The sequence below is a fragment of the Nocardia cyriacigeorgica genome (assembly GCF_010868145.1).
GTDB classification, from domain to species: Bacteria; Actinomycetota; Actinomycetes; order Mycobacteriales; family Mycobacteriaceae; genus Nocardia; species Nocardia cyriacigeorgica_D.
On the sequence record NZ_JAAGUY010000001.1, the window covers coordinates 56246 to 113916 of the forward strand.

General features: G+C 66.1%; 53 protein-coding genes (2 of these 53 running past the window's edge). 22 read left to right on the forward strand and 31 right to left on the reverse strand.

The features are described 5' to 3' along the window. The 6 genes from GV792_RS00285 to GV792_RS00310 form a co-directional block, all read right to left on the reverse strand. On the reverse strand, positions 1 to 378 hold the beginning of the coding sequence (locus tag GV792_RS00285; RefSeq protein ID WP_163821561.1) for a SulP family inorganic anion transporter. It extends 1323 nt beyond the left edge of the window; only the first 378 of its 1701 coding nucleotides appear in the window; its start codon is at positions 376 to 378; the stop codon falls past the left edge of the window. After that, positions 378 to 1037 (reverse strand): GAP family protein, encoded by a 660-nt coding sequence (locus GV792_RS00290; protein ID WP_163821562.1) that lies wholly within the window; start codon positions 1035 to 1037, stop codon positions 378 to 380. The genes GV792_RS00285 and GV792_RS00290 overlap by 1 nt, the downstream gene beginning before the upstream one ends. Positions 1038 to 1097: 60 nt before the next feature. After that, positions 1098 to 2777, reverse strand: coding sequence for a SulP family inorganic anion transporter (locus tag GV792_RS00295; protein WP_163821563.1), 1680 nt, complete (start codon positions 2775 to 2777; stop codon positions 1098 to 1100). A gap of 46 nt (positions 2778 to 2823) precedes the next feature. Next, positions 2824 to 3234: a DUF7144 family membrane protein gene (locus GV792_RS00300; protein WP_163821564.1), complete on the reverse strand. Its 411-nt coding sequence runs from the start codon at positions 3232 to 3234 to the stop codon at positions 2824 to 2826. Positions 3235 to 3325: 91 nt separating this feature from the next. After that, a complete protein-coding gene (locus GV792_RS00305; protein ID WP_163821565.1) occupies positions 3326 to 4501 on the reverse strand; it encodes an AI-2E family transporter in 1176 nt (391 codons plus the stop codon). Between the two features lie 36 nt (positions 4502 to 4537). Continuing rightward, positions 4538 to 5026 carry a DUF1269 domain-containing protein gene (locus GV792_RS00310; protein ID WP_163821566.1) on the reverse strand — a complete coding sequence of 163 codons (489 nt, stop codon included), beginning with the start codon at positions 5024 to 5026 and terminating at the stop codon, positions 4538 to 4540. Between the two features lie 307 nt (positions 5027 to 5333). Between GV792_RS00310 and GV792_RS00315 the strand changes: the two genes are divergently transcribed. Beyond that, the gene (locus tag GV792_RS00315; RefSeq protein ID WP_163821567.1) at positions 5334 to 7928 is read left to right on the forward strand and encodes a LuxR C-terminal-related transcriptional regulator; all 2595 of its coding nucleotides are present in this window, start codon (positions 5334 to 5336) and stop codon (positions 7926 to 7928) included. A 117-nt stretch (positions 7929 to 8045) separates the two neighbouring features. Beyond that, positions 8046 to 8261, forward strand: coding sequence for a hypothetical protein (locus GV792_RS00320; RefSeq protein ID WP_163821568.1), 216 nt, complete (start codon positions 8046 to 8048; stop codon positions 8259 to 8261). Positions 8262 to 8505: 244 nt separating this feature from the next. Here the strand turns inward: GV792_RS00320 and msrA are convergent, their stop codons facing one another. After that, positions 8506 to 9021, reverse strand: coding sequence for a peptide-methionine (S)-S-oxide reductase MsrA (gene msrA, locus GV792_RS00325; RefSeq protein WP_163821569.1), 516 nt, complete (start codon positions 9019 to 9021; stop codon positions 8506 to 8508). 190 nt (positions 9022 to 9211) lie between these two features. Continuing rightward, on the reverse strand, positions 9212 to 10831 hold the full coding sequence (locus GV792_RS00330; RefSeq protein ID WP_256673721.1) for an alpha/beta hydrolase: 1620 nt from the start codon (positions 10829 to 10831) through the stop codon (positions 9212 to 9214). 154 nt (positions 10832 to 10985) lie between these two features. Here GV792_RS00330 and GV792_RS00335 point away from each other — a divergent pair, with 154 nt between their 5' ends. From GV792_RS00335 to GV792_RS00365, 7 genes are all read left to right on the forward strand, one after another. Then, positions 10986 to 12809, forward strand: a complete 1824-nt coding sequence (locus GV792_RS00335; RefSeq protein ID WP_163821570.1) for an alkyl/aryl-sulfatase — start codon at positions 10986 to 10988, stop codon at positions 12807 to 12809. A 21-nt stretch (positions 12810 to 12830) separates the two neighbouring features. Then, positions 12831 to 13238, forward strand: coding sequence for a DUF7144 family membrane protein (locus GV792_RS00340; protein WP_163821571.1), 408 nt, complete (start codon positions 12831 to 12833; stop codon positions 13236 to 13238). A gap of 85 nt (positions 13239 to 13323) precedes the next feature. Beyond that, on the forward strand, positions 13324 to 13746 hold the full coding sequence (locus tag GV792_RS00345) for a DUF6325 family protein (RefSeq protein WP_163821572.1): 423 nt from the start codon (positions 13324 to 13326) through the stop codon (positions 13744 to 13746). Between the two features lie 11 nt (positions 13747 to 13757). After that, complete coding sequence (locus tag GV792_RS00350; RefSeq protein ID WP_163821573.1) at positions 13758 to 14069, forward strand: SHOCT domain-containing protein; 312 nt, start codon at positions 13758 to 13760, stop codon at positions 14067 to 14069. 141 nt (positions 14070 to 14210) lie between these two features. Further along, positions 14211 to 16577, forward strand: a complete 2367-nt coding sequence (locus GV792_RS00355) for an arylsulfatase (RefSeq protein ID WP_163821574.1) — start codon at positions 14211 to 14213, stop codon at positions 16575 to 16577. A gap of 2 nt (positions 16578 to 16579) precedes the next feature. Then, the gene (locus GV792_RS00360) at positions 16580 to 17794 is read left to right on the forward strand and encodes a DUF2254 family protein (RefSeq protein WP_309138718.1); all 1215 of its coding nucleotides are present in this window, start codon (positions 16580 to 16582) and stop codon (positions 17792 to 17794) included. Between the two features lie 217 nt (positions 17795 to 18011). Continuing rightward, complete coding sequence (locus GV792_RS00365; RefSeq protein ID WP_163821576.1) at positions 18012 to 19481, forward strand: glyceraldehyde-3-phosphate dehydrogenase; 1470 nt, start codon at positions 18012 to 18014, stop codon at positions 19479 to 19481. Between the two features lie 55 nt (positions 19482 to 19536). On the opposite strand, the gene GV792_RS00370 is transcribed toward GV792_RS00365, so the two are convergent. The 3 genes from GV792_RS00370 to GV792_RS00380 form a co-directional block, all read right to left on the reverse strand. Further along, positions 19537 to 20208 (reverse strand): flavodoxin family protein, encoded by a 672-nt coding sequence (locus GV792_RS00370; RefSeq protein ID WP_256668220.1) that lies wholly within the window; start codon positions 20206 to 20208, stop codon positions 19537 to 19539. A gap of 267 nt (positions 20209 to 20475) precedes the next feature. Then, positions 20476 to 21798: an FtsX-like permease family protein gene (locus GV792_RS00375; protein ID WP_163821577.1), complete on the reverse strand. Its 1323-nt coding sequence runs from the start codon at positions 21796 to 21798 to the stop codon at positions 20476 to 20478. Next, positions 21795 to 22586 (reverse strand): ABC transporter ATP-binding protein, encoded by a 792-nt coding sequence (locus tag GV792_RS00380; RefSeq protein WP_256668215.1) that lies wholly within the window; start codon positions 22584 to 22586, stop codon positions 21795 to 21797. Before GV792_RS00380 ends, GV792_RS00375 begins: the two co-directional genes overlap by 4 nt. A 56-nt stretch (positions 22587 to 22642) precedes the next feature. Between GV792_RS00380 and GV792_RS00385 the strand changes: the two genes are divergently transcribed. Beyond that, positions 22643 to 23200 carry a TetR/AcrR family transcriptional regulator gene (locus GV792_RS00385; protein WP_163821578.1) on the forward strand — a complete coding sequence of 186 codons (558 nt, stop codon included), beginning with the start codon at positions 22643 to 22645 and terminating at the stop codon, positions 23198 to 23200. Positions 23201 to 23379: 179 nt separating this feature from the next. Here the strand turns inward: GV792_RS00385 and GV792_RS00390 are convergent, their stop codons facing one another. From GV792_RS00390 to GV792_RS00415, 6 genes are all read right to left on the reverse strand, one after another. Continuing rightward, a complete protein-coding gene (locus GV792_RS00390; protein ID WP_163821579.1) occupies positions 23380 to 23796 on the reverse strand; it encodes a hypothetical protein in 417 nt (138 codons plus the stop codon). Between the two features lie 112 nt (positions 23797 to 23908). Beyond that, the gene (locus GV792_RS00395; RefSeq protein ID WP_163821580.1) at positions 23909 to 24472 is read right to left on the reverse strand and encodes an LGFP repeat-containing protein; all 564 of its coding nucleotides are present in this window, start codon (positions 24470 to 24472) and stop codon (positions 23909 to 23911) included. A 61-nt stretch (positions 24473 to 24533) separates the two neighbouring features. Continuing rightward, positions 24534 to 24869, reverse strand: a complete 336-nt coding sequence (locus tag GV792_RS00400) for a hypothetical protein (protein WP_163821581.1) — start codon at positions 24867 to 24869, stop codon at positions 24534 to 24536. A 126-nt stretch (positions 24870 to 24995) separates the two neighbouring features. Then, positions 24996 to 25211 (reverse strand): dodecin, encoded by a 216-nt coding sequence (locus tag GV792_RS00405; protein WP_163821582.1) that lies wholly within the window; start codon positions 25209 to 25211, stop codon positions 24996 to 24998. Positions 25212 to 25372: 161 nt separating this feature from the next. After that, the gene (locus GV792_RS00410) at positions 25373 to 27166 is read right to left on the reverse strand and encodes a hydroxysqualene dehydroxylase (protein WP_175583218.1); all 1794 of its coding nucleotides are present in this window, start codon (positions 27164 to 27166) and stop codon (positions 25373 to 25375) included. Next, positions 27159 to 28580: an NAD(P)/FAD-dependent oxidoreductase gene (locus tag GV792_RS00415; RefSeq protein ID WP_163821583.1), complete on the reverse strand. Its 1422-nt coding sequence runs from the start codon at positions 28578 to 28580 to the stop codon at positions 27159 to 27161. Before GV792_RS00415 ends, GV792_RS00410 begins: the two co-directional genes overlap by 8 nt. A 64-nt stretch (positions 28581 to 28644) precedes the next feature. On the opposite strand from GV792_RS00415, the gene GV792_RS00420 reads away from it, so the two are divergent. From GV792_RS00420 to narI, 7 genes are all read left to right on the forward strand, one after another. After that, positions 28645 to 29415 (forward strand): TetR/AcrR family transcriptional regulator, encoded by a 771-nt coding sequence (locus tag GV792_RS00420; RefSeq protein ID WP_256668216.1) that lies wholly within the window; start codon positions 28645 to 28647, stop codon positions 29413 to 29415. Positions 29416 to 29527: 112 nt separating this feature from the next. Then, complete coding sequence (locus GV792_RS00425; protein ID WP_175583219.1) at positions 29528 to 29818, forward strand: hypothetical protein; 291 nt, start codon at positions 29528 to 29530, stop codon at positions 29816 to 29818. 263 nt (positions 29819 to 30081) lie between these two features. After that, on the forward strand, positions 30082 to 31224 hold the full coding sequence (locus GV792_RS00430) for an RNA-guided endonuclease TnpB family protein (protein WP_163821585.1): 1143 nt from the start codon (positions 30082 to 30084) through the stop codon (positions 31222 to 31224). Positions 31225 to 31588: 364 nt separating this feature from the next. After that, positions 31589 to 35272 (forward strand): nitrate reductase subunit alpha, encoded by a 3684-nt coding sequence (locus tag GV792_RS00435; protein WP_163821586.1) that lies wholly within the window; start codon positions 31589 to 31591, stop codon positions 35270 to 35272. Continuing rightward, positions 35272 to 36945, forward strand: coding sequence for a nitrate reductase subunit beta (narH, locus tag GV792_RS00440; protein WP_163821587.1), 1674 nt, complete (start codon positions 35272 to 35274; stop codon positions 36943 to 36945). The genes GV792_RS00435 and narH overlap by 1 nt, the downstream gene beginning before the upstream one ends. Continuing rightward, entirely contained in the window at positions 36942 to 37607 is a 666-nt protein-coding gene (gene narJ, locus GV792_RS00445; protein WP_163821588.1) for a nitrate reductase molybdenum cofactor assembly chaperone, read from the forward strand. Before narH ends, narJ begins: the two co-directional genes overlap by 4 nt. A gap of 2 nt (positions 37608 to 37609) precedes the next feature. Further along, a complete protein-coding gene (gene narI, locus GV792_RS00450) occupies positions 37610 to 38341 on the forward strand; it encodes a respiratory nitrate reductase subunit gamma (RefSeq protein WP_163821589.1) in 732 nt (243 codons plus the stop codon). 13 nt (positions 38342 to 38354) lie between these two features. Here the strand turns inward: narI and GV792_RS00455 are convergent, their stop codons facing one another. The 12 genes from GV792_RS00455 to GV792_RS00510 all read right to left on the reverse strand — a co-directional run bounded on the left by GV792_RS00455 (position 38355) and on the right by GV792_RS00510 (position 52244). Next, complete coding sequence (locus tag GV792_RS00455; protein WP_163821590.1) at positions 38355 to 41051, reverse strand: fumarate reductase/succinate dehydrogenase flavoprotein subunit; 2697 nt, start codon at positions 41049 to 41051, stop codon at positions 38355 to 38357. After that, positions 41048 to 41785 carry an ABC transporter ATP-binding protein gene (locus GV792_RS00460; protein ID WP_163821591.1) on the reverse strand — a complete coding sequence of 246 codons (738 nt, stop codon included), beginning with the start codon at positions 41783 to 41785 and terminating at the stop codon, positions 41048 to 41050. Before GV792_RS00460 ends, GV792_RS00455 begins: the two co-directional genes overlap by 4 nt. Next, positions 41782 to 42723, reverse strand: coding sequence for an ABC transporter permease (locus tag GV792_RS00465; protein ID WP_163821592.1), 942 nt, complete (start codon positions 42721 to 42723; stop codon positions 41782 to 41784). Before GV792_RS00465 ends, GV792_RS00460 begins: the two co-directional genes overlap by 4 nt. Next, positions 42720 to 44099, reverse strand: coding sequence for an ABC transporter substrate-binding protein (locus GV792_RS00470; protein WP_163822164.1), 1380 nt, complete (start codon positions 44097 to 44099; stop codon positions 42720 to 42722). Before GV792_RS00470 ends, GV792_RS00465 begins: the two co-directional genes overlap by 4 nt. Before the next feature lie 8 nt (positions 44100 to 44107). Further along, positions 44108 to 44335 (reverse strand): 4Fe-4S dicluster domain-containing protein, encoded by a 228-nt coding sequence (locus tag GV792_RS00475; RefSeq protein ID WP_163821593.1) that lies wholly within the window; start codon positions 44333 to 44335, stop codon positions 44108 to 44110. Continuing rightward, positions 44336 to 45109 (reverse strand): GntR family transcriptional regulator, encoded by a 774-nt coding sequence (locus GV792_RS00480; protein WP_163821594.1) that lies wholly within the window; start codon positions 45107 to 45109, stop codon positions 44336 to 44338. Positions 45110 to 45270: 161 nt separating this feature from the next. Further along, on the reverse strand, positions 45271 to 45927 hold the full coding sequence (locus GV792_RS00485) for a QsdR family transcriptional regulator (protein WP_309138631.1): 657 nt from the start codon (positions 45925 to 45927) through the stop codon (positions 45271 to 45273). 43 nt (positions 45928 to 45970) lie between these two features. Continuing rightward, a complete protein-coding gene (locus GV792_RS00490; protein WP_163821595.1) occupies positions 45971 to 47764 on the reverse strand; it encodes an acyl-CoA dehydrogenase in 1794 nt (597 codons plus the stop codon). Between the two features lie 98 nt (positions 47765 to 47862). Then, on the reverse strand, positions 47863 to 48408 hold the full coding sequence (locus tag GV792_RS00495; protein WP_163821596.1) for a dihydrofolate reductase family protein: 546 nt from the start codon (positions 48406 to 48408) through the stop codon (positions 47863 to 47865). A gap of 162 nt (positions 48409 to 48570) precedes the next feature. Further along, positions 48571 to 50403: an adenylyl-sulfate kinase gene (gene cysC / locus GV792_RS00500; protein ID WP_163821597.1), complete on the reverse strand. Its 1833-nt coding sequence runs from the start codon at positions 50401 to 50403 to the stop codon at positions 48571 to 48573. Further along, positions 50403 to 51335, reverse strand: a complete 933-nt coding sequence (gene cysD / locus GV792_RS00505) for a sulfate adenylyltransferase subunit CysD (protein ID WP_163821598.1) — start codon at positions 51333 to 51335, stop codon at positions 50403 to 50405. The genes cysC and cysD overlap by 1 nt, the downstream gene beginning before the upstream one ends. A 9-nt stretch (positions 51336 to 51344) precedes the next feature. Then, positions 51345 to 52244 (reverse strand): helix-turn-helix domain-containing protein, encoded by a 900-nt coding sequence (locus tag GV792_RS00510; RefSeq protein ID WP_163821599.1) that lies wholly within the window; start codon positions 52242 to 52244, stop codon positions 51345 to 51347. Positions 52245 to 52325: 81 nt separating this feature from the next. On the opposite strand from GV792_RS00510, the gene GV792_RS00515 reads away from it, so the two are divergent. The 3 genes from GV792_RS00515 to GV792_RS00525 are packed head-to-tail and all read left to right on the forward strand — an operon-like array spanning position 52326 to position 55443. Further along, positions 52326 to 53489: a hypothetical protein gene (locus tag GV792_RS00515; protein ID WP_163821600.1), complete on the forward strand. Its 1164-nt coding sequence runs from the start codon at positions 52326 to 52328 to the stop codon at positions 53487 to 53489. Then, positions 53489 to 54265: an SDR family oxidoreductase gene (locus GV792_RS00520; protein WP_163821601.1), complete on the forward strand. Its 777-nt coding sequence runs from the start codon at positions 53489 to 53491 to the stop codon at positions 54263 to 54265. Before GV792_RS00515 ends, GV792_RS00520 begins: the two co-directional genes overlap by 1 nt. A 14-nt stretch (positions 54266 to 54279) precedes the next feature. Then, the gene (locus tag GV792_RS00525) at positions 54280 to 55443 is read left to right on the forward strand and encodes a sulfotransferase family protein (RefSeq protein ID WP_163821602.1); all 1164 of its coding nucleotides are present in this window, start codon (positions 54280 to 54282) and stop codon (positions 55441 to 55443) included. An 81-nt stretch (positions 55444 to 55524) separates the two neighbouring features. Here the strand turns inward: GV792_RS00525 and GV792_RS00530 are convergent, their stop codons facing one another. Together GV792_RS00530 and GV792_RS00535 are read right to left on the reverse strand one after the other, a co-directional pair. Further along, the gene (locus tag GV792_RS00530; protein ID WP_163821603.1) at positions 55525 to 56193 is read right to left on the reverse strand and encodes a PaaI family thioesterase; all 669 of its coding nucleotides are present in this window, start codon (positions 56191 to 56193) and stop codon (positions 55525 to 55527) included. A gap of 52 nt (positions 56194 to 56245) precedes the next feature. Then, positions 56246 to 56842 carry a TetR/AcrR family transcriptional regulator gene (locus tag GV792_RS00535; protein ID WP_163821604.1) on the reverse strand — a complete coding sequence of 199 codons (597 nt, stop codon included), beginning with the start codon at positions 56840 to 56842 and terminating at the stop codon, positions 56246 to 56248. 93 nt (positions 56843 to 56935) lie between these two features. On the opposite strand from GV792_RS00535, the gene GV792_RS00540 reads away from it, so the two are divergent. Both GV792_RS00540 and GV792_RS00545 read left to right on the forward strand, forming a co-directional pair. Then, the gene (locus tag GV792_RS00540) at positions 56936 to 57232 is read left to right on the forward strand and encodes a hypothetical protein (RefSeq protein WP_256668217.1); all 297 of its coding nucleotides are present in this window, start codon (positions 56936 to 56938) and stop codon (positions 57230 to 57232) included. Beyond that, a protein-coding gene (locus GV792_RS00545) for a hypothetical protein (RefSeq protein ID WP_163821606.1) crosses the window boundary here: on the forward strand, positions 57229 to 57671 show its 5' portion. The gene runs 49 nt beyond the window's last position; the window shows 443 of its 492 coding nt (coding positions 1-443); it begins with the start codon at positions 57229 to 57231; the stop codon falls past the right edge of the window. The genes GV792_RS00540 and GV792_RS00545 overlap by 4 nt, the downstream gene beginning before the upstream one ends.

A 57671-nucleotide genomic window follows, 5' to 3' on the forward strand; every position in this document is an offset into this window, starting at 1 on the left:
AAGCCGGATCAGCCCCGCGATGAGCCCGACGATGCCGGTGGCGAGGGCGAGAGCGGTCGACAGAGCGAGGTAGCGTCCGCCATCGCTGCCGGCCAGGGGAGTGATGATCGCCGCCGACAACGCCGCGGTCGCCGACATCGGGCCGACCACCAGATGCCGGGAGCTACCGGCCAGGGCGTAGAGCACCAGCGCCGGGATCGCGGCGTACAGGCCGATCACGGGTGGTACCCCGGCGATCGAGGCGTAGGCCAGTGCTTCGGGCACCATGACCGCCCACACCGTGAGCCCCGCGACGACATCGGCACGCAGCCAGCCCCGCTGATAGTGCTGCAGCGAACCGAATACCGGCCATGGCCGTTCGGTCGTCGGCCCTGTCACTACAGACCACCGATGCCCTTGCCGACGACCACAGCACCCATCACCAGCAGGACGATCGCCATCACGATGTGGTTGTTGTTCTGCAACCAGACCTTCATCGCGTCGAGCCCGCCCCGCAGTTTGTCGGCCGCGACCGCGTACCCGATCACAGGCACGATCACTGTGCAGGCGGCGAGGACGGTGAAGACCACCACGGCTACGACCTCGCCTTGCGCCGAGAGTCCGCCGGTGCCGATAACCACACCGGCCGAAACGCACAGCAGCAGGTTCTTCGGATTCACCGCGGACAGTAGAAGTCCGAGACCCGCCGCCTTGCCGAAGCCGAGTTCGTCGATGGCACGCATCCAGCCGGGCACCTCGGTATCGCCCCGATCGCGCCACTGCTTGCCTGCGAGCACAACCAGCAGGACACCGAGTGCGATCTTGATCCACGACGCGGCCGCAGACGGCTGCTCGTCACCGGTGTCGCTCAGCGTCCCGGACAAGGCGACGAGAAACCCGGTGACCACGATGATCCCGACCACCCAGCCGAGTCCGAACCCGGTGCTGGTCTTGGCGGCATTGGCGGACAACAACATGAGGATGGCGGCCACGATCGGTATCGGCGAGATCGCCACACCCACGGCCAGTGGAAGCAGATCACCGATGACTTGGCCCATGGCGTCAACCTAACGACCCCGGGAGCGCCGCTCGTCACACGTTGAGGGTGAAATCGATTGTCAGCTCGCGGATTGATCGCGCAGCCGGACCCGCGCCTCGGCGTAGGCGGCAAGCGTCGATTCGCCCAGGGTCGCCGTCGCCGGGTATAAGTCGAGCGCAATGCCCTGACGGTGCAATCGGTCCTGGTTCCAGTAGTCGAGGACCTGGGCGTCGACACCGCTGAGATGGAGATGTCCGCCAACGGCATCGAGCCGCCGCGCATAGTCGCTGACCACGACGAAGAATGTCGCGCCGAGCGTGGTCCGCCCGCGCATGCGCAAGACGACCATCGGCGATTCGGCGCCTGCGGGATCGGGCAGACGCACCTGCAGGGTGCGGGCGCCGGCATAGAACAGGCTGCCGTACACGTCGAGGATGACGATCTCGCGACTGCGCAACGCGGTCGGCGCGGGCACCTCGACCAGCCTGCCGTTCTCGGCGCGCAGCTGCACGACCTTCAAATCGACCGCTTCCTGATTGAGTTGCAGCAACAGCGACAGCGTGACCCCGATGCCGACCGCCGCGGTGACCGGGAGGAACAGCGTGGCGAGGAATGTCGCCGCCAGGGCAAGACGGGAGGTCGGCCCGCTACGCCAGATAGCAACGATCCGCGCGGGATCGAACGACCCGACCGCGGCGACGATGAGTACCGCAGCCAGGGTGGGCATAGGAACATGGCCGACCAGACCGGCGAACGCGATCAGGATGACCACCATCCACAGTCCCGACCACATCGGACCCCACCGGGTGCGCGCTCCGGCAACGGTCGTGAGCGCCGTCTGGCCGACGGAGCCGCCCACCGGCATCCCGCCGAAGAAGCCCGAGGCGACATTGCCGACGCCCTGTCCGGTGAAATCCCGGTTGATTTCCGAGCGGGTGCCGTCCCGGTTCGGCGCGGCCTCGGCCACCCCGACGCCCTGCACCAGCACGATCACCGCGACCGCTGCCGCCCCGCTGATCAGCGACGGTGTCAGCATCGAGAGATCGGGCAGGGCCGGAAGGGGAATACCGTGCGGAATGTCACCGACATCGGAAACCCGTGCCACCGAATCCAACCCGAACAGCGGCAACATCGCGGTCGAGACAATGAGCGCGGCAAGCGAACCGAGCATGCCGAAGCGCGTCCTGCTCATCCCGACAACGAGCAGTATCGTGACCGTCCCGATCAGCACCGAGGCGAGGTCGATGCGACTAGCGTGCAGGACGACGTCGGTGGCCTTGGCCAGGGCCACCTCACCCTCGGCCGAAACGCCGGTGAACCCGGCGAGCTGGCCGAAGGCGATATTCGCGGCCACACCCGAGAGGAAGCCGGTCATCACCGAATGCGAGACGAACCGGGTGTAGCGGCCGAGCTTCAGTGCCGCCGCCACGATCATCACGGCGCCGGCGACGAGGGTCAGCACGACCGTCGCCGCGGACCGGTCCTCGACCGGCACCGCCGCCAGTGCGGATCCGGCGGCCAGCGCTGACGCGCTGGTCGTGGTGACGACCATGAGTTTGGTGCTGGTCGTCAGGCCGCCGAATATCCGCCCCGCCATCGACGCGTACAGCCCGTGCACCGGGTTGACCCCCGCCAGCAGGCCGGATGCCATACCGTCGGGCACGCTGCCGATTGCGCCGGAAAGCCCGGCGAGCACATCGCTTCTGCGCATGCGCTCACCGGGCAGCCGGGCTCGTATCCAGTGTGTGAGCCTGCTCATCGGCACCCAGGATGTGCGGGTGCGACGGTGAGCGGGCCCGCTGAGGTCACATCTCGCTGGGGTTCCACGTGGTGACGGCCCAGATCACGACAACGTTGAGCACGATGATCAGAATCGACCACGCCGGATAGTAGGGCAGCCACAGGAAGTTGGCGATGATCGACAGCGCGGCGATGGCCACCGCCGCGACCCGGCCCCAGGTGGTTCCGGTCATCAACCCGAGTGCGCAGATCACCAGGATGATCCCGAGGGCGATGTGGATCCAGCCCCAGGTGGTGGTATCGAATTCGTATACGTACTCGATGCCGACTACGAACAGCTGGTCCTCGGCGACCGCCGAGATGCCCTGCAAGATCGACAGCACACCGACGGTGAGTAGCAGTATCGCGGCGCCGATCGAGGTCCCCGCCGCGATGCCCTGCCGCACCGGGCTTTCAGTTTCGGAGGAGTGCGTCATCGTTCATCCCTTCATACGAAGCGGTTGTAGGTCGACATTCGCCGGTGCGGGCCGCGGGCGCTTCACCCGTCCAGGGTGAATATGGTGACCTTCAACCAGCGGGGACCGGTCCAGGCTCGGGCTGATCGACAGTGCCGGGCTCGTCATCGCCTGGTTTGTCGCCGGACACAGCCGCACCGGAGCTGATCAGGACATTCACCCAGCGCGAGGCCGGATCGATATCCAGTAGCAGCGCCTTCACCAGCAAGGTCAGCGGAATGGCGAGCAGGGCGCCGAGAGCGCCGAGGATCCAGGTCCAGATCGCCAGCGACAGGAACGTGACCGTCACGCTCAACCCGACCGCGTCACCCACGAACTTCGGCTGGATGATCGACTGGATGACGAAATTGATCACGCAGTAGACGATGATCACCCACAGCATGAGCACCGGCCCGCCCTCGAGCAGGGCGAGCAGTGCCGGGGGTATCAGGCCGATGACGAACCCGATATTCGGGATGTAGTTGGTGATGAACGACAGCAATGCCCACAACACCGGTAATGGCACGCCCAACAACCACAGGGCGCCACCGTCGATGACCGCGACGATCAACCCGAATATCGTCGACACCACCAGGTATTGGCGGGTGCCGTGTGCGAAGGTCTCCAGGGCGTAGGCGATCTCGGGCCGTGCCTTCGCCACGATCGTCATCTTGCGGTCCATGGTCATTCCGTCGAACGCCATGAACAGCAACAGCGCCAGGATGAAGAACAGGTTCGACAGGATCCCGAGCAGGCTCTGCAACGCCTGTTCGATCACCTCCACGACCTTGCCGACGTCGATACCGCTGAGCACATTGTTGATCTGCTCGGAACTCACCCCCGCATCCGCGAGCGTGCCACGGACACCCTCGAGCAGATCGTCGACCTGATCGGTGTACTCGGGCAGCTGGGTGGCCAACTGTGCCGCGGACACGATCAGCGAGCCGACCAACACGATGATGATCAGGTACACCACGACCAGCGCCGCGACCATCCCCACCCAGGCGGGCCGTCCGCGACGCTGCGCCCACGACTGGATGGGCTGGACGGCCACCGTCAGCATCAACGCCAGGAACAGCGGCCCGAGTATTCCGGAGAACGCCTTGATTCCGCCGATCGCGACCACGGCACCCGCGATGGACAGCAGCACGATGAGCCCACGCGGGATCGCCCATACCGCACCGGAGGCCGCCGGTGGTGGCACAGCCGCGCGGGACTTCTTCTTTTCCGATCCCCGGGTCGCACGCATGCTCGGTTCTTCTCTCGGTCGACGGGGCGCGTGGACTCAGTCGGCAAAGACCTCGCGCAGCTGAGCTTCCTGCTCATGGGAGAGGTTGGTCGAAATGAGTTCGGCGTGCTGGCCGTGGAATTCGTCGTGTACGCGGTCCATGGTCGCGTCGGAGGTCAGTACGAACAGGGCCGAGGTGCCCGGGGTGATCTGGTCTTTGAGCTTGGCGATGAATTTGTCGTCGATGCCGATATCGGAGAGCGAACCGGCCAGCGCGCCGACACCGGCACCCACTGCGGCGCCGATGAGCGGGATGAAGAACAGGATGCCGAACAACAGGCCCCAGAAGGCGCCGCCGAGCGCTCCGACGCCGGCCAGGTGGTGCAACTGGCGCGTCTGTGGCTTCTTGGTGCCCTCCGGCCAGCTGACCATGGCCGCGTCGTGGACCTTGATCAGTTCCTCGGATTGGAGTCGGGTCAGCGTGTCGATCGCGGTATCGGCGCCGGTAGCGGTCGGGAACTTCCACACTGTCAGGGTCGCTGCCATCGTGTGCTCCTGTGGTCGTCGAGATGCTGAAGGCCACCGGCGCATCGGCCGGCTGGCATCGACGCTAGGAGCTGGGCGGTTCGGCGGCCTCACACGTTTCGGATGAACCAGGTACGGGTTTTTGGATGAAATCCATGCCACAAAGTCATCACAATGCGCACCATCCGGCAAACAAACAGGTACGTTTCACATGAACTGCAAGGCAATGGCGTAATGGCAACGATTCGTTGACGATGCAGCTCCAGGAGGCGCGGTGTCCGCTTCGCAGTCTATAACGCCTGACTCGAGGGGTAGCCAGGATTTTGCCATGGGCGGTGCGGCGGGGCCGGTGGTGCCTGCGCTGCCGTTCCGGCCGATCCGGCTCGTCGGCGCCATAGATGCCTTGGATCTGGCCCGCGACGGGGGAAAGGTCGCGCTGGTATGTGCGCCTGCGGGCACCGGGAAGACCGCGCTGACGGTGGCGTGGGTCGAGGATCGGCTGCGAGGCGACAGCGCAGTGGAGGTCGGTTGGGTCACGGCGACCGAACAGAGCGGCCACCCGGAGACACTGTGGGCGGTGGTCCGGACGGCGCTGGGTCTGCCTCCTGGGCCCCTCGCCCGTGGCGCGATCGACAATCCGACCGCCCATGCCGTCGCGCTCGTGGATGAACTCGGCGCCCGCACCACCCCGGCTGTACTGGTGATCGACGACGCGCACCTGCTGACCGATCCGCTGACTCTGTCGGGAATGGAGTACTTGGTCGCGCACACCCCGGCAACGTTGACCGTGGTGATGCTCGGCAGATTCGACCCGCCGGTGCGCTGGCATTCCTTAGCGCTGACCGGGCGGCTGGTGCGCATGGGTGCGGTCGAACTCACCTTCGGTGACCGGCAGATCGCGGAGCTGTTCGACCAGCACGGAATTCGGCTCACCGACACCGAGATCGAGACCGTCCAGCGGTTGACCGGTGGCTGGGCCGCGCTGGTGCGGATCGCCGCGATCTATCTGGCGGGGCATGCCGACGACCGAGACGGTGCTTTGTCGGCGCTGGCACGGACACCCCATGCGGTCGCGGATTTCCTCGTCGGTGAGGTTCTCGGCCTGTTGCCGCCGCAGACATTGGATTTCGTGCTCGGCACCGCGGTGCCGGTCGCGTTCACCGTCGATATGGCGAATGAACTATGCGGCATGGATTCGGCCCGGATCCTGGAAGATCTCGCGCGGATGAACTTCCCCATCCACCACAAATCCCGCGACGGGGACCTCTGGTACTCCTATCACCCGATGGTCCGCACCTATTTACTGGCCGAGCTACGTCGACGTGATCCGCATCAGGTCGCGGGTTTACACGCGAAGGCCGCCCATTCCCTGGTGGCGATAGGCCATCATCTCGACGCGCTTGCTCATCTGCTGGCCGAGCCCGGCCGGCCGCAGGTGGCAGATTTCCTCCGCGACTATGGCCCACGCATCGTGTTCAGCGGAGAGGGGCCCGCCCTGTTCCAGCAGATCGGTTCGGAGCGGAGCCTGGCCGACGATCCGTTCCTCTGGCTACTGCGTGCCATCGATGCGGTGTCTCGGGCCGACAGCGTGGAGGTCGGGGCCTATCTCGGGCTGCTCACGGCCCGCGGCCGGGGCGAGTCGGAGATCGTTCCGAATGCCTGGCTGCGTCCGCTGGCGTCTGCTGTTGCGGTGGATGCGCATGTCGCCGGTCATGATGACCATGCCGATCCCGACACGAGTCACCTGCGAATGGCTGCCGTCACCGGGCATGTCGACCTGGACTGCTTCATCGTGCTGCAGGCTGCGACGGCCAGGACGCGTCGTGGCGATATGCGAGACGGCGAGGCCGGGATACTGCACGCCCTGGCGTTGGCCGAACAGGCTGCGCTGCCTCGGCTGGAGATCCTCGCTGTCGCCAGGCTGGCGATGTCGGCGGGTTTGTCTGGTTCGATCGCAGCCATGCGCGAGCGGGCGATGCGGGCGGTGGCACTCGCCGAAAAGTATGCGCTGACCGAGCTGCCCGATGTCGCGCAGGCCAGAATGATGGCCGCCGGCGCCGCCTACCTGTGTGGGGAGCCGTCGCCATTTCCTGACGTCGAACCCGGTCGGCACCGTGGCCACCAGGAAACCTTGATTCCGGCCGCGGTTTGGCACGAGCGTCTCGTGTTCGGGCTCATCGCCTTCGAGTCGGCCGGCGATCGATATGGTGTGGCCGAGGAACTCGATCGCGCTGCGCATCAACTTCTCGACCAGACCCGACCGGCGGAAGCCACAGGCAGGATCCTGCTGCACGTGGTCTGGGTACAGCTGAAAGTCCAGGCGAAAGACGCGGCGCGGCGGCTGATCGAGCACGGTAGGGCAGCGCTGGGACGCACGCCCGAGACGGATGTGGTGGCCGCGGCGCTCGCGGAATCCCAGCACAAACCGGCGAGCACGCTGTCGCTGTTGGAACCGCTGCTCGCGGACCCGGAATCCCTGCACACCAACACCGCAGTGACCGCATGGCTGTTATTCGCCTCGGCCTGTCATCAGCTGGATCGGCCAGCCAAGGTGTACGAGGCGCTCGACAACGCGCTCGCTGCGGCCGCGCCCGATCAGATCATCCGCCCGTTCCTCGATGTACCCGGCACCGTGGAGTTGCTCGACGCCAACGCCGGTCGTTTCGGGCATGGCGACGCCTTGGTCGACACCATTCGCGCGCATCCGAGCGCACTGCGTTCGGCCGACGCGCCTCATCTCACCGAGACCGAGCTGACGGTGCTGCGCCAGCTACCGTCCGGGCGGACATCGCAGAACGTCGCCAAGGACATGGGTGTCTCGATCAATACGGTCAAGACCCATCTGCGCGGCATCTACCAGAAACTCGGTACCACCTCCCGTGCCGATGCCATTGCGCAGGCCCGGCAGCTTGGCCTGCTGTAGCAGGCCACCCGGCGGGATTCACCCGTATCGGATGATGTGGCAACAGCGTGGGCAGCCGCATGCTGGAGCAGATGCTCGGAGTCGAACACACCCGGACACGAGGGAGGTACCGAGCCGATGCCAGCGCCGATGCGATATCAGTTCATCATCGAGGGTGAACTGTCCGAACGCGCGCTGGCAGCCTTCCCCGAACTGGCCGCGAGTACGCACTCGGCGCGCGCGACGACAACCCTGTACGGACCGGTCGCCGACAACACGGCGATGCGAGGAATCCTCGCGCGCATCGACTCCCTCGGTCTGACGTTGCTGGAAATGGCGCGTTTGCCGGACTGAGGCGCTCGCGCTCGGCGCAGGCGCCAGTGCGATCGGGTAGCTGATTCTGTTGCAGCGCTCGAGGATTCGAGTCCGCGCCGCCGGCGTCGGCCTGTTCTTCGGCTCGCGCACCTTTGGCGGCAGCATCACGATGATGGCGGCCATCGCGGTCGTGGCCACGCCGTGCTGACGCTCGCCATGCCGGATCCGGGCCAACCGCTGAGCTGGGGATCGCAGGTGAGCGGTCGTGCTACGGAGTCGCGGCCTACCGCGCCGTGGTGCTACGCCTCGGCAGCTTCCAGCCCGGCCGCGGGAAGTGGCAGGTGTAGCCCTCCGGGAAGCGCTCCAGGTAGTCCTGGTGTTCGGGTTCGGCCTCCCAGAACTCGGGAGCGGGCGTCACCTCGGTGACCACCTTGCCCGGCCAGAGCCCGGAATCGTCGACGTCGACGATGGTCTCCAAGGCAGTCCGCCGCTGGTCGTCGTCGAGGTAGAAGATCTCCGACCGGTAGCTGGTGCCGATGTCGTTACCCTGCCGGTCCTTCGTGGTGGGGTCGTGGATCTGGAAGAAGAACTCCAGCAGCGCCCGGTAATCGGTCTGCTCGGGGTCGTAGACGATCTCGACCGCCTCGGCATGACCGGGATGGTTGCGGTAGGTCGGGCGGTCATTGCTGCCGCCGGTGTAGCCGACCCGCGTCGACAGCACCCCCGGCTGCTTACGGATCAGATCCTGCATCCCCCAGAAGCACCCACCCGCCAGCACCGCTTTCTGTGGACTGCTCACGCCGTCTCCTTCTCGATCGCATGTTCTCGGTACCGCCGCCCCGTCCCTCACGAACTCCGGGACGTCGGGTCGACCCATACAACGTGGTGGGCCGCCGGGCCTATTCCATCAGCTGACCCGCGGCGGTGGGTTCGACCCCACCCGCCGCGAAGGCTGGATCCAGGAGGTTACAGGCCCGGCGGCCCGCCGTTCAGTCGGTGAAGGGCACGTGGGCGGGTGGGCAACCGGTGTCGGGCAGTTTCAGATCGATCAAATAGCGCTCCTGGACGGCTCGCACGCAGGGGCTGGTCGGGTCGTGACCGTAACCGGGGATGACCAGCAGGTGTGCATTGCCGAGAGCTTGTTCCGCGCGCTGTGCGAGCGACAGGGGAGTGGCCGGGTCGAACCGGTTGTTGATGAGCAGTGCGGGGGTCTGCGTGTGTAGCGTCCACGGGCCGGTGTAGCGCTGCGGGTAGCCCGTCGGGGGAGCGGGCCAGGAAGCGCAGGCCTGCAACGGGTACAACCAGTACGCACCGTATTCGGGTGAGGTCGCGGCAAACGTGGGCCAGCGTTCCGGGTCACGGGGAAATGCGTTGTCGGCGCAGGAAATTGCGGTGTAGGACTCGAGGAAGTCATTGGTGTACGGCACCGCCGACAAAACCTCACGGGCAGTGTTGGGATCGCCCTGCGGGCCACGCTCGAGTTCGGTGAGCAGCTGCGCCAGGGCGGGCCAGCCCTGCTCGGAGTCGTAGAGCAGGGCGACGTGTACCAACATCACATCGCGATAGCTCACCGGCAGTGCCTCGGCCCCCGTGCCGACAACGATCGGATCCTGCTTCAGCCGGTCCAGCAGTGTGGCAGCGCGGTGCCGCACCCCCTCGCCCGCGAATGCGCATGCGCCGGGTGCCGCGAGTTCGCACAACCTGGCGAATTCGGTGAACACTTCCTCGGTGCCGGCTGCGGTCTGGCCGAGCGCAGCCGCACTGTCGTTGGTGTAGAGATCCGGAGCGACCATCGAGCCCAGCTGCAACGCCCGCACGCGATCCCCGAACAATGCGCCGTACACCTGACCCAAATAACTGGCGTAGGAGTAGCCGATGTAGTTCATCTGCGCCTCACCCATCGCCCGGCGCAGCAGGTCCAGGTCACGTGCCGCATCGACAGTGGTCAAGTGCGGAAGCAGGTCGCCACTGTGCTCAGAGCAGCCCGCAGCCAGTTCGCGGGCTGCCACCGCCGCGGCGGCTTGCTGATCGCTGTTCACCGGTGGCAGCGCCACATCGTCCCAGAACTGTTGCTGGGCAGCGGGGTCGGCGAAGCAGTGCACCTGGCTACTGCGCCCGATGCCACGCTGGTCGAAGGTCACCACGTCGAATCGCCGCGCGAGCTCACCCGAAAGGATGTCGGTATCTCGGGCCCAGTCGTACCCGGAGCCGCCTGGACCGCCGACCCCGGCGAACAACGTGCCGATGCGATGGTCCGGATCCGCCGCAGGACGACGGACCACCGCCAACGGCAGGGTGCGTTCGGCCGGCCTCGAATAGTCGAGCGGCACCTGCGCCACCGCGCACTCGTATCCGTCGAGTTCGGGTTCGCCGCACGCCCCCCAATTCAGCTGCGGCGTTGGCGCGGCATCGGCCTCCGCGACCAGCTGCGTTACGCGAGCCGAAGCATTGTCACCTCCGTCGCCGCCCTCGGTCATCGAATCCACACACCCCGCCAACGCCACCGTCAGCACCACTACAAGAACAGATCTCGTCCACCGCACCGCTCGATGATCTACCGGCACGGTGGGCGCGGCATCCTCCTTTGGATCGATATCCGACCCCGACATCGGGCAACGCTGTGCGGGTCGGGCAGCGGTCTGTCGCCGGTGTCCGACAGGTGGAATTCACCCGCGACGGGTGAACCGCACGCCCGCATCCGTCGATAGCGTCCGCCGTATCCGCTTCCGGTCAGATATCCGAAATGTCGACGTGAGGGACAAAATGACGACACATTTGAACTTCGATGACACGACCGATTTCGAGAACGCCGACCGCGGATTCATCGAGGCACTCGACCCACCGGAGATTCGCGCTGCTGACGGTCGCGTCATCTGGGACATGGGTGCCTACAAATTCCTGACCGGCGACTGCCCTTCGACTGCGAACCCCAGCCTGTGGCGGCAGGGGCAGCTGTGCAGCAAACAGGGACTGTTCGAGGTCACCGACGGCATCTATCAGGTACGCAACTTCGATCTGTCGAACATGACGCTCGTCGAGGGGCATGACGGTGTCATCGTCATCGATCCCCTGATCTCGGCCGAAACCGCGGCCGCCGCGCTTGCGCTGTACCGGCGTCACCGTGGCGATCGCCCGGTCACAGGGATGATCTACACGCACTCCCATGTAGACCACTTCGGCGGGGCGCGCGGCGTCGTGCCGGAGGGCCATCCGCCAGTGCCGATTCTCGCCCCGATCGGTTTCCTCGAGCATGCGGTCAGTGAGAACGTCTACGCAGGCAACGCGATGACCCGCCGGGCGATCTTCATGTACGGCACCGGCCTGGACAAGGCGCCTGATGGGCAGATCGGTGCCGGGCTCGGCATGACCACGTCGACCGGCACCGTCACCCTCATCCCGCCGACGGTCGACATCACCCACACCGGCCAGGTGGAGGAGATCGACGGTGTCCGGATCGTCTTCCAGCTCACGCCCGGCACCGAAGCCCCCGCCGAGATGAATTTCTTGTTCCCGGACCGGCGGGCGCTCTGCATGGCCGAGAACGCGACGCACAATATGCACAATGTGCTGACATTGCGCGGGGCGGTCGTGCGTGACAGCCGGATCTGGGCGCACTATCTGGACGAGGCGATCGGGCTGTTCGGTGACAAGGCCGATGTCGCCTTCGCTTCGCACCACTGGCCGACGTGGGGGACCGAGAACTGGACCGCGTGGCTGGCGCAGCAACGAGACATGTACGCCTACATGCACGATCAGACCCTTCGCCTGACCAACCGCGGTCTGACCGGCCCGGAGATCGCCGAGGAACTGGCTCTGCCTCCTGCCCTGGACGGGGCATGGGCCGACCGCGGCTACTACGGTTCGCTCAGCCACAACATCAAGGCGATCTACCAGCGGTACATGGGTTGGTTCGACGGCAACCCCGCTCATCTGTGGGAGCACCCACCGGCCGAGCTCGCGCAGCGGTATGTCGCCGACTACGGCGGTGTCGAGGCGCTCATCGCCAAGGGGCGCGAGTACGCCGATCGAGGCGACCTGCGATTCGCGGCAACGCTGCTGAACCACGCGGTATTCGCCGAACCGGACAACGACGCCGCCAAGCAGGCGCTGGCCGAGGTGTACGACAAGCTCGGCTACGGGTCCGAGAACGGCACCTGGCGCAACTTCTTCCTCGTCGGTGCGCGAGAGCTGCGGCACGGAGCGACGCCCGTCGACCTCGACACCGCGAACGCGGAACTGATGTCGGCATTGAGCGTCGACATGATCATCGACGCGCTGGCCGTGCGGGTGGACGGGCCTCGCGCCGCGGGGTCCGGTTTCACGATGGATTGGAAGTTGACCGACGAGGACAGAGTCGTCCGGTTGACGATGTCGAACGGTGCGCTGACGCACCGCACAGGCACCGAGGATGCGCCGCTTCGAGGTCCAGCGGGTCTGACTCTGACCTTGACCAAAGAACAGCTGCTGAGCATGTTGGCGGGCAAGGCCACCGCGGGCATCGGCCTCGACGGCGACCAGTCCCTCCTCGCGACATTGACCGGACTGCTCGACACACCCGACCCCCGCTTCCCGATCGTCACGCCGTAGAACACCGAGGAAGGGCCAGGCATGACACACATGACACAACCCGAGCGGCATCCGGTCAAGCAGGGTGTCGCAGCCGTGACCTCCATCGCCGTGGCGGTGCTGCTACTGGTCGTTGGTGTGCTCTCGATTCTCCAGGGCATCTCCGCGCTCGCGACCGACGAATTGTTCATCACCGGACCGGAGTACGCGTATCAGTTCGATACGACGACGTGGGGCTGGATCCACCTCGTGCTCGGAGTGCTGATCGTCATCACGGCGATCGCGCTCATGGCCGGTACCGTCTGGGCCCGTGTCGCCGCGGTGTTCCTTGCGGGTCTGTCCATCATCGGAAACTTCCTGTGGATCCCGTACTACCCGTGGTGGTCGATTCTGGTGATCGCGCTGAACATCGTCGTCATTTGGGCGGTGTCAACGTGGCGGACGGGCTAGGTCCGGCCGGCTCGGTGGGCCTTTCGCGCGAGTTCATCCGAATCGGGTGAAGCGTCGCGCGTGCCTCCACCGGCACGATGTGCCCATGACGCACTCATCCGAACTCGGGCCGGTAGAGCTGGTCGTCCTCTCGTTTCCCGGCACACGTATCGACTCCGCTGTCACCACCGCGCTGGCCGAAGTGGTCGACCGCGGTTACGTCACCGTGGTCGACCTCATCTACCTGGCGATGGACGACGCCGGTGAGGTGCGCCAGATCGAAGTGGACGAATCGTTGACCGATATCGGTCTCGACGGTGTCACGGTCGACGCTCGCGGGCTGGTCAGCGATGACGATCTCGACGTCGTGCGGGCCGCGATGGACCCGGGCACTTCGGCAGTGGTGATCGTCTACGAGCAGACCTGGGCACGCAAGCTGGCTGGCACTGTTCGTGATGCAGGCGGAGAAGTCGCGTTGCACGTGCAGATACCCCGCGACGCGGTCGAAGCTGCCCTGTCGGTTCAGTAAGAGGAGGACACATGGTTTTTCGCGGAGGACGAGCCGGGCGACCAGGGCTGCTCGGCACCGTCGCACGCACCGCCGTCGTATCGGGAACCGCCCGCGCCACGGCGAACGCCGTCGACCGGCGATCACAACGCCGCGCGGCCGAAAGCCAGGCGTATACGGCACAACAGCAAGCCCCGCCGCCACCACCGACGCCCACCCCACCGCCGACACCTTCCGGTTCCGACGATCTGGTGGCGAAGTTGCAACAACTGGGCCAGCTCCACGATTCCGGAGTGCTGTCCGACGACGAGTTCGCCGCGGCCAAGCGACAATTGCTGGGCTGAGGTGTACAGGCGCTTTCGCGAGCCGCTCGCCTCCCCGCTGGGTAGGTCCACCTGTGCGGTGCTCGGCCGCGATTACATGTCGGGGACGAAATGTCGTCCTGCACCAGAAACCTCGAAATCACGCAAGGGACATGAGTAGCCATGGTGGAGCGAAAGAATGACCGTCGCGAGGTACTTCCGATTCCCGATCGACAGCATCTGGGTCTGACCACCTACGATGCGAAAGATCCCGACACCACGTTTCCGCCTATCGAGCCGCTGTTGCCGCCGGCCGGGGCGCCCAATGTCCTGGTGGTTCTGCTCGATGATGTCGGATTCGGAGCGAGCAGCGCCTTCGGTGGGCCTGCGAACACCCCGACCGCAGAACGATTACAGCGTGGTGGACTGACCTACAACCGATTTCATACCACCGCCCTGTGTGCGCCGACCCGGGCCGCCCTGCTCAGCGGTCGCAACCATCACTCGGTCGGCATGGGGATGATCACCGAAACCGCGACATCCGCGCCTGGTTCGTCCGGTTTACGCCCGAATACCAAAGCCTCGTTGCCGATGACGTTGAAACTGAACGGTTATTCGACAGCGCAATTCGGTAAATGCCATGAAGTTCCGCCATGGCAGACCTCGCCGATCGGTCCGTTCGACGCGTGGCCGACCGGTGGCGGCGGGTTCGAACACTTCTACGGCTTCATCGGGGGCGAGAACAATCAGTACTATCCGGCGCTGTACGAGGGTGTCACCCCGGTCGAGCCGGACAAGACGCCCGAACAGGGCTACCACCTGACCGAGGATCTCGCCGACCACGCCATCGATTGGATCCGGACCCAGAAGTCACTCGCCCCCGACCGGCCCTTCTTCGTCTATTTCGCGCCCGGTGCGACCCATGCACCGCATCACGTGCCCACCGAATGGTCGGACAAGTACGCGGGCCGGTTCGCCGACGGCTGGGATGCGCAGCGTGAAGCGATACTCGCCGAACAGAAGCGGCGCGGAATCGCGCCTGCCGACACCGAGCTCACCGCACGCCCCGATGCGATTCCGGCGTGGGAGGATATGGACGACACACTCAAACCGGTGCTGGAGCGGCAGATCGAGGTGTATGCGGGCTTCCTCGAGCACACCGATTTTCATGTCGGCCGGGTTATCGACACCATCGAGGCGCTCGGCGCCCTCGACGACACGCTGATCTTCTACATTATCGGCGACAACGGAGCATCCGCGGAAGGCACGGTCAACGGCGCATTCAACGAGATGGCCAATTTCAACGGCCTCGCCACCATCGAAACACCCGAGTTCATGGCGCAGGTCAAGGAAAAGCTGGGAACGCCGGAAGCGTACAACCACTATTCGGTCGGCTGGGCGTGGGCGATGTGCGCACCGTTCCAATGGACCAAGCAGGTCGCCTCGCACTGGGGAGGCACCCGCAATGGCACGGTCGTCCACTGGCCGAACGGCATCACGAGCAAAGGCGCGGTGCGGTCGCAGTTCACCCACGTCATCGATGTGGCGGCGACGGTGCTCGAGGCGGCCGGGCTGCCCGATCCCACATTCGTCAACGGTGTTCAGCAGGCCCCGCTGGAAGGCCAGAGCATGGTGTACAGCTTCGACGAGCCCGACGCGCCGGAGCGGCACGATCTGCAGTACTTCGAGATGGCGGGCAACCGCGGGATCTACTACAAGGGCTGGAGTGCGGTCACCCGGCACAGCACGCCGTGGCTGCCGAACGAGGTGCTGCCGGCTCTCGACGACGATGTCTGGGAACTGTACGACGGCAGCACCGACTGGTCGCAGGCGCGCGATCTGGCCGCCGAACAGCCCGAAAGGCTCGCGGCACTGCAGCGCCTGTGGTTGATCGAGGCGGTGAAGTACAACGTCCTGCCCATCGACGATCGCAGGTTCGAACGATTGAATCCGACCATCGCGGGCAGGCCGCAGGTGGTGACGGGCAATAAGCAGGTGCTGTTCCCCGGGATGCGCAGGCTCAGCGAGCACAGCGTCATCGACATCAAGAACCGGTCGTTCTCGGTGACCGCGGCGATCGAAACGCCGAAGGAGGGGCCGACCAACGGTGTGGTCATCGCCCAGGGCGGTCGTTTCGGCGGATGGGCGTTCTACGTCCGCGACGGGCGGGTGAAATTCGTCTACAACCTGCTCGGTATGACCGAGTGGATCATCGGCGCGACCGAGGATCTGCCCACCGGCCGTCACCAGATCCGCGCGAGCTTCGCCTACGACGGCGGTGGCCTGGCCAAAGGTGGTGAGGTCACCCTCTATGTCGACGGGCGAGCCGTGGGCAGTGGACGGATCGAGCAGACCCAGCCGATGATCTTCTCCGCTGACGAGACCACCGATATCGGCGATGACTTCGGTATGCCGGTCAGCGGCGACTACTCCGGGGTCAGCAAGTTCAACGGAAGCATCGATGTGGTTCAGCTCGATGTCGGTGACGACGACCATTCCCATCTCATCGACCCCGCCGAGGTAGCTCGCGTCGCGACCTCGCGCCAGTAGCGGTGACTCCTCGATCGGCGCGAAATCGGAGCCGTTCGCACCGTCGCCGCAGCGTCCGCGCCGCGAACGCGCAACTGTTGTGCGCTGCCGCCGGGGTAGGGCTTGGAATCACGATGCCGCGCATCCCCGGCGGACCGCGGGCCCCCGCTGCGCACGTCGTCGATCTGCTGTTCGGCGCGGGGCTCGGTCTCCTCGGGGTGGTCGCGCTGATCTTCTCGCTGCTGTTCCTCGTCCTGCAGTGGGTCGCGACGACATTCACCCCGCGCCTGACGCTGTTCCGTGATGCACCGATCGTGTGGCGAACCTTCGCCTTCGCGATCGGCCTCGTCGCGTTCTGCCTCACTGCTGCGTTGGCCATCGGAGACGACCGTGACGTCTCCGTGGCCGTCCCCGCCACCGCGATGCTGCTAGTGCTCGTCATGCTCTGGGCCCTGCGAACACTGCAGCTGCGAGCGTTCGCCGCCATCCAGCTCGTTCCTGCCCTGAAATCGATCGCGGCCCGGGGTCGTGCCATGCTCGGCGAGCTCGAGGTCAGGCGTGATCGCGCGCCACCGGCGCAGCCGATGCCGCCGCACCGGACCACGATCAGCTGGCCGGATCCGCCGACCGTGCTGCAACGCCTGGACACGGACCGGCTGCTCGCCGTCGCCCACGCCGCGGACGCGGTGCTCGTCCTGCGCGCCGCTCCCGGCGCGACACTGAGCCGCGGCATGCCGGTAGCCGATGTGCATGGTGCCGTGCTGACCGCGGACTCGGTGCTGACCGGGCTGGTCGTCGGAAACGAACGCGGGTTCGACCAGGACCCGCTACTGGCCTTCCGGCTGCTCGCCGACATCGCGCTACGGGCGCTCTCCCCAGCGGTCAACGACCCAGCGACCGCGGTTCAAGCACTTGACGAAATCGGGGACCTGCTCATGCAGGTAGCGGTCGCGCCGCTGATGCCGTTGCGGCTTTCCGATCTGGCCGGTACCCCGAGACTGATCGTGCCACTACCAGATTGGGATACCTTTCTCCGTGTGTCAGTAGACGACATCATCTTTGCCGCGTCCTCCCCGATGGTCCTGCGACATGTGCGTGAAGTGCTCGAGCGGGTCGTCGGCCACGCCGATCCGGACCGGCGCAGCTTTCTCGCGCCACGATTGTCCTGGGTGGCCGAAGAAATGCAGAACCGCTTCCCGCAAGTGGCGTTCACCACTGCGGCGCCCGACGTCACCTGACAGTCGGCTGGGTCGACGCGGATCAGAGCGACGTGCGGTCGGGCGAAAACGCGTGTGGGCCGATGCGGCTGAACCGAAGTCTGGTCGTGTGCTGGTTCGCCGCTCGGTGAGCGTCGTCACCTGGCAACCTCACGAGTGGGTATCCGGCGTCGGTGATATCGCGGCCCTCATTAGCATTTATGTGGCGAATACATCGAGGGAAGGCCGAGGACCCGCGTTGACTACCGAACAACTTGACCGCTGGAACGCCCAGGAAGCCGCCGCTGAGGCGATGATCCCCGCCATCGGCAGGTTGTATCGGGACAAGGGCGTGACGATCCTGCTGCACAGTCGGTCGCTGGTGAACAAGTCGGTGATCAGCATCCTGCGTACGCACCGTTTCGCACGTCAGATCGAGGGCGAAGAGCTGTCGGTGCACGAGACCCTTCCGATCCTGGAAGTGCTCACCGAGCTGGACCTGGGTCCCTGCAAGATCGACCTCGGTCAGTTGATCATGGCCTATCGCGCGGACGATCGTGGACTGTCCATTCGCGAGTTCACAGCCGCCGTCCTGGCCGATGTGACCAACGACAACAAGGCGCAGGCGCAGGGGCCGCGGGATGTGGTCCTCTATGGCTTCGGCCGCATCGGCCGTCTCGTCACCCGCCTGCTCATCGAGAAGGTCGGGTCAGGTAACGGGCTGAACCTGCGGGCCGTTGTGGTGCGCAAGGGTGGCGCCGACGATCTGATCAAGCGTGCGTCGTTGCTGCGCCGGGATTCGGTACACGGCCAGTTCAACGGCACGATCAAGGTCGATGCCGACAACGACACGATCATCGCCAACGGCAACGTGATCAAGTTCATCTACAGCAATGATCCGTCGACGGTCGACTACACCGAGTACGGCATCACGGACGCTATCCTGATCGACAACACCGGCAAATGGCGTGATCGCGACGGTCTGTCGCAGCATCTGCGCCCCGGCATCGCCAAGGTCGTACTCACCGCACCCGGTAAGGGCGATGTCCCGAACGTGGTGCACGGCGTCAACCACCGGACGCTGGACCTGTCGCAGCAGATCTTCTCGTGCGCCTCGTGCACGACCAATGCGATCGTGCCGCCGCTCAAGGCCATGGATGACGAATTCGGCATCATCCGCGGCCATGTGGAGACGGTGCACTCGTTCACCAACGACCAGAACCTGCTGGACAACTATCACTCCGCCGACCGCCGCGGCCGCTCCGCGCCGTTCAATCTCGTGCTCACCGAAACCGGTGCCGCGTCCGCGGTCGCGAAGGCGATGCCGGACTTCAAGGCCAAGATCACCGGCAATTCGATCCGCGTCCCCACCCCCGACGTCTCGATGGCCATCCTCAACCTGCAGCTCCACCGCGAGACAACCAAGTCCGAGGTGCTCGAGTACCTGCGCCAGGTGTCACTCGCCGGACCGTTGAGCAGAAACCTCGACTACACCGCCGCCACGGACGCGGTTTCCAGCGATTTCATCGGATCGCGCGCGGCATCGATCATCGACGCCAACGCCACGATCGTCGAGGGCGACACCGCGATCCTGTACGTCTGGTACGACAACGAATTCGGCTACTCCTGCCAGGTGGTGCGGACGGTCCAATACATCTCGGGCATCGAGTACCCGACCTATCCGCAGATCGGCGCGCAGCAGAGCGAGGCCGCGCTGACCGCGCGCTGATCTCGCATCCTGTTGCGGTAGCCCCCGGGTATCCGGCGGTTGATGCTGTCCTGCACTACCGGTGTTCGGGATTGGCGAACTCGGGTCGGCAGCCTGCGTCCCATTCGCTGCGCCGGTTGCCCTCAGCGGGGAAGCCTCCGGCGTCCCGCAGCATCGCAGCCAGGTGCAGCAGGTTGTAGGTCATGAAGGTCAGATTGCGGTTGGTGAAGTCGTTGGCCGGTCCTCCCGATCCGGGATCCAGGTAGGAAGGGCCAGGGCCGGCCTCCCCGATCCAGCCGGCGTCGGCTTGCGGCGGGATGGTGTATCCGAGGTGCTGCATGCTGTAGAGCAGGTTCATCGCGCAGTGCTTGACGCCGTCCTCGTTCCCGGTGATCAAGCATCCGCCGACGCGACCGTAGTAGGCGTACTGCCCGGCGTCGTTCAGCAGGCTCGAACAGCTGTACAGGCGTTCGATCACCCGCTTCATCACCGAACTGTTGTCACCGAGCCAGATCGGCCCGCACAGCACCAGGACGTGCGCCGCCATCACCTTCTCGAACAGTTCGGGCCACGCATCGCGCGCCCACCCGTGCTCGGTCATATCCGGCCATACACCGGTCGCGATATCGTGATCGACGGCGCGGACCACCTCGATGTCTACGCCGTGCTGCCGCATGATGCCTGCCGAACGGTCGATCAGCCCGTCGGTATTGCTGACTTCGGGCGACGGTTTGAGTGTTGCGTTCATGAACAACGCCCGCAGCCCGGTGAACCGGCCGGACACTTCGCCCTGCGCCTGTGGTTGATCCACGTTCGCTCCTTTCTTCGCGCCGACGGATGGCCGAACTATCTGCGCGGCATCCGTGCTTCGCATTCGTCCAACGGCACTCCGGACTATTTCAGCAGGTCGCGCGACCGCCGCGGTGTGGAGCCAGACGATCGTGACCGGGCCGGAACCGGCCGGATCGCGATCGTCAATTGATGCACCCGCCCAAGAAGTGCTTGGCCTTGCCGATCATGCTGCGGCCGTGTTGATCATGCGGCGGCCTGCTAGTGCGGTCACACTGAGGGTGATGACTGCGCCGGCCATGATGGAGACGGCGTAGGGGAGCGGGGCAAGGGCCGCGAGTGGGTCGCCGGTTTTGGTGCTCGCGAAAGGCGCGGTGCTCGCGAATGCGCCGAGGCCGCCTGCGACGGCGCTGACGGTGACGGCTGCGGTGGCTTCGCTGATGAGCATCCGCCGCGACTGTGTGGCTGTGGCTCCGATGAGGTGCATCGAGACGAACTCGGTGTGGCGGCGGGCGATGGAGGCAACGAGGTTGTTGGACAGCGCGATTGCCATGAACGCGGCGATGAGGACCACCACCAAGTAGTTGATGGCGGCCAGTAGCTGTCCGTCGCCGCCCTCGGCGCCGTAGTCGTTCTCGATGCCCTGCATGGAGAGTGTGCCTGCGGCGACACCGATGAAGAGGGTCAGGAAGGTGACCGCGGGCCGTACCCGTTCCGGGGCCGCGGCGAGATTGAGCGCCGTGAGATGCCCGGCGGCGCCCGCGCGCAGGGCGGGGACCTTCCCGAAGACGAACTCGGCCATGGTGATCAGTTCCGGCGCGAGGAGGCTCGCCCCCACGGCCACGAGCACACATCCGGGGCCGGTGAGCGCGGTCGTCAAGATATCGGCCGGATCGATCGCGAGCACGGTGAACGAGGAGGCGAGCCCGGCTATGAGCACTGAGATCGCCGCGATCGGGCGTGCGCGGCCGGTGCGGCCGCGCACCCGCGCTGGGCTCGGGTCGTCGACCGGGCTGCGGGAGGCGATGGTCCGGCTGCCGATCCACGCGGCGGCGATACTGGCACCGAGCATCGAGGCCGCCCCGATCAGCGGTAGCGCCGCGCCGGGGAAATAACCGGTCGCGTCGTCGACGAGGCCGGTGCCGCGGATGCCCGCGAGCAAACCGGCGCCAAGCAGCTGCCCGCCGCCGAGCCCCGGAACCGCGGCAATGGCAGCGACCACCGCGGTCTCGGCGACCACCATCCGGCGTACTTGTGACGGGGTCGCGCCGACGAGTCGAATACCCGCGATCTCGCCTGCCCGGCCCTGGAGCGCCACGCCGATCGTGGAGACCATGGCGAACACGACGATCGCCAGCACCCAGCCACCCAGGATCAGTGGAAACCGAACCAGAAAGTCGCGGTCGCCGACGGCGGTATCCGACGAGAGTCCCGTGCCCAGCAACCCGGCCATGGCGGTGACCAGGGCTGTCCCGACCATCGCCACGAGACCGGTGGTGACCGCGGCGGCTTTGTGGTGCGCGAACGAGCGCACGGCGAGGCCGATCATCGCGACCTCACATTCGAGGCCCGCTCGGCGGATTCGACCAGCACGGCCATGCGGTTCGCGACCTCCCTGGCCGTGGGTCGCGTGACGCGGTCGACCACGCGGCCGTCGGCGAGAAACAGAACCTCGTCGGAGTATGCGGCGGCGACCGGGTCGTGGGTGACCATGATGATGGTCTGCCCCTGGTCGGCAAGGCCGCGCATGAGTGTGAGGACCTCGCGGGCACTGCGGATGTCGAGCGCTCCGGTGGGCTCGTCGGCGAAGACCACCTCGGGGTTCGTGATCAGCGCTCTGGCGATCGCGACGCGCTGCCGCTGGCCGCCGGAGAGCTGGTCGGGGCGGTGCCCGGCACGCTCGTCGAGGCCGACGCGGGCGAGCAGCGCTCGGGTCCGGTCGCGGTCGGGCCGATGCCCGTCCAGACGGATCGGAAGTTCGACATTGTCGACAGTGGAGAGCGCCGGTAGCAGGTTGAACGACTGGAAAACGAACCCGATTCGACGGCGGCGCAGCTTCGCCAGCTGGGTCTGGTCCAGTGCGTCGAGGGGCTGTCCGTCGAAGGCGATATGGCCCGACGTCGGCACCTGCAGCCCGGCAGCGCAGTGCAGCAGGGTGGTTTTGCCGGAGCCCGACGGGCCCATGACCGCGGTGAACGAACCCGGGGCGAGGTCGAGGTCGACGCCTCGCAGCGCGTGGACCGGGCCGCTCTCCCCTGGGTACTCGCAGCGCAGTGCCCGCAGGCGAAGCACCGGCGGGGTGGAAGTAGTGGTGTGCATGGTGTCCCTTCGCGGCATAAACAATCGTTGTAAACATACGTTATAAACGAACGTTTATCCAATAGTATGAGCGCATGGGCAACCGAGACAAGCTCCTGCAGGCAGCGCGCGACTGCCTGCTCTCGCTGGGGTACGCCAAGACGACCGTGCGCGAGCTGGTCAAGGCTTCCGGGGCCAACCAGGCGTCGATCAACTACCACTTCGGGTCAAAGGAGCGCCTGCTCACCGATACGCTGCACGACCTCAATCGCGAATGGGGCGATATCCTCTTCGCCGCCCTCGGCGGTGACGACCCGCCCGGTCCGGCGGGCAACGAGGCTCGGTGGGACCGGATCGTCACCTCGATCCGCGACAACCGGGCGCTCTGGTATGTGAATTTCGAGTCCGTCTCGGCGGCGCGCGACGACGAAGAGATCCAGGCGATGATCGCCAACGGTCAGCGCATGGCCCGCCGCAGCCTCGCCCGCGCCTTCGGTGGACTCGACCCCGATAGCGACGATCCCGACACGGTCGAGGCCGTCGGCTCCCACTACTTCGCGCTGCTCGTGGGTGTGGCGAGCCAGTGGCTCGCCGATCCCGACAACGCCCCGGACGCCGCCCGGATCGTTGCGGCCGATACCCGCACCCGTTGACCGCTGACGACAAGGCCGACCGAGCTGCCCGGCGCGTTCGGAGTCGAATTCGCGGATATAGGCACCCGGCCCACGGTGAACCACCCCACCGTCAACTCCGATATGGGTAGGTATTCAGGCCGACAGCTCGGTTGATGAACTGCTCGTCGTCACCATGGCGGGAGACGACGCCTGCGGCGCTACGGCGCAGTTCGCTGGAAGTCGAAGGAGCCCGGCTTGTGTACTGCGTTGGTGGTGAGGGTTCCGGTGATGTGGCCGGGGCCCGGGTCGAACTGGATTTGGGTGCCGCCGGTTCCGTGGATCTGCTGTCGGACGGTTCCGCTGGCGCCGGTGTCGAGATTGCGCCAGTTCACTGCGACTTCGACCGAGCATGGGCCGATGCCGTGGAGGGCGCTGATCAGGCCGAAGTAGGGGGTGTTGGGGCCGTAGATCAGTTCGAAATCGATGTGGCCGACGCAGAAGCCGTTGCTCGACAGTGTTATTGCGTTGTTGAGCGGGTTGCTGTCCGCAGCCGCGATGGGCGCGACGGCGAGCAGGGGGACCGCGACGGTGGCGGCTGCGATGAGGGATCGGGTGGTCTTGTTGCCCAGATGCATTGGTGCCTCTTCCGTCTCGGTTGTCTGACGAACACGCGCGAGTCACGCGGCCGATATCACCGGGCCGCTGATGTCGGGCGGTGGCGGGCCTGGCTCGACCGGCCCGCCCGGCTCACGGCTGCCAGGTGATGCGTCCACCCTGGAAGTCTTGTGCCTTGCCGCCTTCGTGGTCGTATTCGTCGCCGGTGGGGTAGCCGTAGCGGCCGTTCTCGGCGCCGGCGGCGAGCCAGGTGTCGCGGATGGAGCCCCAGATGATGTGGGCGCCGGTGGTGGACGACCAGTAGATGTCGCCGCCGTTGAAGCGGTTGTTGCGTCCGTTGTTCTTGCTGATGGCCTCGTCGGTGATCGGGAAACCGAGGGGGCTGTTCTCCCAGCCGACGGAGCCCCATTTATCGCGGATGGCGCCACCGATCTGGTGGGCGGAGGTGCCGAGGGACCAGTAGATGGAGTTGTTGCGTTCGAAGGCTTGGAAACGGCCGCCACTGGCGTCGAGTTCGGGGGTGATGGGGTTGCCGAAGGTGTTGAAGCCGCCGGCCTGGTCGTATTTGACCTCAATGGCGCCTCCGACGTCGAACGGGCCGATGGGTCGGGCGCCAGCGGTGGTGGCGAAAGCGGTGGTGAGAGCCAGGCCGGTAGCGGCGAGGGCGGTGATGGTGGTGAGGTGACGGCGTGCCAAGTGATCCTCCTGGGTCAGGTGGTGCGCTGTGGGGTTGGGGGATTCGGCCGGGTCCTGCGGTTCAGTTGCCGGGCAGCCATGCGCCGATCGGCATCGGTGGCAGGGTGCGGACCGCGGCCATCACGGTGTCGCAGTAGACCTCGGCCAGCGGCTCCCATTGATTGGTGTTGCAGACGTACCCGCCGGTCTTGTCGTAATGCGAGGAGTGGCCCTTGTAACTCCAGGTCAGGCCATCATCGGAATGACTCCACGGGCACTGTCCGGGTTCAAGTCCTGCGCACGGACCCTCCACGCCCCACGGTCCGACGGGATAGGCGGCGGCCTGTGGAGCGAGGGCGAGAGTGAGCGCGCCCGCGGCGGCGGCCCCAACCAGGACACGTGTAACTGTCGAGTTCATGGACATTCTCCTTCGGCAGATGTAGACGTCAGGCATCCCCGAATGCTCGTCAGCCCTATCGGCCGATCCGCGATCACCGTTAGCGTGGCCGTCGTCTCGCGGCGACGGGCGTGCACGTCACGGGACTCAGCCCGTCGGGTCGATCCGGAACCCGATCTTGACCGTGACCTGGGTGTGGGCGATTGCGCCGTCGACGATGTGGCCGCGCACATTCACCATCTCGAACCATTCGAGATTGCGCACGGTTTCGCCCGCTCGTGCGATCGCATTGGCAATGGCGGGGTCGACGCCGTCTGGAGAGGAACCGACCACCTCGATAACGCGATAGACGTGATCACTCATGCGACGAGTGTGGCAGCCGCCACACCATCGCGGGGCGGGTTGCGCTGATCGACATCTGATCGCGACGGCATCGGGCCAGGTGGAGCGTGTCACAGGCTCCTGGTGTCTGCCGCTGCACGAGCTTCGGCACCACTGGTGCCGTCCTGATCGCGGGTGCGTGCCTAGATATCGAGCACGTGTGGCAATCCGGCCCGGAAACGATCGGCGTCCAGCTGCTTGGCGGCCTCGAAAATCGGTAGGCTGACCAGCGGATGGATCGTCACGCGGGGCGCAGGGTCGCCGGCGGCGTCGAGGATGGCGTTGGCGGCCGAGCGACCGGCTTCGTTGGCGCCCTCCATGGTGGCCAGGTCGATATGGGTGCGGACGTGGTCGCCGCCGAAGAAGAGATTGGGGATGGCGCAGTGGGTGTCGGGGCGGTTGGTGTATGACCCGACAGTGTTCACCAGCAGCGGAGTCTCGTTGTAGGTGGTGCCACCGGACCAACTGATGCCGGGGTCCAGGTGCCAGGAATGGATATCGTCGGCGCGCAGCCAGCCGGTGCCGGTATTGAGCCATTGCTCGAGCTGGGCCCACACCTCGGTCGCGATCTCGTCCTTCGAGCACTGCTTGGCGGTCTTGCCGTACAGGATGCCGGGAGTGTCCCAATCGGAGACGTCGACCGACAGGCATTCCACCGCTCGGCCGTCACCGTACCGTTGTGCGAAATCGCCGACCCACATCGGTGCCTGTCGCAGCGCGGTGATGGCCCACGGTGAGCCGAGCGCCGCGATATGCCCCTCGGGGATATCGGATGGCCGGGTCAAGTAGTACTGGATGCCGACCATCCAGTCGGTGACCAGCTCCGCCATCCCCGTCAGCCGCGGATCGGCCGCCAGGATCGCGGGGCTCAGCAGCGGCACCGTCCGCTCGACGGGCATCGCGCAGAGAAACCAATCCGCTTCGACCGTCGACGCGGCGCCACCGGAGTCGACGACCGTCGCGCCCGCAATGCGGCCGTTGCGCAGATCCAGTGCGGTCGCGCGCTGATCCATGACGAATCGCACGCCGCGTCCGCGCAGATACGCTACCCACGGATCGATCCACGCCTCATTGGTTGGCCGGTTGAGAATGCGGTCGATCCCTGCGGAGTACTGCGGAATCAGTCCGGTGCCCGCAAGGACCAGCGCCTCCCCGATAGTGCCGATGGTGCGGGCCGAACTCATATGCGGTTTCGCGGCCACGGTGATGCGGGTCAGCGCCGACACCAGGTAGTCGCGGTAGGCCTGCGATTTCCCTTCCGCGCGCAGGATCTGCTCCCACGTCAGGTATTCCCACTGCCCGAACCGTCGTTCGTTCGACGAAGTGAACCACATCATCATCTGCTTGGCGAAGAACGCCAGCTCGGCGGGCGGTAGTTCGGGGATGAAGCCGAAGCCCGTCATGATCGTGTTCTGCAACAGTTCGGGAGTGAGCTGGCCGATCGCGGCGGGCTCGACCGGAAGGAATACCGGCGCTCTGCCACGGAATCCGGCGACCGTCCCTTCGACTCGGACGAGATTGCCCGCTACACCATCCGGATTGCCAGGAAAAGGTATGCGGCGCATGGTATCCGGCAGATTCTGGTAGCAGCCGGGGAAGAACCGGAAGCCGTGCTCGCCGGGCAGATCCAGGCGACCGCCGGCGGCGGTACCAGGGACGCCGAGGCTGCGCGCCTTACCGCCGAGGTAGGCAGGCTCGTACACGGTCACCGTATAGCCGCGTTCGATCAATTCGTGCGCGGCCGACAATCCGGCCACACCACCACCGAGAATCGCGACCGTCCGGTCGACCCCGGCGCCGGGGGAGCGGCGGCCGGGCGCGGCGGCGGAGGTTGCGGCGGTGCCGCCAAATGTCAGGGCGGCTCCCGCGACGACGGCGCCGCGCAGCACATCGCGACGGGTCCAGGATGCGGCCGTATTCGATTGCGGTTCAGACATGTTCGTCTCCAGCGCGGAAGGGGTGATCGGCGAGTGCCGGCGAGTCCAGCAGAGTGAGAGGGCGGCGGGTGGAACGCAACGCGGTTCGGGCCTCGTGCCAGTCGGCGGCGGCGTCGCGCAGTTCGCGGGTGACATCGGCGAGGACCGCGCCCGCGGCGGTCGGACTGTGCCGGACCGCACCGGCGGCCAGACCGACCGCGCGGCGCGGAGTGAATACGGCGCCTGGCTCGGTGGTGCGCGAGAAGATGCCGGTGACCGCGGCAGCCAGTGAGGGGTCGCGAGTGGCGGTGCGGTACAGCTCGATTTCCAAGGGATGCATGTCTTCTGCCCGTGCGAGCCGGTTGGTCCACTGATAGATCGGCAGACAGTCGCGCAACCGCCGGTCGGCCCAGTGGGCCATTGCGATATCGAGTGCCTTCGGATGCTCGAGCAGCGGGGCAGCGGTCTCCGCGAGTAGTCGGCCATATCGCAGCGCGTCGCGGATGCCTTGAGCCGTCACCGGGTCTTTGAAGTGGCCTGCGTCCCCGGCCAATGCCCAACCGGGCCCGCTGGAGAGCCGGAAGTAGGAGGCGATGCCGGTCGCCGAACGCACCCGGCCGACCCGTTCGCAGTCCCGTAGCCGTTCGGTGAGACCCGGAATGCGTGTGATCGCTTCGGAATAGCGCTGTTCGGCGCGTCCGGGCCCGACGCCGGATTCCTCGCCGACGGGTGGTTGTACCAGCGACAGCAGGAGACCGTCATCGCACGGAAAGGCAGTGCCGAGATCACGTCCCGCACGCCACTGGGCGGCGATATGCCGCCATGACGACGCCCCATCGCGCCAGTACGCGTAATAGCATTCGCGCCCGCTCGGCGTCGTCAGGAAGGGCTCACTCGCACCGCACAGCCGCGCCACCGTGCTGCGCCTGCCATCGGCGCCAACCACGAGCCGGGCGCGCACTTCGACGACGGTGTCGTTGCGGTCGCGGTAACGCACACCGGTACACCGGCCATGCGCCCAGACCAGTTCGATCACCCGTCTGCGTTCCCGGACATCGGCGCCCGCCGCACGGGCAGCGCCGACCAGCACGGCGTCCAAACCGGTGCGGCGCACGCACATCGCGTAGTCGATCCCGTCGGCAGGGGTGAACTCCGACGGCACCCGATACCCGCCGCCTGCGGCGAACGCCGAGGTGAGTCGTGGTGCGCCGAGCTGTTCGACCTGATCGAGCACCCCCAATGCGCGCAGCTCGGCGAGCCCGCCGGGCCACAGCAGATGAGTCGACAGCGTGTCGGACGGGAAGTGCGCGCTGTCGAGGACCACGACCCTGCGGCCGGCCGCGGCCATCGTGATCGCGACGGCGGAGCCCGCGCAGCGCGCACCCACCACGATGACGTCGGTGTATTCGACCGCCGTACTGGAGGAATCGGCCATTCTGATCCTCGGTCATCGCGTCTCGGACACTATGTCCGATCGATCGTGAACCTCGGTTGCGCCGATGTCAACGGTCGATGCCGATTCGGCCGGATATTCGCGGTTCGAGGCACAATGGCCGCATGGAGCACTGGACCGGACATCGGACAGGCCGCAGGCCGGCCGCTGCGCGGACGGGCACCGGATGCCGTCGCTGACCCGCGTTCCGCGCGGCGCCCGCAAACCACCCGACGACCGTCGCGCCGAATTCGAGCGGCGCGTACTGGTGGCCGTCGAGGAGCTGCTCGCCGACGGAACGCCCTATACCGAGCTGGCCGTGCAGAAGATCGCCGCTGCCTCGAAATCGGCGAGATCGACCTTCTACCGGTACTTCCCGGACAAGAGCCGGTTGCTGATCCGGATGGCGGATCTGGCCACCACCGATCTGTTCGACGCCGCCGAACAGTGGTGGACCGCTGACCACACCGACGGTGTCGACGGAGTCGTGCAGGCGATCAGCAGTATGATCGCAGGCTTCCGCACACATCGGTACCTGCTCCTGGCGCTCACCGAAGTCTCGGCCTACGACCGTGATGTCGGCGCGTATTGGCGCTCACGCGTAGCCACCTTTGCCACGATGGTCCGGGCGCGCCTTGACGCCGACCGTGCGGCGGGGCGGATCAGCTCCGCCATCGACCCGACCGCGACCGCCGTGGTGCTGACCTCGATGGTGGAACGGTCTATCGCGGTCGCGTTCTCGGCCGACACCGGCATCTCCGACGACGTCCTCGCCGACACCCTCGGGCGGGCGATCTGGCTCGTCGTCTACGGCGACGCGCCGCGCGCCACGCCGTGACGCGCCGGTCGTTCGTGTGTCTTCCCTCGGATCGCGAAGGCGTGCTGTTCAATTGATGCCGCCAGCGTCTCCAGCATCACTCCAGCATCCGAAAAGGAGCACGAACGTGAGCATGATTCTCGTTGCGCTGCACGACAGCTACGGAACGGTGGTCGCACAGATCGGCAACCCGACCCCGGAAGCGCCGCCGTTGGCGGACAAAATCATGCAGCTGACCCGGTATCTCACCTGGTTCGTTCTGCTGTCCGGGATTACCGCGATCACCTACGGCGGCGGTCGATTCGCGTGGGAGAAGTGGAGTGGCGGCGGCCTGCAGTCACCCAAGATGGTCGCGGGCGCCATGGCCGGTGGTGTGGTCGCCACCAGCGCGGGAACCATCATGAACGCCGTTATCGGCGCCTGACCCAGGTCTGCGCGCGTGATGCGGGTGTCCATGCACTGTGTGGACGCTCGCATCGAATTCGATCGGTCCCGTCACCGGGTGTCGTCTGATCCGGCCATTGTGGCCGAAACGTAATTTACTTCGACCGTGTTTCGGCCCCGAGGAACCTGTGCCGCCATGTTCTGCTGAGTCGGTGACCAAGGAACGTCGCGCGCAGGCTTGGTCCTTTAGGGCCGGGTTAGCGCTTCGGGTCGATGACAAACTAATGCGCTATCATGTCAGAAATGGGAGTGAAGGTGATCAAGCGGGCTTACAAGTACCGCTTCTACCCGACTCCCGAACAGGTCGACCAGCTAGCACGCACCTTCGGGTGCGTCCGGTACGTCTACAACCGGGCGCTCGCGGAACGATCCCGCGCCTGGACTCGAGAGCAACGGCGAATCTCGTATGCCGAGTCCGACAAGATGCTCACCGCCTGGAAACGCGATCCCGAAACGGAATGGCTCACCGAGCCGTCGAAGGGACCGCTGCAGGCGTCCCTGCGCAATCTTCAGGGTGCGTTCGACAAGTTCTGGCGCAAGCAAACTCGCTACCCGCAGTTCAAGAAGCGTGGCCGTTCGAAAGACTCGGCGACGTACTTCGCGAACTGCTTCATCTACCGCGATGGCCGTATCAAGCTCGCCAAGCAAGCGGAACCGCTGAACATAGTATGGTCCCGGCCGTTGCCGACGGGTGGGCGGCCGTCGCAGGTGACGGTGTCCAAGGATTCAGCGGGCCGCTACCATATTTCGATCCTGGTAGAGGCGACGATCGCCGAACATGCGTCCACAGACGCGACGCTCGGTGTGGATGCGGGAATCACCAGCCTGTACACATTCTCGACTGGGGAGAAGGTTTCGAATCCTGGGCACGAGAAGAACGACCGCGCCAGCCTTGTGAAGGCTCAGCGGGGGTTGGCGAAGAAACAGAAGGGCTCCAGAAATCGTGCGAAGGCACGGTTGAAGGTGGCCCGTATCCATGCGCGGATTACGGATCGGCGCATGGATCATCTGCACAAGCTCTCGACTCGACTGGTGCGCGAGAACCAAGTGATCGCCATCGAGGACCTGAGCGTGCGGAACATGGTTCGGAATCACCGGCTCGCGCGGGCGATCTCGGACGCCTCATGGTCGCGGTTCCGGACCATGCTGGAGTACAAGGCGGATTGGCACGGGCGGACCGTGGTCGCGGTCGACCGGTTCTATCCGTCGTCCAAGACATGCTCGACGTGTGGTCGGATCAACGACATGATGCCATGGCGAGTCCGGGAGTGGGAGTGCCCGTGCGGTGCACGCCACGATCGGGATGTGAACGCGGCGAAGAATATTCTTGCGGCCGGGCTGGCCGTGCAAGCCTGCGGAGATGGTGTGAGACCGCCTCGCGGCTAATGCGGGGAGGCAACCGTCGATGAAACAGGAAACCTCTGCCGTGAGGCAGGGAATCTCCGCCCTCCAGGGCGGAGGGGATGTCAATTCAGTTCCCACTGAAACACACAACCCGGCGCGGGCCCATGCTGGCACACCGCCGGGCCGGGGCGATCGGCCTCGAATCGTCACCGCCGTTGAGGGACCGGGCGGATCTTTGCCGCCGCTGACCAGCGCGACAGATCTAGCCGGATACCGCGCGCCGTGTCGTCCCTCGCCACCGAATCAACACGTCCGTGCCTTCGCGCCATGCGCAATCGACCCACGCGGCCCCTGCGCCTGATCGGACGTTGCGGCGACACCGTAGAGCGGACGAGAAGGAGACCACGTGGCGTCGAGCGAACACACCGGCGGCTCCATCGAAGACCTGCTCCTGCGCAGCGGACGCTTCTTCACCCCCGGTGAGGTCTCGCCGGACCGCCGCACGGTCACCAGGGAAGGCGGCCGCGAGGGCGACGTGTTCTACCGAGACCGCTGGAGTCACGACAAGGTGGTGCGCTCCACCCACGGCGTCAACTGCACCGGCTCCTGCTCATGGAAGATCTACGTCAAAGACGACATCATCACCTGGGAAACCCAGGAAACCGACTATCCGTCGGTGGGCCCGGACCGGCCCGAATACGAACCGCGCGGCTGCCCGCGCGGCGCCGCGTTCTCCTGGTACACCTATTCGCCGACCCGGGTGCGGTATCCGTATGTGCGCGGGGTGCTGCTCGACCTCTACCGCGCGGCGAAGGCCGAACACGGCGACCCGGTGACGGCGTGGGCGGCGATCCAGTCCGACCCCGACCTGCGCCGCCGCTACCAGCAGGTGCGAGGCAAGGGCGGTCTGGTCCGGTCGAGCTGGGAGGAAGCCACCGAGATCATCGCCGCGGCACATGTGCACACCATCAAGACCTACGGCCCGGACCGGATCGCCGGATTCTCACCCATTCCCGCCATGTCGATGGTGTCCTTCGCCGCGGGCTCACGGTTCGTCGAACTGCTCGGCGGGGTGATGACCTCGTTCTACGACTGGTATGCCGATCTGCCGGTTGCCTCGCCCCAGGTATTCGGCGATCAAACCGATGTCCCCGAATCCGGTGACTGGTGGGACGCGGCATATCTGATGATGTGGGGCTCCAATGTGCCGGTCACCCGCACGCCGGACGCGCATTGGATGGCGGAGGTGCGCTACCGCGGCACCAAGGTGGTCACCGTCAGCCCCGATTACGCGGACAACACCAAGTTCGCCGATGAATGGATGCCGTGTGCGGCGGGCACGGACGGCGCCATGGCCATGGCGATGGGGCATGTGATCGCCTCGGAGTATTTCGTCCGGCGCCGCGAGCCGTTCTTCGTCGACTACGTCCGCCAGTACACGGACCTGCCGTTCCTGATCAAGCTCGAAGAGCGGGACGGACGCCTGGTTCCGGGCAAGAACCTGACCGCGGCCGACATGGGGGAGTCGTCGGAAAACGCTGCCTTCAAACCGGTATTGCTCGACGGCGCCACCGGAGCGCCCGCGGTGCCACACGGGTCACTCGGCTTCCGGTTCGGCGCCGAAGGCGTCGGCAAATGGAATCTGGACCTCGGCGATCTCGCGCCCGCCCTGACGGTCGATTCGAGCGACGCCGCTACCGCTGTCATCACACTGCCGCGCTTCGACAGCATCGACGGTAGCGGTAGCACCATCGAGCGCGGCGTACCCGTCCGCAGCGTCGCCGGGCATCGGGTGTGCACGGTATTCGACCTGATGCTGGCTCAGTACGGTGTCGCGCGTGCGGGCCTGCCCGGGAAATGGCCGACGGGATACGACGATCCCGACTCGCCGTGCACCCCGGCGTGGCAAGAGTCCATCACCGGAGTTTCCGCAGCCCAGGTGATTCGGATCGCGCGCGAATTCGCCGACAACGCCATCGAATCCGGTGGCCGTTCGATGATCATCATGGGTGCGGGGATCTGTCAGTGGTTCCACGGCGACGCCACCTACCGCGCCATCTTGAGTCTGCTGCTGTTGACCGGGTCGATGGGCCGCAACGGCGGCGGCTGGGCGCACTATGTCGGGCAGGAGAAGTGCAGGCCGGTGACGGGCTGGGCGACCGTCGCGATGGGCACCGACTGGAATCGGCCACCACGCCAGATGGCGGGCACCTCCTACTGGTACGTGCACACCGACCAGTGGCGCTACGACGGTTACCGCGCCGACGCCTTGTCCGCGCCGACCGCTCGTGGCCGGTTCCGCGGCAAGCACACCATCGATGTGCTGGCCTCGGCGGCGGCAATGGGCTGGACCCCGTTCTATCCGCAGTTCGACCGTTCGACGCTGGAGCTGGCCGACGAGGCCCGCGCCGCCGGCGTCGATCCGGTGCAGTACGTGACGGAGCGACTGGCCGATGGCGAAGTGCAGTCCGCGCTCGCCGACCCCGACGCCCCACAGAACTGGCCACGGGTGCTGAGTGTCTGGCGAGCCAACCTGCTCGGCTCCTCCAGCAAAGGTAACGAATACTTCCTGCGGCATCTGCTCGGTACGACGTCGAATGTGCAAGCCGAGCAGACGAAGCCGGAGCTGCGGCCCAACGGTGTCGCGTGGCGTGCACAGGCCCCTGAGGGCAAGCTCGATCTGCTCATGTCGATCGACTTCCGCATGACATCGACCACCATGCTGTCCGATGTGGTGCTGCCCGCGGCCACCTGGTATGAGAAATCCGATCTGTCCAGCACCGATATGCACCCGTATGTGCACGCCTTCACCCCGGCAATCGACCCGCCGTGGGAGGCCCGTTCGGATTTCGACGCCTTCGCCACCATCGCCCGCCGGTTCTCCGCCATGGCCGAGAAACATCTCGGCCAGCGCACCGATCTCGTGCTCGGCACACTCCAGCACGATACGTCCGGTGCCATGGCGTATCCCGGTGGTACCGAAATGGATTGGCGCACTACGCGTGTGGCGCCGGTGCCGGGTGCGACGATGGGGCCGCTGGTCGCCGTGGAACGGGACTACCCCGCGATCGCGGAGAAATGGTCGGCGCTCGGCCCGCTCGTCGAATCGAAGGGGCTGACCACCAAGGGCGTCACCGTGCATCCGGATCAGGAGGTCGTCGAACTCGGCCGCAAGCACGGCGTGATGAATTCCGGTGCGGCGGCGGGACGCCCGGCGTTGGATACCGCCGACAAGATGGCCGAGACGATCCTCGCGCTTTCGGGCACCTCCAACGGCAGGTTGGCGGTCGAAGGGTTCCGCGAGCTGGAGAAACGCACCGGCCGCAGGCTCGCGCATCTGGCCGAAGGCAGTGCGGAACGGCGGATCACCTTCGCCGACACCCAGGCCCGGCCGGTGCCGGTGATCACCAGTCCGGAGTGGTCGGGCAGTGAGACCGGCGGGCGGCGGTATGCGCCGTTCACGGTGAATATCGAGGAGCTCACACCGTTCCACACCCTCACCGGCCGCATGCATTTCTACCTCGACCACGATTGGATCGAGGAACTCGGCGAACAACTGCCGATCTACCGGCCACCGCTGGATATGGCGCTGCTGTTCGACGAACCGCGGGTGGGGCAGGCTCGTGACGGTGTCGGAATCACGGTCCGCTATCTGACCCCGCACTCCAAGTGGTCGATCCACTCGGAGTACCAGGACAACCTGCTGATGCTGTCATTGTCGCGCGGCGGCCCGACCATGTGGATGAGCCCCGCCGACGCCGCGAAGATCGAGGTCGCCGACAACGAGTGGGTGGAGGCGGTCAACCGCAATGGCGTGCTGGTGTGCCGCGCGATCGTCTCCCATCGCATGCCCGAAGGCGTCGTCTATGTGCACCACGCCCAGGAACGCACCATCGACGTGCCGCTCACCGAAACCACCGGCACTCGCGGCGGTATCCACAATTCGCTGACCCGGCTGTTGATCAAACCGACCCATCTGGCCGGTGGCTACGCCCAGACTTCGTTCGCCTTCAACTATCTGGGGCCGACCGGTAATCAACGCGACGAGGTGACCGTGGTTCGGCGCCGCAGCCAGGAGGTGAAGTACTGATGAAGGTGATGGCGCAACTGGCGATGGTGATGAACCTCGACAAATGCATCGGCTGCCATACCTGTTCGGTGACATGCAAACAGGCGTGGACCAACCGCTCCGGCACCGAATACGTGTGGTTCAACAATGTGGAAACTCGTCCCGGACAAGGGTATCCGCGCACATACGAAGACCAGGAGCGTTGGCGCGGTGGATGGGTGCGTGACCGCAAAGGCCGCCTGCGGCTCCGTGACGGCGGCAGGTTCGCGAAACTCAGCCGCATCTTCTCCAACCCGAAGATGCCCGCCATGGACGACTACTACGAGCCGTGGACCTACGACTACGAGAACCTCACCAACGCTCCGCTCGGTGACCAGATGCCCGTGGCGCCGCCGCGCAGCCTGCTGACGGGCAAGCCGATGAAGGTCGGGTGGTCGGCGAACTGGGACGACGACCTCGGCGGCTCACCGGAAATCGTGCCTGGTGACCCGATTCTCGCTCAGGTGAGCGAGAAGGTCCGGCTGGAGCTGGAACAGACGTTCATGTTCTACCTGCCGCGCATCTGCGAGCACTGCCTCAACCCCGCGTGCGTGGCGTCGTGTCCGTCGGGGGCGATGTACAAACGCACCGAGGACGGCATCGTGCTGGTGGACCAGGACAAATGCCGCGGCTGGCGCATGTGTGTATCCGGATGCCCGTACAAGAAGGTGTATTTCAACCACAAGACCGGCAAGGCCGAGAAGTGCACGTTCTGTTATCCACGCGTCGAGGTCGGCATACCAACGGTCTGTGCGGAGACCTGTGTCGGTCGGCTGCGATACATCGGCCTTGTGCTCTACGACGTGGACAGAGTGCTCGACGCCGCCTCCGTCGCCGACGACCGCGACCTCTACGAAGCTCAGCTCGACACCCTGCTCGACCCCGCCGACCCGGAGGTCGTCGCCGGCGCGCGAGCACAGGGTATCCCCGACAGCTGGATCGACGCCGCACGGCGCTCACCGGTGCACGCGCTGATCAAGAAGTACCGGGTGGCATTGCCCCTGCATCCGGAATACCGCACCATGCCGATGGTCTGGTACGTGCCGCCGCTGTCGCCGGTGGTGGATGCGGTGAGCCGCGACGGTCACGACGGCGAGGCCGCGGGCAATCTGTTCGGTGCCCTGGAGGCTCTGCGCATCCCCATCGAATACCTCGCCGGATTGTTCACCGCGGGTGATACCGACATCGTCGCGGGAGTGCTGCGCAAGCTGGCCGCGATGCGCTCATATATGCGCGATATCAATCTCGGTCGAGAACCGCAGGGGCATATTCCGGCCGCTGTCGGGATGAGTGAGGAGCAGATGTACGAGATGTACCGGCTGCTCGCCTTGGCGAAATACGACGACCGGTACGTGATTCCGTCCGCCTACGCCGAGGAAGGGCATCGGCTCGAGGAGGCGGTCAGCGAATGCGCGCTCGACTTCGACGGCGGCCCGGGGATGTACGGGGAGGGCCCGTTCGGCGAATCCAGTGGCGGACCGGTCCCGGTCGCGGTGGAGACCTTTCACGCGCTGCGGCAGCGGCAGACCAGCGAATCATTCGGCGCGACCGCAAGCAACCCGTCCCGGGTCAACCTGCTCAACTGGGACGGCAACGGCGTACCGGAAGGGTTGTTCCCGGCCGGTAATGACAGGCGAGATGGAGTACGCCGATGAAGTGGGGTAGGCGTCGCGGCACCGAACCCGACCCGCGACGGCTGGTGTGGCAGTCGGCCTCGCTATTGCTGGCCTATCCGGACGCTACGCAGGATGCGCGCCTCGGCACGGTCGAGGCGTTGTGCGATCGGTTGTCGGCTGAACGCGCCGAGCCACTCCGGACGACCGTCGCGCATCTGCGGCGGATCCCGGTGTCGGAGGCGGCCCGGCACTACGTCGAGACCTTCGACCTACAGCGGCGGACCACCCTACTGTTGACCTACTGGACCGACGGTGACACCCGAAATCGCGGCACCGCCATGCTCGGATTCGCTCAGACCTACCGTGCGGCGGGCGCGACGCCTCCCACGGGGGAGGCACCCGACCATCTCGCGGTCGTGCTGGAATTCGCCGCGACCGTCGACCCGGGCGGGGGCGGCCACCTGCTCGCCACGCATCGGCATGCCATCGACGCGGTGCGTACCGCGTTGGCCGAACGCGAATCGCCCTATGCGGCAGTGCTCGGCGCGGTCGCGGCGTCCTTGCCAGCAGCGTCGGACCAGGATGTGCGTCGCGCCCGCGAACTGGCCCTGGCCGGTCCGCCCGTCGAACAGGTCGGCCTGCAACCGTTCACGCTGACCGTGCCGCCGCGCCGCAGCACCGCCGGACAGGGAGGTCGCTGACGATGTCGGCCGGAGAGATCTTCTGGGATGTCATCCCCTATGTGACGCTGGCGGTCCTGGCCGTGGGGACCTGGTGGCGCTACCGCTACGACAAATTCGGCTGGACCACCCGCTCCTCACAGCTGTACGAGAGCAAGCTGCTGCGGGTGGGCAGCCCGCTGTTCCATTTCGGCATCCTCGTCGTCATCGTCGGCCACATCATCGGTTTGGTGATCCCGGAATCGTGGACGGATGCGATCGGCATGAGCGAACACGCCTACCATGTCCAGGCGCTGGCATTGGGCACCATTGCCGGAATCGCGACGCTGACAGGCGCGGCGCTACTGGTGTACCGGCGCCGGTCCACCGGGCCGGTATTCACCGCAACCACAGGGAACGACAAACTGATGTACGCCGTGCTGATCGCGGCGATCGTGGCCGGTCTCGCGACAACGTTGATGGGGGCGGGGGTGGTCGGCGAGGAACACAATTACCGCGAAACCGTCTCACCGTGGTTCCGGTCGATCTGGATCTTGCAGCCGCGTGGCGACTTGATGGCGCAGGCACCGCTGTCGTTCCACATCCACGTCGTCATCGCTTTGACGTTGTTCGCACTGTGGCCGTTCACCCGGCTCGTGCACGCGTTCAGCGCTCCCGTTGCCTACCTGTTCCGGCCCTACATCGTGTACCGCAGTCGCGGACATGCCCGCCAGGGCGAGCTGGTGGGTTCGCGGCCACAACGGCGCGGCTGGTGACCCCGGCCGTGGGTCACCCGGTGAGCGCGCGGCGGGCATAGGCACGGACGTCGGCGTCGGGATCGTCGACCGCCTGCTTCAGCGCGATCCGGGCCGAATCGAGGCCAGTCCAGTTCGACAGCGCCAACACGGCGGCCTTGCGGACATCGAGATGCGGATCCGACAGCGCCTCCGTCAACGGCGGTAGTGCGAACTCTGGATCCGCACCGACCAGACCGCGCGCCGCACCGACACGCACCTGCCAGGCCGAATGCCGTAGTGCGGTGATGAGTTCGGCGGTCGTGTCGGCGTCGGTACCGAGCGCGGCGAACGCGCCCAATGCCGCGGCACGCACCAGTGGATCGCGGTCGGCCGTGAGCGTGCGCACCACGTCGACACCACCGGCACCGATCGTCGCCAAGCCCTGGGCGACGGCGATGCGTACCTCCCGGCTCGCGTCGGCTGCCAAGGCGGCCACACTGTCACCGTCGTCGAGGGAAACCAGCGCGCGCACGGCCTCGATTCGCACCCGGTGATCGGTGTCGGTGAGCGCGGCAGTGAATTGTGCGGCGGTCCCGGCGCGCAGGGCACGCAGCAGATCCACCACGGTCGACCGGACAACGGGGTCGGGGGAGTGCAGCCGCTGCGCGAGCCCGTCGGCAGAGGGCAGGACCTCGACCAGTTCGCGCAGGCCCGCCGTGGCCGCAGTGCGCACGGAGGCGGACCCGTCGTCGAGCGCGGCGATCAGTGCGGGGGTGAATCCCTCGGGGGTGTGCTCGGTGAGCACCGACAGCGCGGCCACCCGTACCATCGGGTCGGAGTCGGAGAGGTACTCGGCCAGCTCGGGCACGGTCGGCGCATCCAATCCGAGCAGTGTGACGAGACGGGGAGAAGGCGGCGCGGCCGGCTCCCGGACGACAGTCGAGACCGTGTCCGCGGCCGGTGCGCGCTGGGCGATCAGTTCGGGCTGCTCCACGAACTCGATCTCGGCGTCGGCCGAGGGCAGATCGTCCAACCCGGGGACCTGCACCAGATACGGCGCCACCGGACGCTTCAGGAATTCCATGTCGCCGTCGGCGTTCTTGCGCAGATTCAGGTGGTATCGCCAGCCCACATCGTCGCGTTCGGGTAGGTCCGCGCGTTCGTGATAGAGCCCCCACCGCGATTCGGTGCGGGTCAGCGAACTGCGTGCCGCCATCTCCGCGCAATCGCGGATGAACGACACCTCCACCGAACGCATGAGCTCATGCGGGGTCCGTGCCCCCATCTCCGCGATCTCACCGCGCATCCGCTCGAAGGTCTCCACCGCGATCGACAGCTTGGCGGCAGTCTTGGGCGGGGCCACATAGTCGTTGACGAACCGGCGCAGCTTGTATTCGACCTGCGGCTGCGGCGGCCCGTCCGGCTGACGCAGCGGACGGTAGATCAACTCGTGGGCGTCGGCGAGCTGATCCCGCGGAAGTTCCTCGGGCGCGGCGATGTCGGCCAGCGTCGATGCGGCATGCGCGCCGGCCAGATCGCCGAAGACGAAGGCACCGATCATGTAGTTGTGTGGCACGCACGCCAGATCACCGGCCGCGTACAAACCGGGCACCGAGGTCCGCGCGTTCTCGTCCACCCACACCCCGGAGGCCGAATGTCCGCTGCACAAGCCGATTTCGGAAATATGCATCTCGATATCGTGGGTGCGGTAGTCGTGGCCGCGGTTGGCGTGGAAGATGCCGCGGGTCGGGCGCTCGGTGGTGTGCAGGATCCCCTCGAGCGTCGACAAAGTCTCGTCCGGCAGATGCGACACCTTCAGATAGATGGGGCCGCGCGCCGATTCGATTTCACGCTTGACCTCCGACATCATCTGGCCCGACCAGTAGTCGGAGTCCACGAACCGTTCGCCCTCGGCGTTGACCTGATAGCCGCCGAACGGATTGGCGACATACGCGCACGCAGGCCCGTTGTAATCCTTGATCAGCGGATTGATCTGGAAGCATTCGATACCGCTGAGCTCGGCGCCCGCGTGATATGCCATCGAATAGCCGTCCCCGGCATTGGTCGGGTTCTCGTAGGTGCCGTAGAGGTAGCCGGAGGCGGGCAGCCCGAGCCGCCCACACGGACCGGTCGCGAGGATGACCGCCTTGGCGCCGACGGCGACGAATTCGCCGGTCCGGGTGTTCAGCGCCGCCGCACCGACCGCCCGGCAGTTCTCGGTGAGCACCCGAACCGGCATCAACCGGTTCTCGATCCGGATCCGCTCCCGCATCTTGCGTTGGCGCAGTACGCGATACAGCGCCTTCTTGACGTCCTTTCCCTCGGGCATGGGCAGCACATACGACCCGGAACGATGCACCCGCCGCACCGCGTACTCGCCGTATTCGTCCTTCTCGAACTTCACCCCGTAGGTCTCCAGTCGCTGCACCATGGCGAAGCCGCGGGTCGCGGTCTGATAGACCGTGCGCTGGTCGACGATGCCGTCGTTGGCGCGGGTGATCTCGGCGACGTAGTCCTCCGGCTCGGCCTTGCCGGGGATGACAGCGTTGTTCACGCCGTCCATCCCCATGGCCAGCGCACCGGAATGACGCACATGCGCCTTCTCCAGCAGCAGCACATTCGCGCCCTGTTCGGCGGCGGTGAGGGCGGCCATCGTGCCGGCCGTTCCGCCGCCGATGACGAGCACATCGCAGTCCAAGCGGACGGCGTCGGCGAGATCCGGTGCTGCGAACAAGGTCGGTGCGGTCACGACAGAGCCTCCACGATCTGGGCGCGTTCGGCCGGCCGGTCGACGGCCGTGCGCGGGGTGGGAACATCGATGATTGCGCGCAGGGGTCGGCCTGCTCGCCCCAGAACGGCTACACGATCACCGATCAGGAGCGCCTCGTCCACATCATGGGTGACGAAGACGACGGTGGTGGGATGGGTGCGCCAGGTATCGATCAGCAAGCGCTGCATGGTCGTTCGCGTCTGGGTGTCCAGTGCGCCGAACGGTTCGTCCATCATGACCGCGCGCGGTGCACCCGCGAGCCCGCGAGCCAGTTGGACACGCTGGCGCATGCCGCCGGACAGGCTCTTGGGCAGGAAGCCGGCGAACCCGGCCAACCCCACCTCCTCGATCCAGCGGTCCGCCGCGGCCCGGCGACCGTCCTTCGGTTCACCGCGCAGTTTCAGCGCGAGTTCGATATTGGAGCGCACAGTGCGCCACGGCAGCAGCGCGTTGTCCTGGAAGACGACCGCGCGGTCGCGAGAGGTCGTGGTCACCGGTTCGCCGTCGGCCAGCACGCGGCCGGCCTCGGGTGCCAGCAGGCCGGCGATGGCACGCAGGACAGTGGATTTCCCGCAGCCGGATGGACCGGTGAGTACCAGGATCTCGCCGGGACGCACATCCAGGGTGAGGCCGCTGATCACCGGTGCACCGGTGTAGGACAGCGAGACGCCGTCCAGGCGCAGGCTCATGCCCGCGAATACCGCCGTGGTCATCGTGAGTTCTCCTCTCCACGCGGCAGCCAGCGGGTGACGCGGCGGCCGAGCAGTTCGATCGCCGCGGACGTCGCGAATCCCAGGACGCCGATGGTGATGATCCCGACGAAGACGCCGGGGTAGTCGACGATGGTGTACGCCTGCCAGGTCCGGTATCCGACGCCGAGTCGGCCGGAGATCATCTCCGCGGAGATGAGGCAGATCCACGCGACCCCGATACCCACCGACAGCCCGCCGAAGATGCCGGGCAGCGCGCCGGGAAAGACGACCCGCACCAGCACATCCCATCGGCTGCCGCCGAGTGTGCGCACCGAGTCCTCCCACAGGGTCGGCAGCGCACGCACCGCGTGGCGGGTGCTGACCATGATCGGGAAGTAGGCGGCCAGTGAAGTGATGAAGACGATGCCCGCCTCGTCATCGGGGAACAGCAGGATCGCGATCGGCACCACCGCGATGGCGGGAACCGGTCGCGCGAGCTCGGTGAGTGGACCGAGGATATCGGCGAACAGCTGCGACCGGCCGAGCGCGATTCCGCTGGCCACCCCGAGCGCGGTGGCGATGGCGAAACCGGTGAGAATGCGGATCAGCGACTGGCCGAGATCGAGATAGTAGACATCGGTGCCGAGCTGACGTCCGAAGGCGGCAACGATCTCGGTGACCGTCGGCAGCGTGTCGAAACGCAGCCACAGGCGCACATCGTTGGTGGTGAGCACCTGCCACAACAGAACCGCGGCGAGTACGGAACCGAGCTTCAGCGCTCGCGAGGACCAGACCGAGCGGGCGCCGACGCGACGTGCGGCCGTGGTCTCGGAGGATACGGCGATGCTACCGCTGCCCGGAGTCGGTGTGGCGGTGGTGCCGTCGTGCCGAGTCGGCAGATCGGCCCCGTCGTGCGCAAGGCTTCCACTCGGCAGGGATTGGGTGTGCGATGCGGTCATGACCGCACCTCGTTCACGGCCTGGTCATAGCTCACCGGCTGCGCGGTCGGATGGGTTTGCTGATGGCGCCGCGCCGCCGCCTGCGTGGTGAACGGCAGGAAGGTGTCCCCGTCGCGCAACCAGGCCGCCTTGTCGGCGAACCAGCGGGTGCCGAGTTCGGTGTCGACGATGTAGGCCGAACGGATTGTCGCCCCCTGCGCCCGTGCGGTTTTGACCGCGCGCAACAATTCGGTGGCGTCCGCGGCGGGGTGAGTCGTGTCCCGGCCGTCGAGCCAGAGCTCGGTGCCCGAACCGGCGGTCTGGTTGGTGGTGTCGGCGAGGGCGCCGTCGTAGTCGCGGCCGCCGCGAGCGGCGAAGGCGGATCGAATCAGCGTGTCGTCGACGAAGGTGTCGATATCGAGGTCGGCGAAGTCACCGATCGACTTCAGATACCGCACATCGTCTTTGAATGCCGCGATCAGACTCGGCTTCAGCGTGGTGTCGAACGAGGTTCCGCCGGGGCCGTTGTACAGATAGACGACCTCCTGCGGCAGGCCAGAACCGTCTGCGACCAGACGTGCCGCTTCGAGTGGCTCCCGCCAGAGGAATTCGGTGGCGTCGAGTTGGGCTTGGAGGAAGGCGTCGACCACCTCCGGATGCGCGGCGGTGTAATCCTTACGTGCGACCACTCCGTGGAAGGTCGGCACGTTCAGTTCGGCGCCGTCGTAGAGCAGCTTCGCCTTGTCCTGGAAGACCAGCAGCCCTGGCCACGCGACGAACTGCGACAGCGCGCCCACCTGCCCGGATTCCAGCGCTGACGCACCCACCTGCGGCTGCTGATTGAGTACTTTCACACCACCGACCGGATCGATCCCGGCCCGGGTCAGCGCCTGCACCAGCGTGCCGTGCCCCGCCGAACCCACACTGGCCGACACCTTCTGCCCTGCCAGATCGCTCAGCTCGTCGACCGGCGAATCCGGTGCCACGACGACCATGTTCAGCGCGCCCTTCGGGTTGTACCCGGTGACGGAGATGAACTGGGTGCGTGAACGTTCATTGGCCTGAGTGCGAGATCCGTTGATCAGCAACGGGTAATCGCCCATCGACCCGATATCGATCTTCTCCGCCACCATCTGCGCGGTGATCGGTGCGCCGGTGTCGTAGTCCTGCCATTCGACCTCGTATGTCGCGCCACCGCCATCGGTGATCTGCTGCAAGCGCTGTTCGAGATATCCCTTGGCCCGCAGCAAGGTGCCTGCGGTGACGGTATTGATGGTCTTGGACTGATAGCCGACGACGACCTTGACGGCGTCGCCGGAGACGGCCTCTTCCAGTGAGCATCCGGTGAGGGCCAGCGTTGCGGCGGCGACAGCGGCCAGGCGTTTCCAACGTTTCATCATGTGAACTACCTCAGGAGATATGGCATGTTGACGGTGACGGCGCCGGTGGGGCAGCGCGCGGCGCAGGGACCGCAATACCAGCACTCATCGACATGCATGAAGGCTTTGCCGTTGTCGGGATTGATGGCGAGGGAGTCGAGCGGACAGATCTCGACGCACAGCGTGCAGCCCTGGACGCACAGCGATTCGTCTATGGTCACGGGGATGTCGGTGCGCTGGTTCGTCAGAGCCATCTACAGGACCTTCCATTCGGGGATGCTGCGCGACAGGCTGCCGCGCATGGTGATTCGATCGCCGCGCATGCGGATGTACTCGAGATCGACCGGAGTGCCGTCGTCGAGGCGGGTGAGGCGTTCGAGCATCAGCAGCGCGGCGCCGGCGGGAGTGTCGAGGGTGGAGGCAGTGTGCGGATCGGCGGACACGGCTTCGACCGCGAGATCGGCCGAGCCGAGCGATTGTCCGGTGATCTCTTCGAGCAGGACGAAGATATCGGTGCGTTCCAGATCGTGGGTGAGGACCTCGGCGCCGACCTCGGGCGCGAGGTAGGTGAGATCGAGGCTCAGCGGCAGATCCGCGAGATAGCGCAGACGTTCGATGTAGACGGCCTGCGCGCCCGGAGCCAGCGCCAGCCTGCGTGCCACCGCAGGCGGTGCGCTGAGGAGAGTAGCGGCGCGGACCTCATTGCGGACGACGCCGTGACCCTTCAGCGTCTCCTGCAACCCGAGCAGAGTGTCAAGACCGTGGTCGAACTTCCGGGACGCCACCTTGGTGCCGACCTTCGGCACACGGGCGATGAGCCCTTCGTCGCGGAGCAGAGCCAGGGCCTCGCGCACGGTATTGCGGGAGGCCTGATGCTCGGCGGCGAGGTTTTGTTCACCGGGCAGCGTATCGGCGAACGCGCCGGTGTGGATCTGCTGTCGCAGGATGTCGGCGACCCGGCGCGCATGGTCGGCACGCAGCCGTCGCACCGGGGTGGGTGCCTCCGTGTTTGTATCGCTGACCTGCATGGACAGCGACGATAGCGGCGATTTCAGCCGCTCGATTCCGGCTGTGGAACGGGCGCGGGAAGGCTCCGGCTATTGCGCCGGGCGGGCCCTGCACGCGACCTGGGCAAATGATGGCTTTGCGGCCCATTGCGCCACCTGCGGTGTGCGGCGGTGGGTTCTGATCACGCCGATTCCAATGAACGGCCCGCGGCTGAACGGCCCGCGGCGGGATCGGTTCCGCCGGGATCCAGGCCGAGCAGGGCGGCCTGCACCTGACGTAGCCGGTCGACGTCGCCGTGCAAGCCGGTGACGTTGTCGCTGTAGAGGAAGGCCTCGCCCAGCCGGACCATGGTGTAGGCCAGCAGCGAGCGTTCCAGCGGCGGACGGTAGTGGTCCTGTTCCTCGGTGCGTGCGATGAGCGCGTCGACGGCGGCCACCACCCGCGGTTGCACTGGTCCGTCGCCGGTGGTGAGTATGCGCAGACCGTTGATGGGTTCGTTCTCGAAGTACCGCCGGAACGGCTCGTTGCCCGCCATCCAGCGGTTCACCCGATACAGCACGTCGAGAATCCGCTGGGCGCCCGTGGCGCGCCGCCGGGCATCCGCGCGATCGATCAGGCCCTCGAATTCACCGGCGAGCACCGCGCCGAGCACGCCGTCGCGTGAGCCGAACCAGCGGTAGACCGAGGCGCGGCTGAGCCGCAGCTTGGCCGCGATGGCCTGCACATCCACTCGCTCACCGGCGAGGAATGCCACCCGTGCCAATTCGACGACCTCTTCCCGGGTCGCGGAGGCCGGACGCCCTGGTGGGCGGGGTGCGGTAGGCTCATCGCTGGTCACCCATGAATGATACATCCAGCGGGGTGTGTATCTAATGCGAGTGTCAGAACCAGGCGTCGCGCATCAGCACTGTGGTGGTGTCGCGGGCGGCCAGCAGGTCGAGTTGGGGTGCGGTGCGGGGGAGTTCGAAGCGGAAGAAGTAGCGGGCCGCATGCCGTTTGCCGTCGTAGAAGTCGCCCTCGTGGCCAGCGGTGGCCAGTACCTGCTGCAGCCATATCCAGGCCAGGGTGATGTGCCCGAACGCTTCCAGATAGACCGAACTGTTGGCGAGCGCGGTCTCGATGTCGCCGTCGGCGAACAGCCCGGCGGTCACCTCGACCAGGCGCTGCCAGGATGATTCGAGCTGCGCCGCCAGCTCGGCAGGTTCGCCGTCCGCCGCGCGGGCGTCGGCGATGGTGGCCCGAATCCGTTCGTCGAGTGCGCGCAGGCTCGCCCCACCCTGCTGGGTGACCTTGCGGCCGAGCAGGTCCAGGCCCTGAATGCCGTGCGTACCCTCGTGAATCGGATTGAGCCGGTTGTCTCGGTAATGCTGTTCGACGTTGTATTCGCGGGTGTAGCCATACCCGCCGAGCACCTGGATGGCGAGACTGTTGGCCTCCAGACACCATTGGGCGGGCCAGCTCTTGGCGATCGGGGTGAGGATGTCGAGCAGCAGCGTCACCGCGCGGCGGTCGTCCTCGGACGTCGCCGTGCGGTGCTCGTCGACCAGGCGTGCGCAGTACAGCACAAGAGCAAGCGCGCCTTCGGTATAGGCCTTCTGCGCCAACAACATTCGTTTGACGTCGGCATGCTCGACAATGGGTCGCTGCGGAGACGTGGGATCACCGGCCCCCTTGGTGCGGCCCTGCGCGCGGGTGCGTGCGTATTCCAGCGACTCCAGATAGCCGGTGTAGCCGAGTGCGGTGGCGACGAGCCCGACGCCGATGCGCGCCTCGTTCATCATCGTGAACATGTATGTCAGCCCGCGGTGCGCTTCACCGACGAGGTAGCCGACCGCGCCCCGCTCGCCGGCGGGCGTCCACTTGCCCTCGCCGAAATTCAGCACCGTATTGACGGTGCCGCGGTAGCCCATCTTGTGGTTGAGGCCGGCCAGCGCCACGTCATTGCGCTCGCCGAGCGAACCGTCGTCGGCGACGAGGAACCGCGGCACCACGAACAGCGAGATCCCCTTGGTGCCCGCGGGTCCGCCCGGAATCTTCGCCAGCACCAGATGGACGATGTTCTCGCCGAGCTCGTGATCGCCACCCGAGATCCACATCTTCGTGCCGAAGATCCGATAGGTGCCATCCGGTTGTGGTTCGGCGCGGGTGACGATATCGGCCAGCGAGGAACCGGCCTGCGGCTCCGACAGGCACATCGTGCCGAAGAACCGACCCTCGATCATCGGCCGCACGAACCGGTCGATGTGCTCACGACCGTGGGTGAGTAGCAGATTGGCATTCGCCATGGTCAGGAACGGATAGCCGGACGTGCCGGGATTGGCCGCCTGGAACCACGCGAAACTCGCTTGGGCGACTGTGGCGGGCAGCTGCGATCCGCCGAGCTCGTAGTCCATCGCCGCGCCGGGCAGCCCGGCTTCGGTGAAGGCGCGCAACGCGGCAGCGATCTCGGGAATGAGGGTGACGCGCTCACCGTCGAAGGTCGGTTCGTTGGCGTCGCCGCGCTTGTTGTGCGAGGCGAAATACCTGGTCGCGAGCTGCTCGCTCAGCTCGAGTACGGCATCGAAGGTCTCCCGGGAATGCTCGGCGAACCGCTTCCGCTCGGTGAGCCGCTCGACGTCGAGCCATTCGTACAGCAGGAAGTCGAGATCACGCCGAGACAGGAGAGTAGACCGCATCAAGCATCCCTTCGGTACAAGTTGACTCCTGTGTACCATATTTTGCTCGATGGCACCGGGCGGTCGCCGTGGTGCACGATGACCGCCCGCGGCACGGGTCAGGCCGCGACAGGCCCGTAGTTCAGGTGCACGACGCCATTGTCGTAGACATCGGACGATACGAGGGCCAGCTTGGTGGTGTCGTCGTTCCAGAACCGTTCGCCCTTACCGAGCGCGACCGGGTAGACGAACAGATGGAGGTTGTCGACCAAGCCGTCACGCAGCAGGGCGCGGACGAGTTGACCGCTGCCGCTGATGTAGATGGTGCCGTCGGTGTCGGCCTTGAGCTTGCGGATGGCCTCCGGGTCGTAGGCGCCGATGCGGGTGCTGTTGGCCCATTCGACAGCGGGCTCCTGCGCGCCGACGACGTACTTCATGGTGTCGTTGAAGAACGGTGCACCCGGGTCGTCGTCCACCGTGCGGGTGGACCAGGCCGGAGCGAACATCTCGAAGGTGTTGCGTCCGAGCAGGATTGCGGTGGCTGCCCCGGTGATCTCGCCCAGCGTCTCGCCCATCTTCGAATCGAATCCGTAGGCGAAGGTGAAGCTCGGGTCGTCGTACATGCCGTCGAGGGAGATGAACTCGTGTACTGCGATGGTGCCCATGGAATGGTCCTTTCGGTGCGGCCCGCAGCCGCCGGATGCGGTGCCGGCGCGGTGTCGAGATCGACTCTGCCCGGACCGCCTTACGGTTTGTTTACGGTCGGTGGCATCGGCGTGTTCGCCCTTGTGCCGGGCAGGGTTCCCCGGCACAAGGGCGATTGTCGATCAGTCCATGCTCGACAGCAACGCGAGCACGGTCGACGCCATGGCGGCCGGGTCGCCGTCGGTTGGCCGCAGCACCAATCCCGGGGTGAGCGGATGCTCGTATGGTGCGTCGACACCGGTGAAATCTCGGATCTCACCGGCGCGTGCCTTGGCGTACATGCCCTTGGGGTCGCGAGATTCGCAGATCTCGAGCGGAGTGTCGACGAATACCTCGAGGAAGGGGACACCCGCCGCGTCGTGCACGGCCCGCACCCGGTCCCGATCGGCCCGATAGGGACTGATCAACGACACGATCGCCACCACGCCCGCCTCGGCGAACAGCCGCGCGACCTCGCCGACCCGGCGCACATTCTCCACCCGGTCCTCGGCGGAGAAACCGAGATCGGCATTGAGACCGTGGCGCAGATTGTCGCCGTCGAGCAGGAACGCCGGACGCCCGGACGCGACCAGGCGTCGCTCCAACTCCACCGCGACCGTCGACTTGCCCGATCCGGACAGACCCGTCAGCCAGACCGTCATTCCGCGCGTCGCACGCTCGTCACGTTCGACCGCGGTGGAATGCCACACCACTCGCGAAGACGGAAGGCTCGGACCGGTGATCATGCCCGCGCCGACCGTGTTGCCGGTGGTGTCATCGACCAGGATGAAACTGCCCGTCGAGCGGTTGCGGCGGTAGGGGTCGAACAGCAGCGGTTGCCGGGTGCGCAGCTGGACACGGCCGATCTCGTTGAGCGACAACGCCGCCGCGTGCTCGTCGCGGTGCAGGGTGTTCACATCGAGGCGGTAGTCCAGTGACCGCACTTCAACCGGAGCCGAGCGCGTGGTGTGCCTGATCGTGTACGTCGCGCCCGGTGTGAGGGTGGCGTCGTCGGCGAACCAGCACACCATGGCATCGAGATCGCGGCCGGTGTGCGGACGGTTCGCGGGTCGGCAGATGAGGTCACCGCGCGACACATCGAGTTCATCGGCCAGCTGTACCGTCACCGCCTGCGGTGGGAACGCTTCGTCGATGGGCGCACCGCCCGGGCCGTAGATCGATCGGACCGTGGTGGTCAGACCCGACGGCTGGACGGTCACCTCATCGCCGGGTTTGAAGACACCGCCCGCGATGGTTCCGGCGTAGCCGCGAAAATCCGGTGTGTGGCTGCGGATCACATACTGCACCGGTAGCCGCGCATCGATCAGGTTGCGGTCGGAGGCGATATGCACCTCTTCCAGATGATGCAGCAGCGGTGTGCCCTCGTACCAGGGCATGGAGGTGCCGCGGTGCACGATGTTGTCGCCGTGCAGCGCCGACATCGGCACGAATGTCAGATCCGAGACGTCGAGCTTGGAGGCGAAACCGGAGAATTCCTCGCGGATCTCAGTGAATCGATCTTGCGACCAGTCGACCAGATCCATCTTGTTCACACACAGCACGAGGTGCGGAATGCCGAGCAGGCCGGCGAGGAAGGCGTGCCGCCGGGTCTGCTCGACCACACCCTTGCGCGCGTCGACCAGCACCAGTGCCAGATCAGCGGTCGAGGCTCCGGTGACCATGTTGCGGGTGTACTGGATGTGGCCGGGTGTATCGGCGATGATGAACTTGCGGCGCGGGGTGGCGAAATATCGGTGCGCCACGTCGATGGTGATGCCCTGCTCCCGTTCGGCGCGCAGGCCGTCGGTGAGCAGTGCGAGGTTCGGATAGTCCTCGCCGCGATCGCGGCTCGTGCGTTCCACCGCGTCGAGCTGATCGGTGAACAAGGTCTTGGAGTCGAACAGCAGACGCCCGATCAATGTCGATTTACCGTCGTCGACGCTGCCCGCGGTCGCGAGGCGCAGCAAAGTGGTCATCAGAAGTAGCCTTCTCGTTTGCGGTCTTCCATCCCGGCCTCGGATATGCGGTCGTCGGCGCGCGTGGCGCCACGTTCGGTGACCCGGGCCGCAGCGACCTCGGCGACCACTTCGGCAGGGGAGGCGGCGCTGGATTCGACACAGCCGGTGCAGGTGGCATCGCCGACCGTGCGGAACCGCACGGTCGACTCGAAAGGTGTCTCGCCATCCGATAGGTGCAGAAAGCGTGTGTGCGCCAGCAACATTCCATCGCGCTGAACCACGGGCCTGCGGTGTGCGTAGTAGAGCGGTGGCAGTTCGATGCCCTCGGCGGCGATGTAGCTCCAGATATCGAGCTCGGTCCAGTTCGACAGCGGGAACACCCGGATGTGCTCGCCGGGCCGGTGGCTGCCGTTGTAGAGATTCCACAGCTCCGGGCGCTGCCTGCGCGGATCCCACTGACCGTATTCGTCGCGGAAGCTGAACACCCGCTCCTTGGCACGCGCCTTCTCTTCATCACGACGAGCGCCGCCGAAGACGGCGTCGAAGCGTCCCTCGCGCACGGTCCGCAGCAAGGTGGTGGTCTGCAGCCGATTGCGGGTGGCGCGAGGACCGGTGTCCTCGGTGACCCGGCCGGCATCGATGTCGTCCTGCACGTGTCCGACGATCAGCCGTAGCCCGAGCCGCTCCACGGTGCGATCACGGAACTCGATCACCTCGTCGAAATTGTGCCCGGTGTCGATATGTAGAACCGGAAACGGCAGCGGAGCGGGCCAAAAGGATTTGGCCGCGAGGTGCAGCATCACCACGGAGTCCTTGCCGCCGGAGAACAACAGCACCGGACGTTCGAAAGTCGCTGCGACTTCGCGGAATATATGTGCCGACTCGGCCTCGAGCGCGTCCAGATGCGGAAGCTCGTAGGTGTTTGCCGCCGACTTTGCGTACTGGCTCACGATGCAAAACTAGAACACGTTTCGCGAATTGGTCAACGGTGTGCGTCCACCGGACTTTTCGGTGACCGCATCGGCCGCGGCAATCAGTACGTCGCCACGCCGGGTGATCTCGGCCCCGGTGATGGAGGCACCGACGTACATCGTCAGCACCATGTTCTGCCTGCCGTCGGCATCGTAGGTCGGTGCGGCGAGCAGGCTCACCGGATGTTCTTTCCGTGGACGCAGGTCGGTGCCGAGATAGACGCGCTCGCCCAGGCTCGTGACCAGTTCAGCGACGACCTCGCGCAGCTCCTCGGGGAGTTCGCGGGCGGCGAACCCGGCCAGCAGCGAATACAGCCGACGGCCCGCCGCGGTCATGCTCTCCACCAGGTAGCCGCGTTCTCGGCATTCGGCGACGATGCGCCGCAACCGGGCCTCGTCCTGACGCAATGGCACCGTCGGTGGCATGGCGAGCCAGGCGTCGAAGGCCGCGTCGGTATCCCACAGCACGTACATCAGGCCGACCGGCGGCGCGAAATGGTAGGTGGCGCCCACCTTGACCGCGCCGGGGCCAGTGCTCTCCAGCACCATGATCTGTTCGCCGACCAGTGCCGATGCGGTGCAGGTGGTGCGGTAGGTCTCGCTGAGTCGTGCCAGTTCGGAGTGAGCGGCGCCGGCGACGGCGAAACTGTCCTTGGCCACCCGGCCCGCCGCGATGAGGGCGGGCCCGGGGCCGTAGGTCCGGGTGCGCGGATCGCGCATCAGGTAGCCACCTGCGGTGAGCTCGGTGAGGATGCCGAGCGCGGTGGGTTTGGCCAGGTCGAGGGTACGGGCCAGTTCCGACAGCCCGACCCGCTTGCCCTGCTGCTCGACGATGAAGTCGAGCACCTGCACCACCCGCTGGGTTGGTGCGGATCGTCGTTCGACCATTGACCACTCCTAGAACGCGTTCTAATGTCTTTGGTATCAGAATGTACCAGAGCGGTACATATATGGAACACGGAGAGTCTATTGCTGACGCAGCCGTTCGCGGACGCCATCGCCGCCGCCGAGAAGATCATCGCCGAGGCGCCACACATTCGGACCGAGCAAGATCTCGTCGAGGGCTACGACTATCTGGCGGGCAGTATTCGTGCCGCCATTCAGATGGCGTGGGCCTATGAACGCGATTTTCCGTTCTTCGTCCAATCGACGGGTCCGTACACGAAAATGGGTCTGGACAATCCGGATACGCTCTACTTCCATTCCTATCTGCGCCCGGACGCCGAATACGTGGTCACCGGTACCCGTGGCACCACCCGCGATCTGAGTTTTCAGGTTCTGAATGGTGACTATTCGCCGGTCGATGTGCCCGATAGCCGGACCGCATTCGACGATCGCGCCATCGATATCGCCGACGACGGTTCCTTCGAGGTGCGATTCGGTCCCGGCGAGTCCGGTCCCAACTACATCACCCTTGCTCCGGATTCGGCCATGCTCGTGGTGCGCGAGGTGTTCAGCGACTGGTCCAGCGAGCAGCCGGGCACCCTGCGCATCCATCGCGCCGACAAGGTCGGTGACGCGCCACCTCCGCTGACCAAGGATCTGCTGACCAAGCGATACGGCGTCGCGGGCAAGATGCTGGTATCGCGATTGCAGACCTTCCTGGCCTTCCCGCAGTGGTTCTATCTGAATCTGCCGGTCAACACGATGACCGAGCCGCGCAGCACTCCGGGCGGGCTGACGACACAATTCTCCTCGGCCGGACACTACGAACTCGCCGACGACGAGGCCATGATCATCACGGTGCCCAAGTCGGACGCGCCCTACCAGGGCTTCCAGCTCGGCAGCATGTGGTACCTGTCGCTGGACTACATCAACCACCAGACCAGCCTCACCGCCGACCAGGCGCACGTCGATCCGGACGGAATGATCCGGCTGGTGGTCAGCGAACGCGACCCCGGACTGGCCAACTGGATCGAATGCACCGGTCACGCGCGCGGGTACCTCCAGTTCCGCTGGCAGCGGTTGTCGCGGGATATGAAACCCGAGGACGGGCCGACGGTCGACGTGGTGAAATTCGGTGAGCTGGCGGCGCGGCTGCCGCATCACGACCAGGCGAAGGTGACCCCGCGGCAGTGGCGGGAGCGGATCGCGGCCCGGCAGGCGGCAGTGGCGGAAAGGATGCTCGGCTGATGTTGTTGCAGGACAAGGTGGTTGTGGTCTCCGGTGTCGGTCCCGGGCTCGGGCGCGCGATCGCGGTGCAGGCGGCTGTCGCCGGCGCCGATGTCGTGCTTGCTTCCCGCACCGAATCGCGACTGGCGGAGGTAGCAAAGGAGATCACCGACCTCGGCAGGCGCGCGGTCGTGGTGCCCACCGATATCAATGACGAAACCGCGGCGCAGAACCTGGTGGAGTCGGCCCAGAGTGCCTTCGGCCGGGTGGACACGCTGGTGAACAACGCGTTCGCCATTCCGCCGATCGTGGACCTCGCCGACGTCGAGCTGGACGCCATACGCGCGGGATTCGAGACCAATGTGCTCGCCGCACTGCGGTTGACCCGGCTGTTCGTTCCGGCTCTCGAGGAATCAAAGGGCTCGGTGGTGATGATCAACTCGGCGGTACTGCACCACTCCCGGCGGACCTTCGGGCCCTACAAGATGGCGAAGGCGAGCCTGCTCGCGCTGGCGCAGAGCCTGGCCACCGAGTTGGGTCCGCGTGGTATCCGGGTGAATTCCATTGCCCCCGGCTATATCTGGGCGGACAATCTGAAGTGGTACTTCAACTACCTCGCGCAGCAACGCGGCATCACCAGCGACGAGGTGTACGCGGAAACCGCCGCGACGATCGACCTGCGCAAACTTCCCGAGCCCGACGAGATCGCCGATGCCGTCGTCTTCTTCGCCTCACCGCTGGCGCGGGCGATCACCGGCGCATGCCTGGATGTCAACTGCGGCGAGTACCACAATTGAGGAGCGAAACGAACATGATCGGAAGGGACGACGTCGGCACCATCGATGATCTGCACGCCTCGGCGAGCAAGGTCGTCGGGCTGACCGATTTCGGTGCCGACGACTACCGCGAGGGCCTCGAGGTGCTGCTGGAGTCCTACGCCAGCGACGCAGAGCTCACCCCATTCGGTAACAAGATCAATAGGGCGTTCCTGCGTGGTGCGTTGATCGCGCGCCTGCTGAGTGAATCGGCCTGGCGACAGTTCCCGCACTACGCGCAGGTGCCGATCGAGCGGCCGATCTTCGTCACCGGTCTACCGCGCTCGGGGACCACGGCCGTGCACCGGCTGCTGACCGCCGACCTGGCGCATCAGGGCCTGGAGATGTGGCTGACCGAGATGCCGCAGCCACGCCCGCCGCGCGAGACCTGGGAACAGAATCCGGTCTTCCAGCGGTTGCAGGCCGGATACGACAAGCACCATGTCGAGCATCCGGAATTCATGGGCGTGCACCATATTTCGGCCGATCAGGTCGAGGAGTGCTGGCAGTTGCTGCGCCAATCGGCGATGTCGATCTCATATGAGTGCCTCGGCTACCTGCCCACCTATTCGGAGTGGCTGCGTGAGCGGGACTGGACCGGCGCCTACCGCAGGCATCGCCGCAACCTGCAACTCATCGGGCTCAACGATGCCGATCGGCGCTGGGTGCTGAAGAATCCGAGCCACCTGTTCGCGCTGGATGCCCTGCTGGCGGTGTACCCCGACGCGCTGGTGATCCAGATGCACCGGGCCCCGAGCACCATCATCGCGTCGGTGTGCAGCCTCAACGAGCAGGCGTCGGCGGGTTGGTCGGACAAGTTCCGCGGACCCGTCGTCGGACGGACCCAGCTCGAGTTGTGGTCACGGGGCGCGCAACGATTCCTCGACGACCGCAAGAACCACAATGCCGCCCAGTTCTGCGACGTCTACTACGACGATTTCATCGGCGATCCGATCGGCACCGTCGAGGGGATCTACCACCACTTCGACCTGGAGCTGACGGACGCGGCGCGTGCGGCCATGGCGTCGTTGCACTCCGAGTCGACGTCCGGGGCGGCCCGGCCGGCACATAAGTACACCCTCGCCGATTTCGATCTCACCGCCGAATCGGTCGATGCGAGTTTCGGGCCGTATCTGGAGGCGCATTTCCCGGCGCGTTGACCGGAACGGCCCCGGCCGACCTGCCCGCGGTCGCAAATACTGCGGCAGGTCGGTCCACACGACCTGGCCGGAGTCCGAGAATCAGGGCTGGCCGGGCTTCAGCACGATAAAAAGGCCGTTCGCCTCGGCGCACAGGCGGTCGCCATCGTGCAGTGTCGCGCGGACGTACACCTTGCGGCCGTCGCGGCGCTCGGCCCAAGTGCGCAGGCTGAGTTCCTTGTTCAGCGGGGTAACGGAGCGGTAGTCGACGGTGAGCGAGGCGGTGCGGGTGACACCGCCCGCGTAGAGCGCGGCGGCCATACCGAGCAGATCATCGAAACCGACGACGATCTGGCCGCCGTGTGCGGCGGCGTTTCCGCCGAGGTGGAAGGTGCGGAAGGTGATCCTGGCCTCCACGCCGTCCTTGCTCGCCTTGTCGATCAGATACGGCGGAATCGTGATGTTGCCGCGGGCGGGCAGGTCGGCACGAGTCCAGGTGGGTGCCGACCACTCGTCGACGACGGCGGCATCCAGCCGGTCGTTGAGCTGCTTCAGCACCCCGATCGTCTCCAGCGCGAGCTCATCGGACGGGCTCGACAACCTGGCCCGGTCCATGAGTTTGCGGACTTCTTCGATGAACGCGCCGTAGTGCGGGCCACCGCGGGTGATGTCGGCGTTCTTGGCAGCGTCGATGAGCTCCGACATGGGCCGGAATCCGCCTTCGTGATGCTCGGCGTCGGGCAGTGTGTTGCCGGCCAGGTCTTCGGTCATGAGAACACGTTATCGGTAGCCCGCTGAATGCTCGGTGACCGGGGCGTGGTGATCAGGCCGTGCGATAGGACTCGAGCAGGGTCCTGGCGGCGTCGGTGACGTCGTGTTCGAGCCACCCCGGTAGCTCGGGCGCGTGTGCATGCCTGCGTAATGCGGCATAGGGCAGGTCGACTATCGCGCGGCTGACGGCGTCGATCTCGCGGTCACCGTCGCGGCCGAACAGTCCGTCCGCGATACGGCGCAGTTGCTCGATCAGCGGAGCGTTCATGCCTGCCAATCGTGCGCCGAACTCCGCGTCGGGGCTGCCGTCGAGCAGATCGCTTGGACGCAGGCTGAGCAGCAGCCGGGCATCGGCGGGCAGGTCGCGGCCGAATCCGATCCCCGCGCGCGCCATCGCGACTCCCGCGTCGAGGGGATCGGGTGCGTCGGCGGCCGCCTTCACTCGGTCCTGGAAGCGTTCGAGCGCACGGAGCCAGGCGGCGGTCAGCACCCCGTTGCGGTTGCCGAAACGGTGGTACAGCGTTCCGACCGGCGCTCCGCTGGCGTCGGCGATCGCGGCCACACTCGCGGCTCGCGGCCCATCGGTCAGGACCAGGGTGCGCGCTGCGTCCAGGATCACATCGGTGTCGTGCTTGCGGGGCGGTGCCATGTACTAGTACGTTCCTTCCATATGGAGCGTTTGCCCTATATTGATGAGCATGCCAGATCCGTGGACGCGAATCGCGACCGGACATGGAAAACATTGCTGAAAGTTGTCTGCAAAGATCCCGCGGACCCGTCGACCGTGCCCTCGGGCTTCGCTCTGGATGCGATCGATCCACCGCATCGGCTCTCCTTAGCCGGTGCCCACCGATTCTCCCGCTATACCCTCACTTTCGAGCTCGACGACAGGGGTCCGCGCCATACGGTCGTCCGCGCCCGGACCAGGGCCGAATTCCCTGGCGTCGGCGGGGCGGTCTACCGGGCGCTCGTGATCGGCAGCGGCGGACACGAGCTGGTGGTGCGCAGGATGCTGCGCCGGATCGCGGCGGCGTCATGAGCGCCGGACTGGTCTGGGGCGCCACCGAAGCCGAATGCGACGCCCCGCTGCCCTGCGATCAACTGGAACCGATCGCACTCAGTGCCGACCGGGCGATCAGCATCGCCGCACCGCCCTCTCTGGTCTTCGCGTGGTTGTGCCAGATGCGGGTGGCCACCTATAGCTATCGCATCGGAAACCGGTGGAAATCCAGTCCGCGGGTACGTGATCCGCAATTGACCGACCTGGCGGTCGGCCAGCGCTTCATGGGGCAGTTCGATCTGGAATCGTTCGCATCCGGCAGGCATGTGACGCTACGTGCCGGCGATATCTGTGTCACCTACGCGGTGCTGGCCGAGCGATCGGGCACACGGCTGGTCGTGCGGGTGCGGTTCGGGGGTCCCCGGCTGGTGGGCCGATTGCTCGCCGTCGGTGACGTGATCATGATGCGCAAGCAGTT

Coding starts and splice junctions, on each gene's coding strand:
- GV792_RS00470 (WP_163822164.1), bottom strand. CDS start 44,099: ATGAAACGTTGGAAACGCCTGGCCGCTGTCGCCGCCGCAACGCTGGCC.
- GV792_RS00465 (WP_163821592.1), bottom strand. CDS start 42,723: ATGACCGCATCGCACACCCAATCCCTGCCGAGTGGAAGCCTTGCGCAC.
- GV792_RS00480 (WP_163821594.1), bottom strand. CDS start 45,109: ATGCAGGTCAGCGATACAAACACGGAGGCACCCACCCCGGTGCGACGG.
- GV792_RS00345 (WP_163821572.1), top strand. CDS start 13,324: ATGACGCACTCATCCGAACTCGGGCCGGTAGAGCTGGTCGTCCTCTCG.
- GV792_RS00340 (WP_163821571.1), top strand. CDS start 12,831: ATGACACACATGACACAACCCGAGCGGCATCCGGTCAAGCAGGGTGTC.
- GV792_RS00310 (WP_163821566.1), bottom strand. CDS start 5,026: ATGGCAGCGACCCTGACAGTGTGGAAGTTCCCGACCGCTACCGGCGCC.
- GV792_RS00315 (WP_163821567.1), top strand. CDS start 5,334: ATGGGCGGTGCGGCGGGGCCGGTGGTGCCTGCGCTGCCGTTCCGGCCG.
- GV792_RS00290 (WP_163821562.1), bottom strand. CDS start 1,037: ATGGGCCAAGTCATCGGTGATCTGCTTCCACTGGCCGTGGGTGTGGCG.
- GV792_RS00460 (WP_163821591.1), bottom strand. CDS start 41,785: ATGACCACGGCGGTATTCGCGGGCATGAGCCTGCGCCTGGACGGCGTC.
- GV792_RS00300 (WP_163821564.1), bottom strand. CDS start 3,234: ATGACGCACTCCTCCGAAACTGAAAGCCCGGTGCGGCAGGGCATCGCG.
- GV792_RS00375 (WP_163821577.1), bottom strand. CDS start 21,798: ATGATCGGCCTCGCCGTGCGCTCGTTCGCGCACCACAAAGCCGCCGCG.
- narH (WP_163821587.1), top strand. CDS start 35,272: ATGAAGGTGATGGCGCAACTGGCGATGGTGATGAACCTCGACAAATGC.
- narI (WP_163821589.1), top strand. CDS start 37,610: ATGTCGGCCGGAGAGATCTTCTGGGATGTCATCCCCTATGTGACGCTG.
- GV792_RS00420 (WP_256668216.1), top strand. CDS start 28,645: ATGTCAACGGTCGATGCCGATTCGGCCGGATATTCGCGGTTCGAGGCA.
- cysC (WP_163821597.1), bottom strand. CDS start 50,403: ATGACCACTTTGCTGCGCCTCGCGACCGCGGGCAGCGTCGACGACGGT.
- GV792_RS00405 (WP_163821582.1), bottom strand. CDS start 25,211: ATGAGTGATCACGTCTATCGCGTTATCGAGGTGGTCGGTTCCTCTCCA.
- GV792_RS00415 (WP_163821583.1), bottom strand. CDS start 28,580: ATGGCCGATTCCTCCAGTACGGCGGTCGAATACACCGACGTCATCGTG.
- GV792_RS00430 (WP_163821585.1), top strand. CDS start 30,082: ATGGGAGTGAAGGTGATCAAGCGGGCTTACAAGTACCGCTTCTACCCG.
- GV792_RS00370 (WP_256668220.1), bottom strand. CDS start 20,208: ATGAACGCAACACTCAAACCGTCGCCCGAAGTCAGCAATACCGACGGG.
- GV792_RS00335 (WP_163821570.1), top strand. CDS start 10,986: ATGACGACACATTTGAACTTCGATGACACGACCGATTTCGAGAACGCC.
- GV792_RS00330 (WP_256673721.1), bottom strand. CDS start 10,831: ATGTCGGGGTCGGATATCGATCCAAAGGAGGATGCCGCGCCCACCGTG.
- GV792_RS00320 (WP_163821568.1), top strand. CDS start 8,046: ATGCCAGCGCCGATGCGATATCAGTTCATCATCGAGGGTGAACTGTCC.
- GV792_RS00355 (WP_163821574.1), top strand. CDS start 14,211: ATGGTGGAGCGAAAGAATGACCGTCGCGAGGTACTTCCGATTCCCGAT.
- GV792_RS00535 (WP_163821604.1), bottom strand. CDS start 56,842: ATGGCACCGCCCCGCAAGCACGACACCGATGTGATCCTGGACGCAGCG.
- GV792_RS00425 (WP_175583219.1), top strand. CDS start 29,528: ATGATTCTCGTTGCGCTGCACGACAGCTACGGAACGGTGGTCGCACAG.
- GV792_RS00530 (WP_163821603.1), bottom strand. CDS start 56,193: ATGACCGAAGACCTGGCCGGCAACACACTGCCCGACGCCGAGCATCAC.
- GV792_RS00350 (WP_163821573.1), top strand. CDS start 13,758: ATGGTTTTTCGCGGAGGACGAGCCGGGCGACCAGGGCTGCTCGGCACC.
- GV792_RS00390 (WP_163821579.1), bottom strand. CDS start 23,796: ATGCATCTGGGCAACAAGACCACCCGATCCCTCATCGCAGCCGCCACC.
- GV792_RS00380 (WP_256668215.1), bottom strand. CDS start 22,586: ATGCCGCGAAGGGACACCATGCACACCACTACTTCCACCCCGCCGGTG.
- GV792_RS00295 (WP_163821563.1), bottom strand. CDS start 2,777: ATGAGCAGGCTCACACACTGGATACGAGCCCGGCTGCCCGGTGAGCGC.
- GV792_RS00525 (WP_163821602.1), top strand. CDS start 54,280: ATGATCGGAAGGGACGACGTCGGCACCATCGATGATCTGCACGCCTCG.
- GV792_RS00520 (WP_163821601.1), top strand. CDS start 53,489: ATGTTGTTGCAGGACAAGGTGGTTGTGGTCTCCGGTGTCGGTCCCGGG.
- GV792_RS00400 (WP_163821581.1), bottom strand. CDS start 24,869: ATGAACTCGACAGTTACACGTGTCCTGGTTGGGGCCGCCGCCGCGGGC.
- GV792_RS00410 (WP_175583218.1), bottom strand. CDS start 27,166: ATGTCTGAACCGCAATCGAATACGGCCGCATCCTGGACCCGTCGCGAT.
- GV792_RS00510 (WP_163821599.1), bottom strand. CDS start 52,244: ATGGTCGAACGACGATCCGCACCAACCCAGCGGGTGGTGCAGGTGCTC.
- GV792_RS00475 (WP_163821593.1), bottom strand. CDS start 44,335: ATGGCTCTGACGAACCAGCGCACCGACATCCCCGTGACCATAGACGAA.
- GV792_RS00490 (WP_163821595.1), bottom strand. CDS start 47,764: ATGCGGTCTACTCTCCTGTCTCGGCGTGATCTCGACTTCCTGCTGTAC.
- GV792_RS00385 (WP_163821578.1), top strand. CDS start 22,643: ATGGGCAACCGAGACAAGCTCCTGCAGGCAGCGCGCGACTGCCTGCTC.
- narJ (WP_163821588.1), top strand. CDS start 36,942: ATGAAGTGGGGTAGGCGTCGCGGCACCGAACCCGACCCGCGACGGCTG.
- GV792_RS00305 (WP_163821565.1), bottom strand. CDS start 4,501: ATGCGTGCGACCCGGGGATCGGAAAAGAAGAAGTCCCGCGCGGCTGTG.
- GV792_RS00495 (WP_163821596.1), bottom strand. CDS start 48,408: ATGGGCACCATCGCAGTACACGAGTTCATCTCCCTCGACGGCATGTAC.